Here is a 43,123-nt window from a genome sequence, read left to right on the forward strand (position 1 = left end):
CTGATCTCGCGACGGTGAATGACTGCGAAAGGCACGGCCTTATCGCCATCGGTCTCGATTCGCCATTCCACCTTCGGGCCTGCGGTGTTGAGCCCGGAAAAACTTTCCCAGACGGCGGTCATGTCATCGGAGGGAAAGCCGTAATAGAGGGACTCGCGCGCATCGTCGTAGCCGATCAGCACCGGATAGCCGCGATAGCCAGAGCAGGCGAGGCTCGCCCAGTCGCCGTCGCCTTCTTGCGCCTGCGCATAGGTCACGCAGTCGTTCTTCCAGTCCAGATCGGTATAGGCGCTGGAAATCTCGCCGGCATGGGCCGAGCAGCCGAGGGCGGCGAGGGCAGTAAGGACAAGCCAGGCACGCATCCGAAGACCTCCGTTTGGTTGCAGCAGCGTAGCGTTAAAACTCGCGTGGGCCTAGGAAAGCTGGGATGGCGCGAAGGGTCAATTATCGAGGCCGGCGCCGCCCCTCACCTGCCTGCCGGCATCCTCTCCCGTATAGCGACGGGAGAGGGGCGCTCTCATCGGCGGTTTCCGCCAATAGCCGGCGTTGCAGGAATGACACCGAGGCTGCGGCCAGCCCCTTCTCCCCGTCACTTAACGGGAAGAAGGTGCCGGCAGGCAGGTGAGGGGCGGCGCCGACGCCCGGAACTGGGCAGTCGGACGGCGTGGAGCGTCATTTCTTCAAGCTGGCTTCGATCAGCAGATCGGCATTGCGGGCGACCGACGCCGCCGGTCCGCCGAGGCCGAACAATTGGCCGCTGATATAGGCGCCTTCGATGAGGAGCAGCAGGCCGTCGCCGAGCGTATCGGCGTCGGCCGCGCCCATCGCCGCGGCCATGGCGCGCAGGCGCCGGCGCAATTCCTGCTTGTTGGCCTCGCTGACGATGCGCGCCGGATGGCTGCGCTCGGGATATTCGACCGCTGCGTTGGTCATGCCGCAGCCGCGATAATCGGGTCTCTGGGTGCGTTTGCCGACGCGGGTGAGGAAGGCGATGATCTGGGCGCGCGGGTCGCCCGGATGCGCGTCGACGGCTTCGTCGAATCGCTCCCAGAACTCGAGGTCGTATTGGCGCAGGTAGGAGGCGGCGAGCTCGTCCTTCGACGGAAAGCTGCGATAGAGGCTGGGCTTGGTGACGCCGGCGCGCTTGACGATCTCGTCGACGCCGATCGCCCGGATGCCTTCGCGGTAGAACAGGTCGCGCGCCACGCCGAGGATCTTGTCCGCCGCCTTTGGGGTCGTGGCACGCGCCTCGCTGACCGATCCTTCAATTTTATTGTCCGATGGCATCCAACAAACTCGCTTGACAATGTTACTGACCGGTACGTATGTATGGCGTCATCCATTTGCAACGTACCGGTCAGTTACATGATAGCCCAGTCCCGCCCGTTTGGCCAGCGCTACGCCTTCGTCGTCGTTGCCGTCATTTTCCTCTGCCTGCTGATTGCCGCCGGGCTTCGCTCGGCGCCCTCCGTCATGATGCTGCCGCTGGAATCCAGCTTCGGCTGGCGGCGCGACATCATCTCGATGGCCGCCGGCGTCGGCATCCTGCTCTATGGTCTCACCGGTCCGTTCGCCGCGGCGCTGATGGAGCGCATCGGCCTGCGCCGCACGTTGCTTGTAGCCCTKCTGGTGATGTCGGGCTCGACGGCGCTCAGCCTGTTGATGACCAAGCCCTGGCATCTCTTCATCACCTGGGGCGTGTTTTCTGGCATAGGCTCGGGCGCGGTGGCGAGCGTGCTCGGCGCCACGATCGTCAACCGCTGGTTCAAGACCAATCGCGGCCTGATGATGGGCCTGATGTCGGCCTCGAGCGCCACCGGYATGCTGGTGTTCCTGCCGCTGATCGCCTCGCTGGCGCAGGCCGGCGGCTGGAAGCCGGTGGCGATCGCGGTGGCGGTCGCAACCGCAGCGCTTGTGCCGGTCGTCTTTCTGCTTGTGCCGGAGCGCCCGTCGTCGATCGGCCAGGTACGCTACGGCGCCGACGCGGACGACGTGCCGCCGGTGTCGCCGGCCTCGCAGGGCAATTTCCTGACGCATACGCTGAACACTCTGYGCCGCGCCGCAGGCACCAGGGTTTTCTGGTATCTCTTTGCCACCTTCTTCGTCTGCGGCTTCACCACCAACGGCCTGGTCGGCACGCACCTCATCGCCTTCTGCGGCGACATGGGCATCGGCGAGGTGCAGGCGGCCGGCCTGCTCTCGATGATGGGAGTCTTTGACCTGATCGGCACGACGCTGTCGGGCTGGCTCACCGACCGCTTCGATCCGCGCAAGCTGCTCGGCGTCTATTATGGCGTGCGCGGCCTGTCGCTGATCTACCTGCCCTATTCCGGCTTCTCGGCGGTCAGCCTGATCATCTTCGCCGTGCTCTACGGGCTCGACTGGATCGCCACCGTGCCGCCGACGCTGAGGCTCGCCAACGAAGCCTTCGGCGACCGCAGCGGGCCGATCGTGTTCGGCTGGATCGTCGCCGGCCACCAGGTGGGCGCGGCCGCGGCCGCCGCCTTCGGCGGCACGATGCGCGAACTGCAGGGCAATTACGAGCTCGCCTTCCTCATCGCCGGCATGACGGGCATCGCCGCCGCCTGTATCTCGCTGCTCATCAACACCAGCCGACCGGCGTTCGATCCCGAGCCGCAGGCGGTCTGAGCTGCTGATCTCCCCCGAGGGGCGAGATCAGCAGCTCCTTGTTCACTGTTATCAAAACTTCATGGTTCCGAAATGCGCCTGAAACATTGAGGCTGGAGCTTGGCTGGGATGTTCAACGCCATCCGGAGACAGCCATGAACAAGATCTCGTTGACCCGCCGCGCTTTCGTCACCTCAGCCAGCGCCTTTGGCCTGGTCGGCGCCTCCGGGCTCGCCCTGCCTTACTATTCCCGCGCCAATCAGCGGCCGGCCTTCACCCACGGCGTCCAGTCCGGCGACGTCGACTCCACCTCCGGCATGGTCTGGACACGGACGGACCGGCCGGCGCGGGTCATGTTCGAAGTGTCGACGACGGAAAGCTTTGCCGACGCGACGCGGCTGGCTGCGCTCGATACGTCGCCCGCCAGCGATTACACGGTGAAGCGGCTGCTCACCGACCTCGCTTCGGACCAGGACATCTTCTACCGCATGACAGCTGCCGACCTTTCCGACATCAACGCCGTCTCCGAGCCGATCGTCGGCCGTTTCCGCACCGCGCCGGCCTCGAAGCGCGACGTGCGCTTCGCCTGGTCGGGCGACACCGCCGGCCAAGGCTGGGGCATCGACGAGACCGGCATGAAGACCTATTCGACGATCGCCAAGCACACGCCCGACTTCTTCCTCCATTCCGGCGACACGATCTATGCCGACGGCGCCATGAAGGATGAGGTCGACCTTCCCGGCGGCGGCAAGTGGAAGAACGTCGTCATGATCGACGGCAAGCGCAAGGTTGCCGAGACGCTGGACGAGTACCGCGACCAGTGGAAGTACAACATGATGGACAAGCACGTGCGGGGCCTCTCCGCCATCTGCCCGACCTTCTACCAGTGGGACGACCACGAGGTGCTGAACAACTGGTCGGATTCGAAGAACCTGAGCGCGGACGACCGCTACAAGGAAAAATCCATCCATGTGCTGGCGGCCCRCGCGGCGCGCGCCTTCCACGAGATGACGACGATCCGTTATGAGCCCTCGGAGCCGGGCCGCGTCTACCGCAAGATCGCCTACGGTCCGCTGCTCGACGTGTTCTTCCTCGACATGCGCTCCTATCGTGGCCCGAACGGCCCGAACCTGGACGAGACGCTGACGCCGAAGTCGCGCATGCTGGGCGAACAGCAGACCAAGTGGCTGAAGCGGGAACTGGCGAATTCCAAGGCGACCTGGAAGATCATCGCCGCCGACATGCCGCTCAGCCTCGTCGTCTGGGACGACGCGGCGAAGAAGGTTGGCTTCGAAGCTGTCAGCAATCGCGACAATGGCGCGCCGAAGGGCCGCGAGCTCGAGTTCGCCGACCTGCTTCGCTACATCAAGAATGCCGGCATCTCCAACACGGTGTGGCTCACCGCGGACGTGCATTACACGGCGGCGCATTACTACAACCCCGACAAGGCGCAGTTCCAGGATTTCAACCCGTTCTGGGAATTCGTCTCCGGTCCGATCCATGCCGGCACGTTCGGCCCCAACGAACTCGACATGACCTTCGGCCCCGAGCTGAAGTTCATCAAGGCGCCGACCGCCGAGCAGGGCCAGAACCTGCCGCCGTCAGCCGGTCTCCAGTTCTTCGGGCTGGTCGACATCTCCGGCGCCACCGAGCAGCTCACCGTGCGGCTGATGGATCGCGACGACAACGAGCTCTACAAGGTCACGCTCGACCCGGTGCGGTCGGCGTAAGTGCCACCTTTACCCTCCCCCTTGTGGGGAGGGTCGACCAGGCGACTTCGTAACACGAAGTCGGCGAGACGGGGTGGGGGGTGAAGCGCCGGCGTGTGGAGACCCCCACCCCGCTCCGCTTCGCGGACCGACCCTCCCCACGAGAGGGAAGGTAGGGTTCAATCCGGATAGCAGGTCGCTGGAATGTTCGGCCAAACCGCGCTGTCGCAGTTCGCAACCTTCTGCCGCTGCTTGAAGGCGGCGCTGACCGGGCCGGTGACGATCGGGTCGACGCCGTCAGGCGCGTCGGCGAACATCTGCTGCGCCGTCCGCGTGTCGGATGTTCGTGCCGGGCTGGCTTCCTTGAGGGCCGCCGCCGACTGCGCGGCGCCCGCCGCAATGAGCACGCCAAGCGCAGCCCACGCGAAAACCGGACGCAATCTGAACATCTGATTGGTCATGAACATGAAATTGCCCGGCCCCTCAAAGGTTCCGCCTTGGTTAACGGAATCATTTCACACCAAGACGTTTAAGAATCAGTGACCATGTATTTGGGACGCGCGGTCCCCTTTCGCAATTGCGAAAAACCTTGTATGAGCCGCGCAACCGAAAAAGGCGGCGCTTTTGGGCCTGCCGCCTGCAACGCTCCCGAGACCAGACAATGAACCTCCGCAATATCGCGATCATCGCGCATGTCGACCATGGGAAAACCACCCTCGTCGACCAGCTCCTGAAACAGTCCGGCGCCTTCCGCGACAACCAGCGTGTCGCCGAGCGCGCCATGGATTCCAACGACCTCGAAAAGGAACGCGGCATCACCATCCTTGCCAAGGCGACCTCGGTCGACTGGAAGGGCACCCGCATCAACATCGTCGACACGCCCGGACACGCCGATTTCGGCGGCGAGGTCGAGCGCATCCTGTCGATGGTGGATTCGGCGATCGTGCTGGTCGACGCCGCCGAAGGGCCGATGCCGCAAACCAAGTTCGTGGTCGGCAAGGCGCTCAAGGTCGGCTTGAGGCCAATCGTCGTCATCAACAAGATCGACCGTCCGGACGCCCGCCACATCGAGGTGGTCAACGAGGTGTTCGACCTGTTCGCCGCGCTCGACGCCACCGACGAGCAGCTCGATTTCCCGATTCTCTACGGCTCGGGCCGCGACGGCTGGGTCTCGGAAAACCCGGAAGGCCCGAAGGAGCAGGGCCTGGCGCCGCTGTTCGATCTCGTGGTCAAGCACGTGCCGGCGCCGACGGTGCATCCCGGTCCGTTCCGCATGATCGGCACCATCCTGGAAGCCAATCCGTTCCTCGGCCGCATCATCACCGGGCGCATCGAGTCCGGCTCGCTGAAGCCGAACCAGCAGGTCAAGGTGCTGCACCATGACGGCACGCAGATCGAGACCGGCCGCATCTCCAAGATCCTCGCCTTCCGCGGCCTCGAGCGCCAGCCGATCGAGGAAGCGCAGGCGGGCGACATCGTGGCGATCGCCGGCCTGTCGAAGGGCACCGTCGCCGACACCTTCTGCGACCCGACGGTGACCGAGCCGCTGCATGCGCAACCGATCGACCCGCCGAYGGTGACGATGTCCTTCCTCGTCAACGACAGCCCGCTTGCCGGCACCGAGGGCGACAAAGTGACCAGCCGYGTCATCCGCGACCGGCTGCTGCGCGAGGCCGAAGGCAATGTCGCGCTCAAGATCGAGGAATCGCCGGAGAAGGATTCCTTCTTCGTCTCCGGCCGCGGCGAATTGCAGCTTGCCGTACTGATCGAGACGATGCGCCGCGAAGGCTTCGAGATCGCGGTGTCGCGGCCGCGCGTCGTCATGCAGAAGGGCGAGAACGGCGAGCTGCTGGAGCCGGTCGAGGAAGTCGTCATCGACGTCGACGAGGAGCATGCCGGCGTCGTCGTGCAGAAGATGTCGGAACGCAAGGCCGAGATGGTCGAGCTGCGCCCCTCCGGCGGCAATCGCCAGCGCCTCGTCTTCCACGCGCCGACCCGTGGCCTGATCGGCTACCAGTCGGAACTGTTGACCGACACGCGCGGCACCGCCGTGATGAACCGGCTGTTTTACGCCTACGAGCCCTACAAGGGTGAGCTGCCCGGCCGCACCAACGGGGTGCTGATCTCCAACGAGCAGGGCGAATCGGTCGCCTATGCGATGTGGAACCTGGAGGACCGCGGCCCGATGATCATCGATCCGGGCGTCAAGGTCTATCAGGGCATGATCATCGGCATCCACTCCAGGGACAACGACCTCGAGGTCAACGTGCTGAAGGGCAAGAAGCTCACCAACATTCGAGCGGCCGGCAAGGACGAGGCGGTGAAGCTGACGCCGCCGGTGCGCATGACGCTGGAGCGCGCGCTGGCCTGGATCCAGGACGACGAGCTGGTCGAGGTGACGCCGAAGACGATCCGGCTGCGCAAGCTTTACCTCGACCCGAACGAGCGCAAGCGCTTCGAGAAGTCGGCCAAGGTGATGGGCGCGGCGTAAAGTTTTCCCCGAAGCAATTATCGAGGGAGGGAGCAGGTCTCCCTCTCTTTTCATTTATCCGCATGCTGCGGAGACGATGGCGTCGCGATCGGCTTCGCCGGCAAGGTCGATGCGGACCGCCATGCCGTCGCGCGCCGGCCTGCGCAAGGCCCGGGCGCCATCCGGTTCGACGATAAGCAATAGTCGCTCTTCCCAGGCCTGCAGCCTCGACCGCGAGACGCCGAGCTCGCCTGCAAGCAGGCGGTCGAGCCGCGCAGGTGTCGCGGCATCGAGTCGAAGCTCAAGGCGAAGCGCGGGAGCGTGTCCCGGCAAGCCATCCAGCAGCTCTTTTCGGACCGTGACGTCGGGAAATTCCTCGATCCGTCCGATCCGGCTTCGCAGTGCCGTGGCATCGAACGCATGATGTCGCACGAGTGCTGGATCGTTGCTCTCGAGCGCGGTCAGAAGCGCCGGCTCGATGTCGCGGCGGTTGCAGCGCTCCAGAATGGTGCGGTTCCAGGAATTGTCGCAGCCGATGCAGCGGTAGATCAGCCAGGCGTCGATGCGCTTGCCGTTGGCGTTCACACGGAATTTGCCGCTGCATTGGTACGGTCTCACGCCGCCGCAGCGATTGCAGTTTATGAGAGGTCGCGGTGCGATTTGGGGCACGATCGCCCAGCGAATACGCAACAGTCCAGACATGCCGGTAGGCCCTTCCCGTCGGGAGGTCCGTCAAGCCGGCGATGTCCGAGATGCCTCTTTGTTTGAGCATGATCTTTTCCGAAAACCGGATGCCGGGATCATGCCCATGCGGGCACGGTGTGGCGAAAGGCTGCGATGGTTGGAAGTCAGGCGTCGGCGCGGTTTGCGCGACGGCGGCTCAGCTGCCAAACCGGTCTCGAAACCGCCGCCTGAAGAACAYATGAAACGATTGCAGATGCCGCCAAAGCTGCGCCTGMGGTGCTTTCGGGGGAGTAGACGAGACCGGCGGTTACTGRGGCAAAGTCAGGCTCGAAATGGATAAAGGGTCGGTTCTTTTAGCCGCGCGATGGTGAACGGGCAAGGGCTGCTGTTGGCCGATAGGGGCGACGCGCGGCTGAATTCATTTTCGAATGTCGGCGCCGCCCCTCATCCGCCTGCCGGCACCTTCTCCCCGTGAAGAACGGGGAGAAGGGGCTGGCCGCAACGTTGGCGCCTTCTTCGCTACGTTCGCGATTGGCGAAATCGCCGGCGAGAGTGCCCCTCTCCCCGCTCTACGGGGAGAGGATGYCGGCAGGCAGGTGAGGGGCGGCGCCGACGTATTCGATGAAGATCGGCAACCATGTCAGCGCCACGACGATGGCAGGCACTGCCGCGGCGATCTCAACACCTTTTGCGTCACATCATCTCGATGATCGGCGCGATCTCGACGGTGAAGGCAGGGCCCATCAGGATCGGGCAATCCTTGGCCTTGGCCACGGCGTCGTCGATGTCCTCGGCCTCGATGATCGTATAGCCGGCGGCCGGATTGCTGCCGCCATTGTTCTCGACCTTGCCGCCGGGCARCACCGTCTTCGACATTCCGACGGGATTGCCGCCATCGACGACAGCCGAGCCGAGCTTGTCGTACCAGYCGGCCCAGGCGTCCATCGCGGCCTTCCGTTCGCCTTCCTCTGTCGGCATCTTGYCGGAGCCGTGATAGACGTAGAGAAATTTCGCCATGTTCTCCTCCCTTGTCCGCGGCGAAACCGGCAGCGGCCACGCCGCTTGGCAATCATCGGACCAAAACGGCGAGCAGGCAAYGGGAATGCGCAGCCGGTAACAAGTGTTGATGTCCCTTACCGCGCCATCGCGTGGTAGTCGGGGTTCGGCCGCATGTCGACGGCAGCCGCCACCCGGTTCGACATATTGAAGAAGGCGGCGGTCGAGGCGATGTCCCAAATGTCGCGGTCGGTGAAGCCCGCCTCACGCAAGCGGGTGCGGTCGGCCTCGACGATCTTCGCCGGCGCTTCCGTCAGCTTGACCGCGAATTCCAGCATCGCGTACTGGCGAAGGGACAGATCGGCGGCGCGGAAATTCATCACCATCATCTCGCCCAGCGCAGGTTCGCCGGAAAGCTGGCRCACCGCCGCGCCATGCGCGGTCAGGCAGTAGAAGCAGTGATTGATCGAGGAGACGACGACCGCGATCATCTCGCGCTCCAGCTTCGACAGGCCCGAATCACCCAGCATCAGGTCGTTGTACATGTCGGTGAAGGCGCGCAGCTTCGTCTCGTCGAAGGCATATGCCAGAAGCACGTTGGGCACGAGACCGAGCTTCTACTCGCATTTGGCGAAATAGGCTTTCGTCGCCTCGCCGAGCTCCGCCTGGACCAGGTCGAGCGCGGTGATCTTGCCGGTGGTCTTTCCGCTCATGGGGCTGTGTCCTTCTCGTTCAGTGCTGATTCCCAGCAAAAATTCCGAAGAATTTTCGCAAGCCGTCAAACCTTTGTCGCCAACGGCGGTCATCTGCTACCATAAACGCAAAAGCATGTGACGGGAGGGACTTCACATCATGGCCAGCCTGAAAACCGCGAGCCAGCCCAAAAAAACCAGCCAGACAAAAGGAGGGGCGGCAAAGGGAAGCGAAAGACCAGGCCGGCTCGTGGACTACCTTCTGGCCCGCGCGCCTGCCGAGGACGTCGCCGCCTACGACGTCGCGGATCTGGAGCGCGCCGGCGATCTCGCCGGCCATGCCGTGGCAAGGCATCGCAAGGGCGAAACGATCGTCGCCATCGACACCGAGTCCGGCGTGATGCGCCAAGGCAAGCCGATGACGGTGATCACCGTCGTCAACGACAACATGCCGTTCCTGTTCGATTCCATCCTGGGCGAGGTCGCCGAGACCGCGGGCGAGCCGCTGCTGGTCACRCATCCCGTCATCGTTGTCCGGCACGGCAAGGGTGGCGTCGAGGAAATCCTGGGCGATGGCGGCTCGGTCAAGAGTGAGGCCGCCAATGATCGCCTCAGCGTCGTCCATGTTCACATAGGCCGTATCTCGGCCGACCAGGCCGAGGCATTGGCAGGCCGGCTGAAGAAGCTGCTCGGCCAGGTGCGCGCCGCCGTCACCGACTGGAAGCCGATGCTTGCCCGCCTCGACCAGGCGATCTCGGAATTCCGCTATTCCCCGGTGCCGCTCGACAAGACCCATGTCACCGAGGCGATCGCCTTCCTCGAATGGCTGCGCGACGACAATTTCACCTTCCTTGGCATGCGCGAGTACAAATATATCGGCGGCGAAAAGAGCGGCACGCTGGAGCGCGCCGACAAGCCCGGTCTCGGCATCCTGACCGACCCCGACGTGCTGGTGCTGAGGCGCGGTACCGAAGCGGTGACAACGACACCGGAAATCCGCGCCTTCCTGCACGGGCCGGAGCCGCTMATCGTCACCAAGGCGAACGCCAAGTCGTCCGTCCACCGGCGCATCTATCTCGACTACATCGGCGTCAAGACCTACACCGCCAAGGGCGCGCTTKCCGGCGAGCTGCGCATCGTCGGCCTGTTCACCTCCACCGCCTACACGCGCTCGGTGATGAAGATCCCCTATCTGCGCTCCAAGGCGGAGACCATCATCGCCAAGTCCGGCTTCAACCCGAACGACCATTCGGGCAAGGCGCTGATCAATGTGCTGGAGAGCTATCCGCGCGACGAGCTGTTCCAGGTTCCGGTGCCGATCCTGAGGAAGCATGCCGAGGCGATCCTGGGGCTGATCGAGCGGCCGCGCGTCAGGGCCCTGGTGCGCGTCGACCAGTTCGACCGCTTCGTCTCGATCCTCGTCTTCGTGCCGCGCGACCGCTACGACAGCGTCGTGCGCGAAAAGATCGCCACCTATCTCAAGACCGTGTTCGAGGGTAGGCTGTCGGCCTATTACCCGGCCTTCCCGGAAGGCGGGCTGGCGCGCGTTCATTTCATCATCGGCCGCTCGGGCGGCAAGACGCCGAAGATCGAGCAGGCGACCATCGAGGCGGYGATCCGCGATATCATTCGGACCTGGGATGACGCGCTCAAGGAGACCGCGACCGAAACGGGCGCGGACGCGGCGCTGACCGCCATCGCGATGCGCTTCCCGGAAAGCTACCGTGATACGTTCAGTGCCGCCGTGGCGCTGGCGGACGCCGGACGYATAGCCAGGATCGGACCCGACAACCCGATCGCCATCGACTATTACCGMCATGCCGACCAGGAGCCGCACCAGGCGGCGCTGAAGATCTATCACTTCGGCAGCCCGGTGGCGCTGTCGCGGCGCGTTCCGGTGCTGGAAAATATCGGCTTCCGCGTCATCAGCGAACGCACCTTCGAGGTCGGCGACGAGGTCTCCGGCAAGGTCTTCGTCCACGACATGGAGCTGGAGAACAGCTACGGCAAGCCGATCGATCTCGCCGACGGCGGCGCGCTTTTCGAGGACGCCTTCCTGTCGGTGTGGCACGGCGATGTCGACAATGACGGCTATAACGGCCTTGCCCAGACCGCCGGCCTGTGGTCGGGCGAAATCACCATCCTGCGCGCCTATGGCCGCTACCTGCAGCAGGCCGGCATCCCGCAGAGCCAGGATTTCATCGCCGCCGCGCTCAACCGCTATCCCGAGATCGCGCGCGGCCTGCACCAGCTCTTCGTCGCCCGCCTCGGGCCGACGGCCGAAACGGAGGGCGCGGTCGCCGCCAAGCACCTCAAGGCCAAGATCAAGGACGCGCTGGAAGAGGTGCCCAACATCGATGACGACACCATCATCCGCCGCTACCTCAACCTGATCGAAGCCTCGCTGCGCACCAACCATTTCGTTGCCGATACGAAGGAGAAGGGGCAGTCGCTGGCGATCAAGCTCGACTCGCAGGCGGTCGAGGGCCTGCCGGCGCCGCGCCCGTGGCGCGAGATCTTCGTCTACGGCTCGGAGGTCGAGGGCGTGCATCTGCGCTTTGGTCCGGTCGCGCGCGGCGGGCTGCGCTGGTCCGATCGCGCCCAGGACTACCGCACGGAGGTGCTGGGGCTGGTCAAGGCGCAGCAGGTCAAGAACGCGGTCATCGTGCCGGTCGGCGCCAAGGGCGGCTTCTACCCGAAGATGCTGCCGATGAGCGCCGGCCGCGACGCCATCTTCGAGGCCGGGACTTCCGCCTACAAGAACTTCGTCTCCAGCCTGCTTTCTATCACCGACAATATCGGCATAGAAGGCGTCATCCCGCCGGCCGGCGTGGTGCGGCGCGACCAGGACGATCCCTATTTCGTCGTCGCCGCCGACAAGGGCACGGCGACCTTCTCCGACACAGCCAACGCCATCTCCGAGAAGCACGGCTTCTGGCTGGACGACGCCTTCGCCAGCGGCGGCTCGGCCGGCTACGACCACAAGAAGATGGGCATCACCGCCAAGGGCGCCTGGGAGGCGGTGAAGCGCCATTTCCGCGAAATGAACCGCGACATCCAGACAACGCCCTTCTCTGTCGTCGGCGTCGGCGATATGTCGGGCGACGTCTTCGGCAACGGCATGCTGCTCTCGCCGCAGACCAGGCTGATTGCCGCTTTCGACCACCGCGACATCTTCATCGATCCCGATCCGGACATGGCGGCGTCGCTGGCCGAACGCCAGCGCATGTTCGCACTGCCGCGCTCGTCCTGGCAGGACTATGACAAGTCGAAGCTGTCCGAAGGCGGCGTGATCGTCTCGCGCAGCCAGAAATCGATCACCCTGCCGCAGGCCGCCGCCGCCGCGATCGGGCTCGCCAAGACCACCGCCACCCCGGCCGAGATCATGAACGCGATCCTGAAAGCGCCGGTCGATCTTCTGTGGTTCGGCGGCATCGGCACCTATGTCAGGGCCTCAGGCGAAACCAATGCCGATGCCGGCGACCGCGCCAACGACGCCATCCGCGTCACCGCGCTCGACGTGCGCGCAAAGGTCATCGGCGAGGGCGCCAATCTCGGCGCCACGCAGCGGGCACGCATCGAATTCGGCATGAATGGCGGCCGCTGCAACTCCGACGCCATCGACAATTCGGGCGGCGTCAACTGCTCTGACGTCGAGGTCAACATCAAGATCGCGCTGGCGTCCGCCATGCGCAAGGGCTCACTTGCGCGGCCGGCGCGTAACAAGCTGCTCGCCGAGATGACCGACGAGGTGAGYGCGCTGGTGCTCTCCAACAACTACCAGCAGACGCTGGCGCTGTCGCTGGCGCGCAAGCGCGGGCTGGCCGACATCGCGCACCAGGCCCACTTCATGACGGCGCTGGAGGCGCGCGGACTGCTCGACCGCGCCGTCGAGACGCTGCCCTCGCCGGCCGCCCTTGCCGAGCGCGAGGCGCGTGGCGAACCGCTGACCAGGGCCGAGCTCGGCGTGCTACTCGCCTAWGCCAAGATCGTGCTGTTCTCCGATATCGTCGCCAGCGACGTGCCGGACGATCCGCATTTCGAGCRCGACCTGATGGGCTATTTCCCCGAGCGAATGACAAAGAAATTCGCCGGCGAAATCCGCGACCACCGGCTGCGGCGCGAGATCATCTCGCGGGTGCTTRCCAATGACCTCGTCAATCGCGGCGGTCCGTCCTTCGTCAACCGGCTGCAGGAGGBCACCGGTCGCACAGCGGCCCATGTCGTGCGCACCTTCACTGTCGTCCGCGACGGCTTCGCGCTGCCCCAGCTTTACAAGGAGATCGATGCGCTCGACAACCAGATCGACGGCCAGATMCAGCTCGATCTCYACCAGGCGGTCAGCCGGCTCATCTTCATGACCAGCGGGTGGTACCTGAAGAACGATGCGGGTTCGGCGCCGCTCAGCCAGTGCATCGCCGAACTGCAGGARGCGCGCAAGGCGCTTGAGCCGAAGCTCGTGTCGCTGCTRCCGGCCTTCTCGCGCGAGCGGCTCGAGGAGCGGCGGCTTGGCCTGTTCAAGGGCGGTRCGCCGGAGAAACTGGCCGAGAAGCTGGYGCTCGCCGAGGCCGGTGAACTTATCCCGGACATCGCGCTCACAGCGCGCACGGCCGGTGCCGACATCGTCAGCGCGGCCAAGGCGTTCTTCGCCGTCAGCGACGCCTTCCGCATCCCGCGCGTCGAGGAAGCCGCACGCTCGATCATGCCGCCGGACTATTACGATCAGCTCGCGCTGTCGCGCGCGACCGACACGATCGGCGCGGCTAGGCGCGGCATCGCGGTAGCGGCGCTCACCGGCCATGGCAAGGCGGAGGATCCTGTCGCGGCCTGGCTGGAGGCCGGCGGCGAGCGCGTCGCCCGCATCCGCGAGCGGTTGCAGGCGCTGACCGAAGGCGGCGAGATCACCGTGTCGCGGCTGTCGGTTGCCTCGGGTCTAATGAGCGACCTGACGGGGATGTGAGCTTTGCTACCCTCCCCCTTGTGGGGAGGGTCGCTGCGAAGCAGCGGGGTGGGGCTGCGCCGCCCTCCCCACCCGGACCTTCGGTCCGACCTCCCCACAAGGGGGAGGTAGGGGTGGCGCTTTTGTCGCCGCCCCCTCAAGAGATCCGGCAAGCTAGTGAACATGGCGCCATGCTTGTTCATTTGCATGCGGGTGGGAAACATGCAGACATGGCGCCCGCAATAGGACCAACGATGCCGGAGGGGACATGGCCGAAGTAGCAGTGCAGCGGGCGTCGAGGCGCGGCATCTGGGGCTGGATGTTCTTCGACTGGGCGGCGCAGCCTTTCTTCACGGTCGTCACCACTTTCATCTTCGGGCCCTATTTCGTCTCGCGCATGGCGAGCGATCCGACCAGCGGGCAGGCCGCCTGGGGCTACGGCATCGCCGCTGCAGGTCTCGTCATCGCGGTGCTTTCGCCCGTGCTCGGCTCGATCGCCGACCAGACCGGGCCGCGCAAGCCGTGGATCGCCTTCTTCGCGGCGATCAAGATCACCAGCCTCACCCTGCTTTGGCTGGCGGCCCCCGGATCGAACCTCTTCCTGGTGGTGCTTTTGTTCTCGCTGGCTTCGGTCGCGGCGGAATTCTCGACCGTCTTCAACGATTCCATGATGCCGCGCCTGGTGCCGAAGGAAGAGATCGGCAAGATCTCCAACGTCGCCTGGGGGCTCGGTTATCTCGGCGGCATGGTGGCGCTGATCTTCGTCGTGCTGTTCCTGGCCGGCTCGCCGGAAACCGGCAAGACGATCATCGGCCTCGACCCGCTTCTCGGGCTCGACCCGAAGATCGGCGAGGACGCGCGCGCCACCGGACCGATGGCGGCCGGCTGGTATTTCCTGTTCATCCTGCCGATGTTCTTCTTCACGCCGGACGCCATCAAAGGGCTTCCGATCGGGCCGGCGGTGCGCGAGGGCCTGTCGGAGCTGAAGTCCACGCTTTTTGAGGTGCGCAAGCGTGCCGGCATCTTCCGTTTCCTGATTGCCCGCATGATCTACCAGGACGGCGTCAATGCGGTGCTGGCGCTGGGCGGCACGTTCGCCGCCGGCATGTTCCATTGGTCGATCACCGAGATCGGCATGTTCGGCATCATCCTCAATGTCGYCGCCATTTTCGGCTGCTGGATCGCCGCGCGGTTCGACACCGCACTCGGCTCGAAGGCGGTGGTGATCATCGCCCTTGTCATGCTGTCCGTCGCCACGCTCGGTATCGTCTCGACCGGGCCGGGCTTCACGCTGCTCGGCCTGATCCCGCTTTCGACCGCCGATTCCGGCGGCCTGTTCGGGACGGCGGCGGAAAAGGCCTACATCCTCTACGGCCTGCTGATCGGTTTGGCTTTCGGACCGGTCCAGGCCTCGTCGCGCTCCTACATGGCGCGCTCCGTCACGGCGGCCGAATCAGGCCGCTATTTCGGCATCTATGCGCTGGCCGGGCGGGCGACGAGCTTCCTGGCGCCGTTCCTGGTCTCGACGATCACGCTCGCCAGCGGCTCGGCACGTCTCGGCATGGCGGTGATCGCACTGTTCCTCGGCCTCGGCATGGCGATCCTGCTCGGGACGCCGTATCCGGCGGACAAGCCGATGGACTGAATCTACCCTCCCCCTTGTGGGGAGGGTCGATCCGCGAAGCGGAGCGGGGTGGGGGGCAGCGCCATCACCCCGCCTCGGTGCGCTCGCAAGCGAGCGCACCGACCCTCCCCATCGAGGGGCGGGTAAGGCGCTAGTGCCTGAAATGCCTCACCCCGGTGAACACCATGGCGATGCGGTGCTCGTCGGCAGCGGCGATGACGTCGTCGTCGCGCATCGAGCCGCCGGGCTGGATCACAGCGCTAGCGCCGGCTTCGATCGCTGACAGCAAGCCGTCAGCGAAGGGGAAGAAGGCGTCGGAAGCGACCACCGAACCCTTGGTCAGCGGTTCGGCCAGGCCGGCAGCCTCCGCCGCGTCCAGCGCCTTGCGGGCGGCGATGCGCGAGGAATCGACGCGGCTCATCTGGCCGGCACCGATGCCGACGGTGGCACCGTCCTTCACATAGACGATGGCGTTCGACTTGACGTGCTTGGCGACGCGGAAGGCGAATTTGAGGTCGGCCAGCTCGGCCGGCGTCGGCGCGCGCTTCGTCACCACCTTCAGCTCGAGATCGTCGACCACCGCATTGTCGCGACCCTGGACCAGGAGGCCGCCGGCCACCGATTTCACCGTCGTGCCCGCGGCGCGCGGGTCGGGCAGGCCGCCGGTGACCAGAAGGCGCAGGTTCTTCTTCGCCGCGACAATCGCCGCCGCCTCGTCGGTTGCGTCGGGCGCAATGATCACTTCGGTAAAGGTTTTGACGATCTCTTCCGCCGCCTCGGCATCGAGGATGCGGTTCATGGCGACGATGCCGCCGAAGGCCGAGACCGGGTCGCAGGCCAGCGCCTTGACGTAGGCCGCCTTCAGCGTTTCGCCCTCGGCGACCCCGCAGGGATTGGCATGCTTGATGATGGCGATCGCCGCTGAATGCGCCGGATCGAATTCGCCGACCAGCTCGAAGGCGGCGTCGGTGTCGTTGATGTTGTTGTAGGACAGCTGCTTGCCCTGCAGCTGCCTTGCCGTCGCCACGCCCGGCCGCTTGTCGCCCRAAAGATAGAAGCCGGCGCCCTGATGAGGATTCTCGCCATAGCGCATGACCTGGTCGAGGCGGCCGCCGAAGGCGCGCCAGGTCGGATGCTCGATCTCGAGTGCCTCGGCGAACCAGCCCGAGATCGCCGCATCATAGGTCGCGGTGCGGGCAAAGGCCTTGGCCGCCAGCTTCTTGCGGAAATCGAGCGACAGGGAACCCAGATTCATCTCCAGCGCGTTGAGCACCGCCGCATAGTCGTCCGGGTCGGTGACGATGGCGACATAGGCATGGTTCTTGGCCGCGGCGCGGATCATTGCCGGCCCGCCGATGTCGATATTCTCGACGATCGAGGCGTAGCCGGCGCCTGAGCGGCGGACTTCCTCGAACGGGTAGAGGTTGGAGACGACGAGGTCGATCGGCTCGATACGATGGTCGCGCATGGCCTTCGCGTGGTCGGGGTCGTCGCGGATACCGAGCAGGGCGCCATGCACCGACGGRTGCAAGGTCTTGACGCGGCCATCCATGATCTCGGGAAAGCCGGTCAGCTCCGAAACGTCGCGGACGCCAAGRCCGGCCCCGGCGATTTCCTTCGCGGTGCCGCCGGTGGAGACCAACTCGACGCCGGCTACGGCCAGCGCTTTGGCGAAGTCGACCAGGCCGGTCTTGTCGAAGACGGAAAGCAGCGCGCGGCGAACCGGAACGAGGTCGGGTGCCGGAATGTTCTTGGCTGGGATGGCCATGGGCTGACGACCTTTCGAGGCTTGGTTGGGAAACGTTCGCGGGCCCTAGCATATGAGGCCCGGAAATCAAGCGCGCAGCTCGCGTTGTCGATGGCGTCTCAGTTATTGTCGGGATAGCCGGTGATGTCGGTGCGCGTCAGCTGCCAATGCACTTCGGCGATCTCCGAGGCCTTGAAGGCAAGCACGATCTGCCGTGTGCGACGCGGCYCGCCGAGCCCGGCGAAATAGATCGATTCCTCGACCTCCGGAGCCACTTCCACGCAGGTGAATACCCAGGTGTCGCCTTGYGCGGCTGCGAGCATCAGGCGCTCCTGCTCGTCCTGCAGCAGGCTGATGTCGGGATGAATGTGGAAGCGCACGGTGATGAAATCGCGGCCGTTGTTGCGGATCGCGGCACCCCCGGGACGCAGTAATCGGTCGCGGCCGGCGAGCACATTGCCGTTGGTCGTCAGCTTCAGCTCGCGCTCATGCAGGAAGCCGAAGCGCGTCAGATAGCCGTCGTGGCGGGCGACAAAGCCGTGCACGCCCTTCTGGTCGATGCGCTTGCAGGGCACGTGCTGCGGGCCGCCGATCAGCGGCGAGCCGAGCAGGTCGCTGACCCGCAGCGAATGGCTGAAGCGCGCCGAGGACGTGTCGTTGACAGTGGCGGTCGAATGCGCGGCGGTGGCGCGCGCAAGCGGCCGGAATTCCGCGGCGCCATAGGTATCGATGCCAGCATTGACGATGAAGTGCTGGCGGCCGGAGGAAAGCTCGAAGGCGAGGCAGCCGGCATGCGCGGCGTTGGAGACGTCGACAGGCGGCGGCGGGCCGGTATCGGCGATCACCGTCACGCCGCCCATCGACAGGCGCTCATAACCGGAATGCGGCGCATGCAGCAGCGGCGCGCCCACCGTGTCGTCATGGCGCAGGATGGTGGCGATGCGGTCGTGGATCGTGGCGCCCATGCCGTTGAAGCGGGCAAGGCTACCGTCGCCATGGCGGAAGAAGCGCAGCGCCGGYAGCATGCGGTCGATGGCGTTGATCAGCGCCGGCGGCGGCGCCTCGGCCTGGTTGGCATAGGTCTGGCGCAGCGGCAGGAGATCGGCCAGCAATTCCAGCACAGCCATCGGATTGCGCGAGATGTGACCGCCGTCCGGCAGGATCTGGTGGTCGAGCTCTTCTGCAAGGTTGCGCGTCGCGGAGCGGAGCGCGGATGCCGTGGCCGGCAGCGACAGGGCGGCGAAGGCGAGCGCGATGCGGGCGCGCAGCCTGTCCTTGCCGTCCGGCATCTCGCGCGCCATCGACCGCAGATAGCGAATCTGCATGGCGAGCGATCTGAGGAAGGCGCGGTAAAAAGGGAATTCGGCGCCCTGCAACACAACCGAGGAATGCTGCAGCCAGACGATCACCCGCTTGGCCGTCGTGCCGGGCTCCCAGGCGACGCCGGATATCTGGCTGCCGTGCATGGCGATCCAATCGGAGACCAGCGCCCGCGCGTTTGCGGCGGCCAGCTCCGTGCCGGCGGCGCGCATGTGGCGCAGCCAGCGGAAGCCGTGCAGCGACTTCTRCCAGCCGCGATTGGGCACGTCGATCTGAAAGGGCGATTTGCCGCCGGTCTCGACCAAGTGACCTGACAGCGGATAGCGACCATAATAGATCTCCAGCGCGATCTGCGGATCGGCTAGCCGGAGATCCGGAGGCGCGATGAGGACGCGTTCGGGCGTGCGGCCGGAATAACGCCAGCGATAGATGGGGCCGGCGCGCAGGCGCCGGCGCGTCTTGCGCCAGAACTCCCTCGCGACGAGCGTCCAAAGACGCGTCGTGTTGCCGGCAACAAGTGCCAAAACCCCTCCTGAACGTCCGCTACCCCAAGCACAAGCTTATATGATTCAGCGACTATGCGAAGGCGGATTTCGCCGAAGTGAAGTGCTTCACGCGTCGGCACAGGGGCCGTCCCCAAGAAAGTCGGCAAGCCTTGTGGATAATGTTAGCCGACCCTTCTCATCCGCGCCGCGAAGAAGCCGTCCAGGCCCGAAATCCCTGGCGAGCCTAGCACCAGATCGGCAGGCGTGGTGCGCAGCGTGCCTTCGGCCGTGAGGAAGGGATCAAGACCAACGAATTCGCCCGGTTTGATCGGATCGTCGGCCACGTCCGGTGTGTCAGCAAGGAAAGYGCGATGAAGCTCCTCGCCCTCGACGGGGTCGAGCGAACAGTTGGAAAAGACGATGCGGCCGCCGGGTCTGAGGAGAGTAACAGCGTGAGCAAGCAGCCTGCGTTGGAGCGCCGCGAGTTTCTCGACGTCGGCCATGGTCTTTGTCCACGGCACGTCGGGATGCCGGCGCACGGTGCCGGTCGATGAGCAGGGGGCGTCAAGAAGCACGGCGTCGAACAGCTCGGCCGGCCGGTAGGCGAGCAGGTCGGTCTGAACCAGCTCGGCCGACAGGCCGAGACGGTCCAGATTCTGCGCCAGCCTTGCCAGCCGGTTCTTCGAGGTATCGATGGCGCTGACCTTGGCGCCGGCGAGAATAAGCTGCGCCGTCTTGCCGCCGGGAGCTGCGCAAAGATCGGTGATGCGCAGCCCCTCGATGTCGCCGAACAGTCGGRCAGGCAGGCTCGCGGCCGCATCCTGCACCCACCAGGCGCCGTCGGCAAAGCCGGGCAGGTCGACGACGGGGGCCTGCAACTTCTCGACGCGCACCGTGCCGCTGGGCAGCGCTATGCCCCCCAGCTTCTCCGCCCAGAGTGCCGGGTCAGATTTGACGGTGAAGTCGACCGGCGCCTCATGACGATGGGCGGCTAGGATGGCGCGTGCCTTGTCGGCGCCGTAGGCGGCGGTCAGCCGGTCGACGAACCACTGCGGCGCCTCGCTGGTCGCGGCAAGCGCCGGCGCCAGCTCGGCCTCCTTGGCGCGCGCGAGCGAGCGCAGCACGCCGTTGACGAGGCCGGAGAAGCGCAGCGTGCGCGGGTCGAACTTGGCATGGGTTACCGCAAGGTCGACGGCTGYGCTGTCGGGGATATCGAGGAACAGGATCTGTGYCGCCGCCACATGCAGGATGTGCGACAGTGCGGTGGCGTTGGGCGGCAGCGGCTTTTCCAGCCGTTTTGCCAGCAGCCCTGCAATCGTCATGCGGTGACGCAATGCCGTGACCAGGATGGCGCGCACCAGCGCGCGGTCACGACCGTCGAGCGCCTTGTATTGCGGATGGCCGTGCTCGTTGTCGGTCAGTCCGTCGAGYGGCGTGCGGGCATCGATGACGGCGGCGAGCAGCCGTGCGGCCGCCTTGCGCGCGGCAAGGCCGGCGACGGCCTCGTCACCTGCCTTGTTCCGCGCATTGCCTGAAGGGCCACGCCTTGGCGGCCTCACGACCACGGACCCTTGCGCCCGTTACTGCGCGGCCCCGTCGGGTTGCGGCCCCACGGATTTGGCCTCGGCCGAGCCGTTTCCCCCGGTTGCGTAGGCTCCGCARCAGCCTTGCCCCACGGCCCCGCCGGCGGYTCTTCCGCCTCGGCCGGCACCGGTGCTTCGCGCCGCACGGCCTGCGATGCGTCGCCCATCTGACGGGCCATGTGCTGCAAGGCGGCGATGCGGTTCTCGGTGCTCGGATGGGTCGAGAACAGATTGTCCATGCGCTCGCCGGAGAGCGGGTTGATGATGAAGAGATGCGCCATCGCCGGATTGCGCTCCGCGTCCGGGTTCGGGATGCGCTCGGTGCCGCGCGCGATCTTGTCGAGCGCCGAAGCCAGCCACAGCGGATGGCCGCAGATTTCGGCGCCGCGCCGGTCGGCTTCGTATTCGCGGGTGCGGCTTACCGCCATCTRCACGATCATGGCGGCAAAGGGCGCCACGAGCATGGCGACAAGGACGCCGACGAAGCCGAACGGGTTGTTGTTGTCGCGGCTGCCGCCGAAGAAGAAGGCAAAATTACCGAGCATCGAGATCGCGCCGGCAAGGGTCGCGACGATCGTCATGGTTAGCGTGTCGCGGTGCTGCACATGGGCAAGCTCGTGCGCCATCACGGCCGCGACCTCCTCGTCCGAAAGCTGCCGCAACAGGCCCGTCGAAGCCGCCACGGCGGCATTTTCGGGATTGCGGCCGGTGRCAAAGGCGTTGGGCTGCGGCGTGTCGATCTTGTACACTCTTGGCATAGGCAGGTCGGCACGCCGGGCGAGGCCCTGCACAATCTTGTAGTATCTGGGATCGCTCCTCTCATCGACTTCGAAGGCGCCGTTCATCGACAGCACCATCTTGTCGGCATTCCAATAGCCGAACAGGTTCATGCCGGCGGCGATCAAAAGCGCGATCATCATGCCGCCCGTGCCGCCGATCAGAAAGCCGACGCCCATGAACAGYGCCGTCATCGCGGCAAGGAGCATGGCGGTGCRAAGCGTGTTCATCGTCTCTTCCGTCTTGCGTGGTGGCGAATTGGGGTCGATCCCTTCGGCGTCATGGCTATATGATGGGAAAGGCCGGCCCCTGTTTCAATCGGCCCCCGTTTTAATCGGCAAGGCATATCGCATGACCRAACAGCCCAGCAAAACCGAAACCGCCGAAGCCGAAAAGCCGCAAAAGGCATTGACGCCGGCTGCCGAGCGCGCGCTGGCGGAGGCCGAGGCAAGGCGAAAGGCATACCGCGAGGCGGAAGCCCGCCTGCCGAAGGAGATCGGCGGCCGCGGCGGTAAGGAACCCGGCCGCTATGGCGATTGGGAAGTGAAGGGCCTCGCCAGCGACTTCTAACAAGAACTAGGCCGCGTCGCGTTGCGGCTCCATGACAATCCAGCCGTCGTCGTCGGTGGCGATACCGAGCGCATCGTAGGAAACGATGGCGGCGTGCGGCGTCTGCATCGGATGGGCGTGCGTGGCGCTGATCACCATCACCGAGGCGCCGGCAGCTTCGGCCGCGGCGATACCCGCCGGAGCATCCTCGAAGACAAGGCAGTCGCGCGCCTCGACGCCCAGGCGCTTTGCCGCCAGAAGGAAGCAATCCGGCGCCGGCTTGCCGCGGGTGACGTCCTCCGCCGAAACCATCATCGCGGGAAGGGGAATGCCTGCCGCTTGCAAGCGCAGCAGCGCCAGCTCGCGCGGCGCCGAGGTGACGATCGCCCAGCGCTCCGGCGGCAGCGACCTGAGAAACGCCACAGCGCCCGGGAGCGGCACGATGCCGTCGAGGTCCGCCGCCTCGGCCTTCAGCAGCGCATCGGCTTCGACCGCTGGATCGATGCCCGGGAGCTTCAGCGCGGCGATCGTTTCAATCGCCCGCTTGCCATGGATCGTCGGAAGGAAGCTCGTCACGTCGAGACCCTGGCGATTTGCCCACCGCGTCCACACACGCTCGGCTGCCGCGATCGAGTTGAGCACCGTGCCGTCCATGTCGAAAAGGAAGGCGGCGAACTTTCTGCCTGCGAACATCTGTTACCTTGGGATCGTTTCGGGGAGGTGCGAAGCGCGCTTTCCACCGTAGCTTCGCCGGCGGCGCGTGGGAAGGGCAAGTGCCGCAAACGCCGCGCTGAGACTTATTCAGACAATACGCTGTAAATTTTGGTTTTGATGCATGTCGTTCGCCCAAAACCGCTGCGCATTTTTGGGCGACATGCACAAAGAAAAAGGCCGCCTCTTCTCGACGAAGCAGGCGGCCTTCCGTGTTTCCGTCCATGACGCGGCTCATGGCGGCGACCCCATCGGATCACCTGCCGCGCTTCTCGCGCCTAACGGGAAGACTGCTCCCCGAAAGTGCAATCCGCTGAGCTCACGTTATGGAAAACGAAATCACTCGACATCGGATCACCTCCTTTCGATTGGTTGAACACGCCCCAGAGAATGGGGTGCATCGCAGCAAATGACAAGGTGCCGCTACGGAATGGCCAAGTCGCAGGGTGGGAAATTCCGCCTCTGGTGTTTCGGCGCAACAGATCGGGATTGCACCCAGCGGGCCAATTGAACAACAGTGTCCTGCAGGCAAGAGGCGTCCTCGACACATCGGGAGGTGGGAATGAATGCCGCCGACAGAGCCGTGCGGATCGTGCGAACGGTGGTCGAGACGCTGAAGCCGGGCTTCGYGGTCAGGCTGTGGACGGGCGAGCGGATCGGTCCTCCCGACGGTCCCGTGCTCGCCATCAACGATCAGGATATCGTCTGGCAGCTGGTTCGCCGGCCGACATTCTCGACGCTGGTCGAGATGTGGATTTCCAAGACCGTCGACATCGAAGAGGGGTCGCTGTTCGATTTCTATGGCGTGCCCTCCCAGGGCAAGCTCAAGACGAAGCTCAGATCATTGCCCAAGCTGGCGATCATGCGCGATCTGCCGGYGGTGCTCCTTTCGCGCAAGCAGATGACGGCGCGCAGCGACCTTTCCGGGCGCAATCCTTATGTCAGCGGGTCGAACAAGGAAGCGATCCAGCATCACTACGACATCTCGAATGMCTTCTATCGCCTCTTCCTCGACGAGCGCATGGTCTATAGCTGCGGCTACTTCAAGGATTTCGCCAACGGGATCGATCAGGCGCAATTCGACAAGCTCGACCATATCTGCCGCAAGCTCAGGCTGAAGCCCGGCGAAAAGCTGCTCGATATCGGCTGCGGCTGGGGCGCGATGCTCATCCATGCGGCGAAGAATTACGGCGTCGTCGGCCACGGCGTCTCGCTGTCGCAAGCCCAGACGGACCTTGCCCGCGAGCGTATCCGGGCCGAGGGTCTCGAGGACCGGATCACCATCGAGCTGAAATCCTATGCCGAGCTCTCCGGCGCTTTCGACAAGATATCGTCTATCGGCATGTTCGAGCATCTGGGCCTTGCCAATCACGACGCCTACTTCTCGGCCGTCCATCGTCTGCTCAAGCCGGGCGGCATCTATCTGCACCACGCCATCACCAGACGCAGCAAGGGCGACATCCGCAAGACACTGCGCAAGGGGCCGGAATACAAGGCGCTGATCAAATACATCTTTCCCGGCGGCGAGCTCGACACGATCGGTATGACGCTCGGCAATCTCGAGGCGCATGGCTTTCTCGTCCATGATGTCGAGAACCTTCGCGAGCACTATCAGCRCACCTGCCGCCTGTGGGCGGAGCGTCTGCATGCACGCTTCGAGGAGGCGATCGCCGAGGTGGGCGAGGCGAAGGCGCGGCTTTGGCTGCTCTATCTCACCGGCTGCTCGATCGCCTTCGAGCGCGCCTCGGCGCAGATCTTTCAGACAGTGGCCACCAAGCGCGCGCGGGGGCCAAGCGGTCTGCCGCCGACGCGGGCTGATCTTTATCGGTAGAGATGGCGAATCTGCGGGGCTGACAGCTCAGACGAAGCGCATCGGCGCGCCGATCTCCACGCGCGCCGGCCGGTCGACGGTGCAGTAGACGCCGAGATTGTGCGCATTGTGGCGCACGAGGTTGCGCAGGATGCCGGGATCGTTGTCGAAGCCGTCCTGGGCGATAATCGTGAAGCCRCAGCGGCGGCAAGGCTCCGCGATCGTCAGCAGCAGATCGCCGACCGCGAGCTTGCGGCCGATCCATTCCGTCTCCGGGAAGGAACCTTCGACCGGCTCCATATCGACGACGATGTTGGGGCGGAAACGGCGCGGATCGGGCGTGCCTTCCGGATGCAGCGCCTTCAGCCGCGCCAGAGAGGCGGTGGTGAGCAGATGGATTGGCGTCCTTGCGTAACGCTCGACGGTCAGCGGCCCCTTATAGCCCGCCGCGTTCTCGCGAGAGTAAGGTCGGATCGAAGTCTCAAAGCCGAGGAAAGCGGATACTGCGGCGTCGCTCTGCGGGTCGGGCGCCGGCAGCCAGGCGCCGCCCGGCACGGCAACTTCGAGCCGGCGATCTTCGGTCAATCGGGCGCGGATCAGCGGCACCTTGTGCCATTTCGGGTCGCGGTCGGGGCGGGCGATCTCGCCGTCCGAAGCATCGACCAATCCGAACAGGCGGTCACCGTCAACTGTTGCCGGTCCGACGGAAACGGCCTCGAGACGCTCGCCGGCGAGCGAGCTCGCCGGATAGCGCCAGAGCTGGCCGACGGTGCCGAGTGCCTCGCTCATCAGCCCTTTTTGTTCTGCCGGTTTGCGACGAGGTCGTCGACGACGGCCGGATCGGCAAGCGTCGAAGTGTCGCCGAGCGAGCCGTAATCGTCCTCGGCGATCTTGCGCAGGATTCGCCGCATGATCTTGCCCGAACGGGTCTTCGGCAGGCCCGGCGCGAACTGGATCTTGTCCGGCGTGGCGATAGCGCCGATCTCCTTGCGGACATGGGCGACGAGCTCCTTGCGGAGGTCCTCGCTCGATGGGGTGCCGGCCATCAGCGTGACGTAGCAGTAGATGCCTTGCCCCTTGATGTCGTGCGGATAGCCGACGACGGCGGCCTCCGAAACCTTGTCGTGRCTGACCAGCGCCGATTCCACTTCCGCCGTGCCCATCCGGTGGCCGGACACGTTGATGACGTCGTCGACGCGGCCGGTGATCCAGTAATAGCCGTCCTCGTCGCGGCGRCAGCCGTCGCCGGTGAAGTACTTGCCCTTGTAGGTCGAGAAATAGGTCTGCACGAAACGGTCGTGGTCGCCATAGACAGTGCGCATCTGGCCGGGCCAGGAATCGGCGATGCAAAGATTGCCGTCGGYCGCACCTTCCAGGACCTTGCCCTCGCCGTCGACCAGTTGYGKYCTGACGCCGAAGAAGGGCCGCGTCGCGGAACCCGCCTTGAGGTCGGTGGCGCCGGGCAGCGGCGTGATCAGGATGCCGCCGGTCTCGGTCTGCCACCAGGTGTCGACGATCGGCACCTTGGCGTTGCCGACGACGTTGAAATACCACTCCCAGGCTTCCGGATTGATCGGCTCGCCGACGGTGCCCAGCACGCGCAGCGACTTGCGCGAGGTCTTCTTCACATGGCTGTCCCCGGCGCCCATCAGCGCGCGCAGCGCCGTCGGTGCGGTGTAGAAGATGTTGACCTTGTACTTGTCGATGACTTCCCAGAAGCGCGACTGCGACGGGTAGTTCGRCACGCYCTCGAACATCAGCGTGGTGGCGCCGTTGGCGAGCGGCCCGTAGACAATATAGCTGTGGCCCGTGACCCAGCCGACATCGGCGGTGCACCAGTAGATGTCGCCGTCATGGTAATCGAAGACGAATTGGTGCGTCATCGAGACATAGACGAGATAGCCGGCGGTGGTGTGCAGCACGCCCTTCGGCTTGCCGGTCGAGCCCGAGGTGTAGAGGATGAAGAGCGGATCCTCCGCCTTCATCTTCTCGGGCTTGCACTCGGCCTTAACGGTCGCCGCCTCCTCGTGGTACCAGACGTCGCGCCCCGGCAGCCAGCCGGTCTTGCCGCCGGTGCGGCGCACGACGATCACCTTCTCGACCTTGGTACCGGCCCTGGCAGCGATGTCGATCGCCTTGTCAGTGTTGTCCTTCAGCGGGATCGGCTTGCCGCCGCGCAGGCCCTCGTCGGCGGTGATCACGATGGTCGACTTGCAGTCGTCTATGCGCCCGGCCAGGGCGTCGGGCGAAAAGCCGCCGAAGACGACCGAGTGGATGGCGCCGATGYGCGTGCAGGCGAGCATGGCGTAGGCCGTTTCCGGGATCATCGGCATGTAGATGGTGACGCGGTCGCCCTTCTTGACGCCGTRCTTCTTCAGCACATTGGCGAAGCGGCAGACATGCGCATAAAGCTCGTTATAGGTGATCTTCCGGTCGTCATAGGGGTTGTCGCCCTCCCAGATGATGGCGGTCTGGTCGCCACGCTTCTTCAAATGCCGGTCGATGCAATTGTAGGAAACGTTGGTCTGGCCGTCCTCGAACCACTTGATCGAAACCTTGCCGTCGAAGGAGGTGTTCTTGACCTTGGTGAAGGGCTTGAACCAGTCGATGCGCTTGCCATGCTTGGCCCAGAACTTGTCCGGATTTTTTACGCTGTCGGCATACCATTTGAGATAGGCGTCGTTGTCGATCAGCGCGTTCTTCTTCCACGCCGGCTGGACGCGGTGGACATGAACATCGGACATTCCTTGCTTTCCTCCCGAACCCGTTCGCCGGATTGGATTGCCGGCGGCTTCGCGGCAATCGGGCCGCGAATTCGCGGGCATTATTAACAGTTCCGCGCGGACGGCAACATTAGACGTTGGATTCGCGTGGTGGGATGCCGCAGGGCAATCGCAAAATGCTGTCAGCACTCGCCGCCTGTCGCTGCTAACCAACTGTTTTGGCGAAGGAAATGCCTGTGAGGATCAGCAAAAATCAATAGACAGTTAAGCAACTAAGCGCAGAATCGGACGTTGGGAGGAAACGAGTTCGACCCCAAAGGGAACGCTATGCTCGACAATTCCGAAATGGAGCTGATGCTCAGGGGCTATGGGCTGACCACGGCCAAGATTCTCTATCACCTTCCCGATCACCCGCATCTGCTGCAGAGCTACATCTGGCAGGACTACGATATCGCGCCGAAATTTCCGGTGCTGATCCGCTTCATCGAATTCTGGAAGTCCAAGCTCGACGGCCCGCTGCATTCGGTCACCTACACGCACCAGAAGCTGATCGCGCCGAACGAGTGGCGGAAGGTGGACGGCGAATTTCTGCTCCACTGACCGGCGGCACACCGCCGATCAGTGGATCCTCAATTTCAGACCGCCGGCGGGTTCAGCCGGGCGAATCCTTCCTGGCGGCGATAAGGGAAGTAGGGATAGGGCKCGGTCACCGCGCTTGCTTCGTCGAGCGCCTTCATCTGCCCGGGCGTCAATCTCCAACCGACGGCGCCGAGGTTCTGGCCCAGTTGTTCTTCGTTGCGCGCGCCGATGATGACTGACGACACGGTCGGCCGCTGCAGCAGCCAGTTGATGGCGACTTGCGGCACGGTCTTGCCGGTTTCGGCGGCGACGGCTTCGAGCGCATCGACAACCCGGTAGAGGTGCTCGTCCTCGACCGGCGGGCCGAAGCTCGCTGTGTCGTGCAGCCGGCTCTTTTCAGGCAGCGGCTGGCCGCGGCGGATCTTGCCGGTCAATCGGCCCCAGCCGAGCGGGCTCCACACCAGCGCGCCGACGCCCTGGTCAAGGCCGAGCGGCATCAACTCCCATTCATAGTCGCGCCCGACCAGCGAATAATAGACCTGATGCGCGACGTAGCGCGGATAGCCGTGCTTTTCCGCCAGGCCAAGCGACTTCATCACCTGCCAGCCGGAGAAGTTGGAAACGCCGACATAGCGCAGCTTGCCCGAGCGCACGAGGTCGTCCAGCGTCGACAGCACCTCCTCGATCGGTGTCGCCGCGTCGAAGGCGTGGAGCTGCAAGAGGTCGATGTAATCGGTGCCGAGACGCTTCAGCGCCTCGTCCACGGACCGGATCAGGCGCGAGCGCGACGAGCCGTAATCGGCCGGTCCGTCGCCCATCGGCAGCGCGGTCTTGGTCGAGATCAGTACGGCGTCGCGGCGGCCCTTGATCGCCTCGCCCAACACCTGCTCCGACGCGCCGTTCGAATAGACGTCGGCCGTGTCGAAAAGATTGACGCCGGCCTCCAGGCAGATGTCGACCAGCCGGCGCGCCTCCCTTGCGCCGCTGTTGCCCCAGGCACCGAACAGCGGCCCGGAACCACCGAAGGTTCCGGCGCCGAAGGAAAGCGCCGGCACTTTCAGGCCGGAAGCGCCAAGACGTCGATGTTCCATGATTGTCCTCCTTGGGATGTCGAGAGGGTGTCGAGACGGATGAGATTGATCAGCACTGGGCCGTGGTGGCCGGCGTGGCGATCGGGCGGCCGCGCTCAAGGCGCAGCGCTAGAAGCACCACAGCGAGTACTGCGAGCGGCACGAGGCCCGCGACGAAGGTGACGGCGCCGAGGCCGGGACCGCGGTCGATGACGAAGCCGCCGAGCCAGGCGCCAATAGCGTTGCCAAGGTTGAAGGCGGCGATGTTGAAGGACGAGGCGAGGCCCTGGCCGGCGCCCTTGGCCTTCTCCAGCACCCATATCTGCAGCGGCGCGACGGTCGCGAAAGCGGCCGCGCCCAACAGGCCGACGGCGACGATTGCCGCGATCGGTTGATGCATGGCGGCGGTCATGACGAGCAGCACAGCTGAAAGCGCGACCAGCGTGCCGATGACCGTCGGCACCGGATGCCGGTCGGCGAGGCGTCCGCCGAGCAGGTTGCCCGCGACAAGCCCGCCGCCGAAGACGAGCAGGATCGGCGATACTGCGGCTTCGGAGAAGCCGCTGATCCGGGTGAGGAGCGGGGCCAGATAGGTGAAGGCGGCAAAGACGCCGACCCAGCTCAGCACCGTGGTCAACAGGCCGAGCAGCACCGGCCGGCGGGCCAGCACGGCAAGCTCGGCTTCGGAACTCTCGTCGTTCGCGGCAACCGGCTCGTCGCGCGGCACCAGCAGCGCGATGACGGCAAAGGCGACGAGGCCGACCAGCGTGACGGCCAGGAAGGTCGAGCGCCAACCATAGGCCTGGCCGAGCCAGGTGCCGAACGGCACGCCGAGGATGTTGGCGACGGTGAGCCCGGTGAACATCAACGCGATCGCCGAGGCCTTCCGGTTGGGCGCGACGAGGCTGGTGGCGACGACGGAGCCGACGCCGAAGAAAGAGGCGTGGGCGAAGGCGGTCAGCACGCGCGCCGCCATCAGTGTCCAGTAGTCGGGGGCCAGCGCACAGGCGAGGTTGCCGACGGTGAAGACCACCATCAGCGCAAGCAGAAGCGTCTTCTTCGCCAGGCGGCCGGCGAGCGCGCCAAGCAGTGGCGCGCCGACGACGACGCCAAGCGCATAGCCGGAAATGAGCAGGCCCGCGGCCGAGATCGAGACGCCGAGATCGGCGCTGACATCGAGCAGCAGGCCCATGATGACGAATTCGGTGACACCGATGCCGAAAGCGCCGGCGGTGAGAGCGTAGAGAGCGAGTGGCATTGGCGGTGGTCCGTTCTGATCAGCAGTAAGACGCCGTTCCCGCGCCCCCGGACCGGAACATCGTGATCCGCCAAGCTGTGAACCAGCCTTGCGCAAGGCACATTTTCTGTGAAATGGATTCACGAATGGCGAGGCCCGAAATCAACCGCTCCGGCGAGATCGAAGTGTTCGTCCGCGTTGTCGAGGCCGGCAGTTTTTCGGCCGCGGCGCGGCGGCTGCGCATGACGCCGTCGGCGGTGAGCAAGCTGATCGCGCGGCTGGAGGCGCGGCTTGGCGCAAGGCTCATCAGCCGCTCGACGCGCCGGCTGCAGCTGACCCCGGAAGGAGCGGCTTTCCATGATAATGGCGTGCGCATCCTTGCGGATCTCGATGCCGCCGAGCGCGAAGCGGCGGCCGGTGCCGCGCCGCGCGGGCGGCTGAGGGTCAACAGCTACGTGCCGTTCGGCCAGCACCGGCTGATCCCGCTTCTGCCGCGCTTCCTCGAGCGCTATCCGGAAATCTCGGTCGAGGCGGTTCTGACCGACAGCGTCATCGATCTCATGGAAGAGCGCGCCGACGTCGCCATCCGCGCCGGCCCGCTTCGCGAATCACGTCTGGTGGCGCGCAAGCTCGGYGAGACCCGGATGGCCGTGGTCGCGGCGCCCTCCTATCTCGAAGCGCGCGGCACGCCACGCACGCCCGCCGACCTCAGCCGCCACAATCTGCTCGCCTTCGGCTTCGCGCGGCATATCGACGGCTGGCCGTTCGCCACTGCCGCAGGCGCACCGATCGTCGTTCCCGTTGCCGGAAACGCGACGGTGAGCGACGGCGAAGCGATGCGGCTGACGGCGCTTTCGGGAGCCGGAATCGCACGCCTGGCGCGCTGGCATGTCGAGCCCGACATTGTTGCCGGGCGGCTGGTGCCGCTGCTGGAAGAGTTCAATCCCGGCGACGAGGAGCCGACGCACGCCGTCTATGTCGGCCAGGGCAAGCATCTGCCGGCCAGGGTGAGGGCCTTTCTCGATTTTCTCGCCGAGACCGTGCGCCTTTGACCATTCCCTTTACTCAGTTTCGGACGCAAAACCGCGGCAGACTTTCGAAAAAAGCCGCGCGCCCGAAGGACGCGCGGCGAAAGATTGGCCTGTATTGACTACGCCTTCGGCACGAAAGGCGCCGGACGCCGGCCGGCGCCTTGCCGCTCCAGCATCCAGCCGGGATATTCGGAAGGCAGCGCGCTCACTTCGTCCAGCCGCGCGAGGTCTTCGGCGTCCAGCTTCAACGCCGTGGCGGCGAGATTCTGTTCGAGCTGGTCCATGCGGCTGGCGCCGATGAGGACGCTCATCACGAAGGGTTTGGCCAGTACATAGCCCAGCGCCACGGTGGCGACGCTGACATCATGCTTTTTGGCGATCTCGCGCATCACGGCGACCGCTCCCCAGGCGCGGTCCTCGTTGACCGGCGGGAAGTTGAAATTGGCGCGGCGGCCTTCGCCATTGCCCGGCGCGCCCGGGCCGTATTTGCCCGAGAGCAGCCCGCCCGCCATAGGCGACCAGACCATCAGGCCGAGCTTTTCCTCGTTGAGCAGCGGCACGATCTCGCGCTCGAGATCGCGGCCGGCAATCGAGTAGTAGGACTGAACCGTCTCGAAGCGGGCGTAATCCTTGCGCTCGGCAATGCCGAGCGCCTTCGCGATGCGCCAGGCCTGCCAGTTGGAGACGCCGACATAACGAACCTTGCCGCTGGAGACGAGGTCGTCGAGCGCCCTCAGCGTCTCGTCGATCGGCGTCACGGAGTCGGTGCCGTGCAACTGGTAAAGATCGATATGATCGGTTTGCAGCCGCTCGAGGCTGCCGTCGATCGAATCCATGATGTGGCCACGCGACGAGCCGCGTTGGTTGGGGCCTTCGCCCATGACGCCGTGCACCTTGGTGGCGATGATGACGTCCGAGCGTTTGACGCCCAGGTCCTTGAGCGACTGGCCGAGCAGCCGCTCCGACGCGCCGAAGGAGTAGACGTCGGCGGTGTCGAAGAAATTGACGCCGGCAGYGATCGAGCGGCCGACGATATCGTTGACGCCYTTCTGGTCGAGGCTGGCGATGAGACCCCATTGGGCGTTCTCGCCGGCTGTGCCGAAGGTCATGGTGCCGAGGCAGAGTTCGGAGACGAACATGCCGGTGTTGCCAAGCTGGTTGTAGCGCATGGTGGATTTCCCGAGAGAAGGAATTGAAGAAGGATTGGTGACACGTTTCAGTGACACGGTGGAAATAGGAACGGGCCGTTTCGTTTCAAGCGCTGGCGCAGCGATATCGTCCTACTGGCCGGGCCGGTAACGAGATCGTGACGAAGGGCCGGATCGCTCAGCTTTCCACGAGGGCGAGGATCGCGAACGCCGTCATGCCGAACGCGACGGCGGCGAGAGGCAGGAGAATTTCGATCGTCGCGGTGCTGGCTTTCACCGGACGTTCGCCGGTGTCGAATTCGCCGGCAATCCAGTCGGGGAAATCCTTGGCCGCGCCGGGACGGCTGATCCGGTGATGACGCCACACGCGGCCCGCGATAGCCGGCAGCGCYACCGACATCACGATGAACCCCGTCACGACGAAAAGCAGATATTCGTCATAGCCGCCGGCGAAGCCGATCCAGGCCGATAGCGCATAGCAGGCCGCAAGCCCCGCCATGGCGTAGTAGACCCATCGGTGCAGCCCGCGGGACACTTTCCGGTCGTTTGTGATTTCTCGGTCGTGGCGTGTGCGTGTCATAGGACCTCCTTTGTGTTCAAAGGAGCCGCTCGCTCGTTCCTCCACTCGCAGGTAGCGAGCCGACCTGGAGCTACAATGCGGTGGTGTGACGCGCCTGTTTTTAACCGATTGTTTTTCCACGCAATTCCGAGCGTAAAAGCGCCATTCACTTTTGTGATTGGTAGGCGCGGCCGCCGAAGATCGCCGTTCCCACCCTGACGCTGGTCGCGCCGAAGGCGATCGCCGTCTCATAGTCGCCGGACATGCCCATCGAGAGTTTTTCGACGCCGGCTTCGCGGGCGATCTTTTCCAACAGCGCGAAATGCGGGCCGGGGTTCTCGTCGGCCGGGGGAATGCACATCAGCCCTTCGATGGCGAGGCCATGCACCTCGCGGCAGCGCTTGACGAAGGCGACGGCCTCGCGCGGCTCGATGCCGGCCTTCTGCGGCTCGGAGCCGGTGTTGACCTCGACATAGAGCTTCAGCGAGCGGCCTTGCTTGGCCATCTCCTTCGCAAGTTCAGCGGCGATCTTCTCGCGGTCGACCGTCTCGATGACGTCGAAAAGCGCCACCGCTTCCTTGGTCTTGTTGGACTGCAGCGAGCCGATCAGGTGGAGCTCGAGATCGGGAAACGCCTCCCTCAGCGCCGGCCATTTGCCTTGAGCTTCCTGGACGCGGTTCTCGCCGAAAATGCGCTGGCCGGCCTCCAGAACCGGCTGGATCTCGCCGGCCGAAAAGGTTTTCGACACCGCGACCAGCGTAACGGCGTCGGGGCCTCGCTTGGCCTCCCGCTCGGCGGCCGCAATCCTCGTTTTGACCTCGAGAAGCTGCTCAACGGCACTCGTCATGCCCATATCCTGCCTATAGTTTTAGCACCAACGCCGGATCGCCGCAGTTGACGGGTCCGGCAATCCATGGTGAACACCGCGACGACATTTTCCAAGGCCGCTGGCCTGGCGCCGCGTCCCTGCTTTTAAGTGAAAAACATCCGATGGCAACCGAACGATACAATCCGCGCACCTCAGAGCCCAAATGGCAGAAAGCCTGGGCCGAAAAGAAGCTGTTCGAGGCCAGGAACGACGACCCGAAGCCGAAATACTACGTGCTCGAAATGTTCCCCTATCCGTCGGGGAAGATCCATATCGGCCACACCCGCAACTACACGATGGGCGACGTCGTGGCGCGCTACAAGCGGGCCAAAGGCTTCAACGTGCTGCATCCGATGGGCTGGGACGCCTTCGGCATGCCGGCCGAGAACGCGGCGATGCAGAACAAGGTCCATCCCAAGGACTGGACCTATGAGAACATCGCCGTCATGCGCGAGCAGCTCAAGGTCATGGGCCTGTCGCTCGACTGGGCGCGCGAATTCGCCACCTGCGATGTCGACTACTACCACCGCCAGCAGATGCTGTTCCTCGACTTCGTCGAGAGGGGGCTGGTGACGCGCAAGTCCTCCAAGGTCAATTGGGACCCAGAGGACATGACGGTGCTTGCCAACGAGCAGGTCATCGACGGCCGCGGCTGGCGCTCGGGCGCGCTGGTCRAGCAGCGCGAACTGACGCAGTGGTTCTTCAAGATCACCGACTACGCGCAGGACCTGCTGGAATCGCTCAACCTGCTCGATGAGTGGCCGGAAAAGGTCAAGCTGATGCAGCACAACTGGATCGGCCGCTCGGAAGGTCTGCTGATCCGCTGGCCGCTGGCTGCTCCTGTCGGCGACATGCACGAACTGGAAGTCTATACGACCAGGCCGGACACCATCTTCGGCGCCTCGTTCATGGCGGTGGCCGCCGATCATCCGCTGGCCAAGAAGGCTGCCGAGAGCAATCCGGCGCTGGCCAAGTTCATCGAAGAGGTCCGCCAGATGGGCACCTCGGTGGCGGCGCTGGAGACGGCCGAGAAGAAGGGTTTCGACACTGGCATTCGCGTCGTCCATCCGTTCGACGACAGTTGGACCCTGCCCGTCTATGTCGCCAATTTCGTGCTGATGGAATACGRCACCGGCGCCATCTTCGGTTGCCCGTCGGGCGACCAGCGCGACCTCGACTTCGCCAACAAATACGGGCTGCCGGTGATCCCGGTGGTGATGCCGGAGGGCGCCGACGCCAAGACCTTCCAGATCATAGAGGAGGCCTATGACGGCGACGGCGTCATGATCAATTCGCGCTTCCTCGACGGCATGAAGCCTGAGCAGGCCTTCGATGAGGTGGCGAAGCTGCTGGAGCAGAAGACCGTCGGCGGCCGGGCGATGGCGGAGCGGAAGGTGAACTTCCGACTGCGCGACTGGGRCATTTCGCGCCAGCGCTATTGGGGCTGCCCGATCCCGATGATCCACTGCGAAGCCTGCGGCGTGGTTCCGGTGCCGAAGGCCGACCTGCCGGTCAGGYTGCCCGACGACATCGAGTTCGACCGTCCGGGGAACCCGCTCGACCGGCATCCGACCTGGCGTCACGTGAAGTGCCCGCGATGCGGTCGCGACGCGCGGCGAGAGACCGACACGATGGACACCTTCGTCGACTCGTCCTGGTATTTCGCGCGCTTCACCGCGCCGTGGGCCAACGAGCCGACCGAGCCGAAGGCGGCCGATGATTGGCTGGCGGTCGACCAGTATATCGGCGGCATCGAGCACGCGATCCTGCACCTGCTCTATTCGCGCTTCTTCACCCGCGCCATGCGCGAGACCGGCCATCTCAATCTCGCCGAGCCGTTCAAGGGCCTGTTCACTCAAGGGATGGTGGTGCACGAGACCTATCGTGTCGGCGGCTCGTCGACCAATGGGCGCTGGCTGTCACCGAGCGAGGTCAGGATCGAGGACGTCGGCGGCAAGCGCCGCGCCATCGAGATCGCGACCGGCGAGGAGGCGACGATCGGCGCGCTCGAGAAGATGTCGAAGTCGAAGAAGAACACGGTGAGTCCGGAAGAGATCACCGACGGCTACGGCGCCGACACCGCGCGCTGGTTCATGCTGTCGGACTCGCCGCCCGAACGCGACGTCGAATGGACGGATGAAGGTGCGGCCGGCGCGCATCGCTTCGTGCAGCGCGTCTGGCGCCTGGTGCAGATCGCTGCCGAATCGCTCGACGGCGTGAAGCCAGAGGCGGCGAAGGAAGGCGAGGCGGGCGCCGTCTCCAAGGCCGCGCACAAGATCCTGAAGGCGATCGGCGAGGACATCGAGAAGCTCGGCTTCAACCGGGCGATTGCACGCATCTACGAGCTCGCCAATGCGCTGACCGCGCCGCTCAACGATGTCGCCGAAGGCAAGGCCGACGCGGCGCTGAAAGGCGCCTGCCGCGAGGCCGCGGAGATCCTGGTGCATGTGATCGCCCCGGTCATGCCGCATCTGGCCGAGGAATGCTGGGAGACGCTGGGAGGCACCGAGATGGTCGCGGAGCGGCCGTGGCCGGTCTACGATCCGGCTTTGGTCGTCGACAACGAGATCGTGCTGCCGGTGCAGGTCAACGGCAAGAAGCGCGGGGATTTGACAATTGCCCGCGACGCAGATCAAGGTGCCGTCGAAAAAGCAGTGCTGGCTCTCGACTTCGTGCAAAAAGCGCTCGATGGTAAGGCCCCGCGCAAGGTCATCATCGTCCCGCAGAGGATCGTCAATGTCGTTGCCTGATTCGGAAAAGTCAGAGGCGGCACGCCTGCTCGGCCGCGTGGCGGTCTGCGGCCTGGTAGCCTCGCTGGCGCTGGTCTCGGCCTGCACGGTGCGGCCGCTCTACTCCAGCGCGCCGCTTGTCGCCGGCTCGCAGGTCGGCGCATCCGCCGAACTCGCGTCGATCTCGATCAAGYCGGTCAAGACCCGCTACGGCCAGCAGCTGCGCAACAATTTGATCTTCGCCTTCGGCCAGGGCTCGGGCGAGCCGGCCTCGCCCGCCTACACGCTCGACCTCGGCGTCAGCGAGCTGGTCGAGTCGGCGGCCATCGTGCAGGTGCAGACCGAAGAGGACGAGCCGACGGCGGGCACGGTGACGCTCACCGCCAATTATGTGCTCCGGGATGCCGCGACCGGCACGGTGATCGCGGTCGGCAAGCGCTCGATCCCGTCGTCCTTCGACAAGCCGCGCCAGGAGTTCGCCGCCTACCGGGCGCAGATCGATGCCGAGAACCGCGCCGCTCGTGAACTCGCCGACCTGCTCAGGCTGGCGATCGCGCAGGACTTAGCCAGGCACGGCAAGAAGGCGTAATTCTTTCGACAGAGGAATTTTGAAAGGTCGCAGGCTTGTCGGCGAGCAAGATTTTCGCCGTCGTTTCGGTGAAATCAGCGCAAACGCTGGCGATTGGCCGAAGTCTCCCCAACCTCGTCATCCCTAGGCGGAGYGGCCGCGAAGCGGCGTCGCTGAGACCCTGGGATCCATTCCGTCGAAGGGTGCAGCGGAGCAGAATTCTGCACCGTGGGAGCACTCAAGCGTCACGGCATGGCTCCGGCCAATCTCCAAGGCAGCGACCTGCCAAGGCATCGGCACTTTGCCAAAGAAGACAAGAAAGGCCGGTTGCCCGGCCTTTTTGCTATGCGGTRCTTGCCTCAGTTGATTTTCTGGCCGGTCTTGGCCCAGTCGGCGAGGAAGGCGGCAAGGCCCTTGTCGGTCAGCGGGTGGTTGACCAGTGCCCTCAGCGTCGCCGGCGGCGCGGTCACGACATCGGAGCCGATGAGCGCGGCCTGCTTGACGTGGTTCACCGTGCGCACCGACGCGGTCAGGATCTCGGTCTTGAAATCGTAATTGTCATAGATGGTGCGGATTTCCGAGATCAGCTCCATGCCGTCCGAGCCGGTGTCGTCGATGCGGCCGACGAAGGGGGAGATGAAGGAGGCGCCGGCCTTGGCGGCGAGCAGGGCCTGGTTGGCCGAAAAGCAGAGCGTGACGTTGACCATGCGGTTCAACTCGGTGCGGATGGTCTTGCAGGCCTTCAGCCCGTCCAGCGTCAGCGGCACCTTGATGCAGACATTCGGCGCGATCTTGGCCAGCGCCTCGGCCTCTCCCATCATGTCCTTGAACTCGGTCGCCACGACCTCGGCCGAAACCGGGCCTTCGACGATGTCGCAGATCTGCTTGGTCACCTCGGAGATCTTGCCGCCCGATTTCAGGATCAGCGAGGGGTTGGTGGTGACCCCATCGAGCAGCCCCAGATCATTCAGCTCCTTGATCTCCTTGATGTCGGCGGTATCGACAAAAAACTTCATGGCGGTCTCCTTGGGGATTGCATGGTGCCGGCCAGGCACGTTCGAGGGTCACCCTTTGATCTAGAGCAAAGTCGGGGCAAGGTCACGCTTCATGATGGAAGATTCGCCCTTTGTCGCGGCAGCGCCGGTGCTGGTGCCGATGYCGGCCGAACGGCCCTACACCTATGCAGTGCCGCCAGGCATGCGCGTGGTGCCGGGCTCGATCGTGCGCGTGCCGCTGGGGCCGCGCCAGGTCGCCGGCATCGTATGGGATGCCGTCGTCGAATCCGTCGATCCGAAGAAGCTGYGGCCGATCGAGGAGGTCTTCGACTGTCCGCCGATCGACAAATCGATGCGCCGCTTTGTCGACTGGATCRCGCATTACACGCTATCTGCCCCCGGGATGGTGGCGCGGATGCTGCTGAGAGCGCCAGAAGCCTTTGATCCGGAACCCTGGATCGAGGGCCTGCAGCGCACGCTCGCCGAGCCCGACCGATTGACAGAGGCGCGGCGGCGAGTGCTGGAAACGGCCGAAGGCGGCCTGGCCTGGACACGCTCAGGGCTCGCGCATGCGGCGGGCGTCTCCTCGACGGTGATCGATGGCTTGCGGGCACAAGGCGTGTTCGAGACGGTGATGATCCCGCCAAGACCCGTGGTCGCGGCGCCCGACCCTCGCCATGCCATGCCGGACTTGATGCCGGACCAGAAGGCCGCGGCGGAAAAGGTGCGTGCGGCGGTCGCGGCGGACGCCTTCAATGTCACTCTTCTCGACGGCGTCACCGGCTCCGGCAAGACCGAGGTCTATTTCGAGGCGGTGGCGGCGGCGCTCGACAAAGGCAGGCAGGTGCTCATCCTGCTGCCGGAAATCGCGCTGACGCATGCCTTCCTCGAGCGCTTCCAGGACCGGTTCGGCGCCAAGCCGGCGGAATGGCATTCGGACCTGCCGCCGAGGATGCGCGAACGCGTCTGGCGGCAGGTGGCCGAGGGCGGCGTGCGGGTCGTCGCCGGCGCGCGTTCGGCGCTGTTCCTGCCGTTCAAGGAACTCGGGCTGATCGTTGTCGACGAGGAGCACGACCCGGCCTACAAGCAGGAAGACCGCGTCTTCTATAATGCGCGCGACATGGCGGTGGTACGCGGCCATATTGGCGGCTTCCCGGTCGTGCTCGCCTCGGCCACCCCGTCGGTGGAAAGCCGGGTCAATGCCAGCCAGGGCCGCTATCACCGGGCTGTGTTGTCGTCGCGCTTCGCCGAGGCCGCACTCCCCGACCTCAAGTCGATCGACATGCGGCGCGCGCCGCCGGCGCGCGGCGGCTTCCTGTCGCCTATCCTTTTGGAACAAATGCGGTGCACGCTGGAGAGACAAGAACAGTCGCTGCTCTTCCTCAACAGGCGCGGCTATGCGCCGCTGACGCTCTGCCGCGTCTGCGGCCACCGCTTCGGCTGCCCGGTCTGCTCGGCCTGGCTGGTCGAGCACCGTTTTCGCGGCCAGCTTGTCTGCCATCACTGCGGCCACAATGAGCGGCGGCCGGAGGCCTGCCCGGAATGCGGCACACTTGACCACTTGGTGGCGTGCGGGCCGGGCGTCGAGCGCATCGCCGAGGAAGTGGTGGCGCATTTCCCGGAGGCGCGCACCATCGTGCTGTCATCCGATCTTTTGGGCGGCGTGCGCCGGCTGAGGCTCGAGCTGGAGGCCGTCGCCAATGGCGAGGCCGACATCGTCATCGGTACCCAGTTGGTCGCCAAGGGCCACAACTTCCCCGGCATGACGCTGGTCGGCGTCGTCGACGCCGATCTCGGCCTCGCCAATGGCGATCCGCGCGCGGCCGAGCGCACCTTCCAGCTGCTCAGCCAGGTGACGGGGCGCGCCGGGCGTACCGGCAAAAAGAGCCTTGGCCTGCTGCAAACCTATCAGCCCGACCATCCGGTGATGCGGGCGATCGTCTCCGGCGATTCGGAGTCTTTTTACGAGCGCGAGATCACCGAGCGCGAGCGGGCGGCGCTGCCACCCTTCGGCCGGCTCGCCGGCATCATCGTCAGCGCTGYGACACGAGGCGAGGCCGAAACCCATGCGCGGGGCCTGCGGCGCGCGGCGCCTACGGCGTCCGATCTCTTCGTGCTCGGGCCGGCCGAGGCGCCGCTGTCGCTGATCGGCGGGCGCCATCGCTTCCGCCTGCTGGTGCAGGGCGAGCGGCGCGCCGACATGCAAGGCTTCATCCGGAAGATGCTGGCGGATGGGCCGAAACTGCGCGGCTCGGTGCGCGTGCAGGTAGACATCGACCCGCAGAGCTTCTTGTGAGTTTGCGGAATTACTCCCCCGGACCGCTCTCCATGAAGGGGTTCAGGTGAGGTACATCGAGAATCGCAAAATGCCGGACATTGGCTGTTAGGACGGACATGCCGTTCAAACGGGCGGTCGAGGCGATCAGCACATCCGCCAAGCCAGGGTTGAAGCCTTTGGCAGCCGTGGCATCTTCCAGTTTGYCGGCCTCCCGTAGGATTGCGACGTCCACCGCCAGAATGCGTTGGTCGAATTCCGTTAGCAGCTGTTCGAACCAGCCGCCGATACGCGCCGCCTTCGGACTTGCGCCCGATCGCTTCAGCTTCGCTATGCCTTTTTCCAGCTCCAAGACAACGATGGACGATATATGCCAGGAGCCACGCTCCCGCTGTCCGTCAATCCAAGTCCGTACGTGCGAGGGAAGCGGAGRACGGTCAGGCGCAAAGGCCGATAGGAACGACGTATCGAGTATGTAACCGCTCAAAAGTCGACGTCCCGCGACGGCGATTCGTTTCGCTCAAATTCGATGYCGCCAGGGAACTGAAGCAGGAAGTCGACAAAGGCTTTTTGGCTGCCTTGCGGATAAAGCTTTCGCCCCTCATCAATCGGAACAACCATGGCGATCGCTTTGCCATGCCTGGTGATGGTAGTAGGCTCACCATTTCCCGCGGCTTCGACGAGTGCCGAAAGCCCTGCCTTGGCCTCCCGAAGCTGGACGGTTCTCATGATGACATCATCCCTTGTAGTCTCATGTAGTCACAATATAGAGATTGCATAGGAAAGGAACAAGCCATCATGAAAACCCTTGGCCTGCTTGGCGGCATGAGCTGGGAATCGACGGCGATCTATTACCGCCTGCTCAACGAGATCGCGCGCGAGCGCCTGGGCGGGCTGCATTCGGCCAAGCTGTTGATTTGGTCGTTCGATTTCGCCGAGATCGCCGAGCGCCAGCATGYGGGCGACTGGGAAGGCGCCGGCGTCCTTCTGGTGGAAGCCGCGCGCAGGCTGGAGGCCGGCGGCGCCGAGGGCCTGGTGATCTGCACCAACACCATGCACAAGCTTGCCGACACGGTGCAGGCGGCGGTGTCGATCCCGCTCATTCACATCGCCGATGCGACGGCGCATGCGGTGGTCGAGGCCGGCGTGCGGCGTCCGGCGCTGCTCGCGACGCGCTTCACCATGGAACWGGATTTCTACAAGGGCCGCCTCGCCGACAAATACGGCCTGCACCCGGTGGTGYCGGACCAGGCCGGTCGCGACATGGTGCACCGGGTGATCTATGACGAGCTCTGCCAGGGCGTCGTCAAAGCCGATTCGAAGTCGGCCTATGTCGACGAGATCGCCCGCATGAAACGCGACAGCCAGATCGACGGCCTCATCATGGGCTGCACCGAGATCACCATGCTGATCGGGCAGGGCGATTTCGACATTCCGGTGTTTGACACCACCCGCATCCATGCCGAAGCGGCAATCGATTTCGCGCTGTCCTGATTGGACGGCCTCCTGACCGGGACGCCTTCCCTCGTGTGCGATTTCTAACTTTCGTTTTGCGCAATTCCGAACGGAAAGCTACGGCGAAGTCGCCGAGCTCAACATTGTACACTTTTCCTGGAATTGCTCGTAGTGCCGGCGACTATCTGGCGCGCGGTTTTTCCTCCGCTAGAATGCCGGCAATTTCAAACAAGAATTTGYGAGGGGATCAGATGGACTTTGCCTTTCCGTGGCCCGCGAGCCAGGGCGAGTGGCTGGCATGGTCGAGCGCCGTCGTGACCTTGCTCATCGGGCTCATCCTGTTCCTGGCGCCGAACCTCGCCTTCCGCATCCTGCGCCTGCAGGCCAAGCCGGAAAAGGCGGCGGCGATCGCCGAAGGGCGCGGCCGTATGTCGGGCTTCTATCTTGGCGTCAGCCTGTGCTGCATTCTGCTTGCGCAGCCGCTGCTTTACATGGCGCTCGRCTTTTCCTGGCTGTTCACCGCTTTCGGCCGGCTTCTGTCGATGATGTCGGACGGYGCCAACACGCCCTTCAACTGGGCTTCGATCGTGGTCGAGCTGGCGYTGGCGGCGCTGCCGCTGGCCTTCGCCTTCGGCTTCGTGCCGTGACCGGCACCGCCGACCYCAGAGTCCGGCCTTCTGCGCCAGATAGGGAGCCAGCGCAAGCGAATAGCTCGCGGTCAGGTGATGATCGTCACGCCAGACGATGATATTGCCGACGACTGCCGGGCATTGCTGCGGATCGCATATGGCATCGATCATGTCGACAAACGTCACGTTGGCATCGCCCTTGGCAGCCTGCGCCATGACGTTGCTTGGCGTGCCTTCGCTGCGTTTCGTGAAGCATTTTGCCGGGGTCGCGTTCAGGCAGTCGGAAGGGTCGAACTTTACAAAGGGCGTGTTGCGGATGGCCACGATATGGGAGCCCGTTTCGATGATCCGGTCCCAGAGACTTCTCAGTCCCTCGACCATCTGGTCCTGCGGAACGGACGGGTAGTTCGACTGGCTGGTGAATGTCAGATAGGGCTTCAATTTCACGATTTCGGGAAGCACCCTTTCCCGCCACTCGGCGCAAGACACATAGGGCTTGTTCTTAACTACGCTTACACGGCTGAAGGGGCAGG

General features: G+C 64.8%; 33 protein-coding genes and 3 pseudogenes. 14 read left to right on the top strand and 22 right to left on the bottom strand.

The features are described 5' to 3' along the window. Positions 1-362 (bottom strand): annotated as a pseudogene (locus ORS3428_RS10125) (hypothetical protein); the annotation flags it as partial. Positions 363-672: 310 nt separating this feature from the next. Beyond that, positions 673-1,287, bottom strand: a complete 615-nt coding sequence (locus tag ORS3428_RS10130) for a TetR/AcrR family transcriptional regulator (protein ID WP_071097019.1) — start codon at positions 1,285-1,287, stop codon at positions 673-675. Between the two features lie 78 nt (positions 1,288-1,365). On the opposite strand from ORS3428_RS10130, the gene ORS3428_RS10135 reads away from it, so the two are divergent. After that, positions 1,366-2,649, top strand: a complete 1,284-nt coding sequence (locus tag ORS3428_RS10135) for an MFS transporter (protein WP_071097021.1) — start codon at positions 1,366-1,368, stop codon at positions 2,647-2,649. Between the two features lie 134 nt (positions 2,650-2,783). Then, positions 2,784-4,358: an alkaline phosphatase D family protein gene (locus ORS3428_RS10140; RefSeq protein WP_071097023.1), complete on the top strand. Its 1,575-nt coding sequence runs from the start codon at positions 2,784-2,786 to the stop codon at positions 4,356-4,358. A 158-nt stretch (positions 4,359-4,516) separates the two neighbouring features. Here the strand turns inward: ORS3428_RS10140 and ORS3428_RS10145 are convergent, their stop codons facing one another. Next, positions 4,517-4,804: a hypothetical protein gene (locus ORS3428_RS10145; protein WP_244507914.1), complete on the bottom strand. Its 288-nt coding sequence runs from the start codon at positions 4,802-4,804 to the stop codon at positions 4,517-4,519. Positions 4,805-4,998: 194 nt separating this feature from the next. Here ORS3428_RS10145 and typA point away from each other — a divergent pair, with 194 nt between their 5' ends. Next, on the top strand, positions 4,999-6,828 hold the full coding sequence (gene typA / locus ORS3428_RS10150; RefSeq protein ID WP_071097026.1) for a translational GTPase TypA: 1,830 nt from the start codon (positions 4,999-5,001) through the stop codon (positions 6,826-6,828). 54 nt (positions 6,829-6,882) lie between these two features. Here the strand turns inward: typA and ORS3428_RS10155 are convergent, their stop codons facing one another. The 3 genes and pseudogenes from ORS3428_RS10155 to ORS3428_RS10165 all read right to left on the bottom strand — a co-directional run bounded on the left by ORS3428_RS10155 (position 6,883) and on the right by ORS3428_RS10165 (position 9,200). Continuing rightward, the gene (locus tag ORS3428_RS10155; protein ID WP_071097028.1) at positions 6,883-7,509 is read right to left on the bottom strand and encodes a DUF1062 domain-containing protein; all 627 of its coding nucleotides are present in this window, start codon (positions 7,507-7,509) and stop codon (positions 6,883-6,885) included. Positions 7,510-8,184: 675 nt separating this feature from the next. Continuing rightward, positions 8,185-8,508: a hypothetical protein gene (locus ORS3428_RS10160; RefSeq protein WP_071097030.1), complete on the bottom strand. Its 324-nt coding sequence runs from the start codon at positions 8,506-8,508 to the stop codon at positions 8,185-8,187. 116 nt (positions 8,509-8,624) lie between these two features. Beyond that, a pseudogene (locus ORS3428_RS10165) lies at positions 8,625-9,200 on the bottom strand (peroxidase-related enzyme). 139 nt (positions 9,201-9,339) lie between these two features. On the opposite strand from ORS3428_RS10165, the gene ORS3428_RS10170 reads away from it, so the two are divergent. Then, positions 9,340-14,139 (top strand): NAD-glutamate dehydrogenase, encoded by a 4,800-nt coding sequence (locus ORS3428_RS10170; protein WP_071097032.1) that lies wholly within the window; start codon positions 9,340-9,342, stop codon positions 14,137-14,139. A gap of 247 nt (positions 14,140-14,386) precedes the next feature. Continuing rightward, on the top strand, positions 14,387-15,763 hold the full coding sequence (locus ORS3428_RS10175; protein WP_071097035.1) for an MFS transporter: 1,377 nt from the start codon (positions 14,387-14,389) through the stop codon (positions 15,761-15,763). Between the two features lie 130 nt (positions 15,764-15,893). On the opposite strand, the gene purH is transcribed toward ORS3428_RS10175, so the two are convergent. The 4 genes from purH to htpX form a co-directional block, all read right to left on the bottom strand. Beyond that, entirely contained in the window at positions 15,894-17,510 is a 1,617-nt protein-coding gene (gene purH / locus ORS3428_RS10180) for a bifunctional phosphoribosylaminoimidazolecarboxamide formyltransferase/IMP cyclohydrolase (RefSeq protein WP_071097037.1), read from the bottom strand. Positions 17,511-17,608: 98 nt separating this feature from the next. Next, positions 17,609-19,333 carry a heparinase II/III family protein gene (locus ORS3428_RS10185; RefSeq protein ID WP_071097039.1) on the bottom strand — a complete coding sequence of 575 codons (1,725 nt, stop codon included), beginning with the start codon at positions 19,331-19,333 and terminating at the stop codon, positions 17,609-17,611. Positions 19,334-19,476: 143 nt separating this feature from the next. Then, positions 19,477-20,859 (bottom strand): RsmB/NOP family class I SAM-dependent RNA methyltransferase, encoded by a 1,383-nt coding sequence (locus ORS3428_RS10190; protein WP_083355083.1) that lies wholly within the window; start codon positions 20,857-20,859, stop codon positions 19,477-19,479. Further along, on the bottom strand, positions 20,850-21,884 hold the full coding sequence (gene htpX / locus ORS3428_RS10195) for a zinc metalloprotease HtpX (protein ID WP_071097041.1): 1,035 nt from the start codon (positions 21,882-21,884) through the stop codon (positions 20,850-20,852). Before htpX ends, ORS3428_RS10190 begins: the two co-directional genes overlap by 10 nt. A gap of 121 nt (positions 21,885-22,005) precedes the next feature. Here htpX and ORS3428_RS10200 point away from each other — a divergent pair, with 121 nt between their 5' ends. Continuing rightward, positions 22,006-22,224, top strand: a complete 219-nt coding sequence (locus ORS3428_RS10200) for a DUF1674 domain-containing protein (RefSeq protein ID WP_071097043.1) — start codon at positions 22,006-22,008, stop codon at positions 22,222-22,224. Between the two features lie 6 nt (positions 22,225-22,230). On the opposite strand, the gene ORS3428_RS10205 is transcribed toward ORS3428_RS10200, so the two are convergent. Next, a complete protein-coding gene (locus ORS3428_RS10205; protein WP_071097045.1) occupies positions 22,231-22,896 on the bottom strand; it encodes an HAD-IA family hydrolase in 666 nt (221 codons plus the stop codon). 580 nt (positions 22,897-23,476) lie between these two features. Here ORS3428_RS10205 and ORS3428_RS10210 point away from each other — a divergent pair. After that, positions 23,477-24,745, top strand: coding sequence for an SAM-dependent methyltransferase (locus tag ORS3428_RS10210; protein ID WP_071097047.1), 1,269 nt, complete (start codon positions 23,477-23,479; stop codon positions 24,743-24,745). 27 nt (positions 24,746-24,772) lie between these two features. On the opposite strand, the gene ORS3428_RS10215 is transcribed toward ORS3428_RS10210, so the two are convergent. Together ORS3428_RS10215 and acs are read right to left on the bottom strand one after the other, a co-directional pair. Further along, the gene (locus tag ORS3428_RS10215; protein WP_071097050.1) at positions 24,773-25,513 is read right to left on the bottom strand and encodes an MOSC domain-containing protein; all 741 of its coding nucleotides are present in this window, start codon (positions 25,511-25,513) and stop codon (positions 24,773-24,775) included. Then, complete coding sequence (acs, locus tag ORS3428_RS10220; protein ID WP_071097052.1) at positions 25,513-27,468, bottom strand: acetate--CoA ligase; 1,956 nt, start codon at positions 27,466-27,468, stop codon at positions 25,513-25,515. Before acs ends, ORS3428_RS10215 begins: the two co-directional genes overlap by 1 nt. A 306-nt stretch (positions 27,469-27,774) precedes the next feature. Here acs and ORS3428_RS10225 point away from each other — a divergent pair, with 306 nt between their 5' ends. Then, positions 27,775-28,047 (top strand): usg protein, encoded by a 273-nt coding sequence (locus tag ORS3428_RS10225; RefSeq protein ID WP_071097055.1) that lies wholly within the window; start codon positions 27,775-27,777, stop codon positions 28,045-28,047. Positions 28,048-28,082: 35 nt separating this feature from the next. Here ORS3428_RS10225 and ORS3428_RS10230 read toward each other — a convergent pair whose 3' ends face one another. Both ORS3428_RS10230 and ORS3428_RS10235 read right to left on the bottom strand, forming a co-directional pair. Then, the gene (locus ORS3428_RS10230; protein WP_071097057.1) at positions 28,083-29,117 is read right to left on the bottom strand and encodes an aldo/keto reductase; all 1,035 of its coding nucleotides are present in this window, start codon (positions 29,115-29,117) and stop codon (positions 28,083-28,085) included. A 49-nt stretch (positions 29,118-29,166) separates the two neighbouring features. Further along, complete coding sequence (locus ORS3428_RS10235) at positions 29,167-30,354, bottom strand: MFS transporter (protein ID WP_071097061.1); 1,188 nt, start codon at positions 30,352-30,354, stop codon at positions 29,167-29,169. Positions 30,355-30,479: 125 nt separating this feature from the next. On the opposite strand from ORS3428_RS10235, the gene ORS3428_RS10240 reads away from it, so the two are divergent. Then, complete coding sequence (locus ORS3428_RS10240) at positions 30,480-31,385, top strand: LysR family transcriptional regulator (protein ID WP_071097063.1); 906 nt, start codon at positions 30,480-30,482, stop codon at positions 31,383-31,385. A gap of 98 nt (positions 31,386-31,483) precedes the next feature. On the opposite strand, the gene ORS3428_RS10245 is transcribed toward ORS3428_RS10240, so the two are convergent. The 3 genes from ORS3428_RS10245 to ORS3428_RS10255 form a co-directional block, all read right to left on the bottom strand. Then, entirely contained in the window at positions 31,484-32,533 is a 1,050-nt protein-coding gene (locus tag ORS3428_RS10245) for an aldo/keto reductase (protein ID WP_071097065.1), read from the bottom strand. 157 nt (positions 32,534-32,690) lie between these two features. Further along, the gene (locus ORS3428_RS10250) at positions 32,691-33,047 is read right to left on the bottom strand and encodes a hypothetical protein (RefSeq protein ID WP_131802876.1); all 357 of its coding nucleotides are present in this window, start codon (positions 33,045-33,047) and stop codon (positions 32,691-32,693) included. Between the two features lie 190 nt (positions 33,048-33,237). Continuing rightward, on the bottom strand, positions 33,238-33,918 hold the full coding sequence (locus ORS3428_RS10255; protein ID WP_071097095.1) for a YggS family pyridoxal phosphate-dependent enzyme: 681 nt from the start codon (positions 33,916-33,918) through the stop codon (positions 33,238-33,240). Positions 33,919-34,061: 143 nt separating this feature from the next. Here ORS3428_RS10255 and leuS point away from each other — a divergent pair, with 143 nt between their 5' ends. Both leuS and lptE read left to right on the top strand, forming a co-directional pair. Continuing rightward, entirely contained in the window at positions 34,062-36,689 is a 2,628-nt protein-coding gene (gene leuS, locus ORS3428_RS10260; RefSeq protein ID WP_071097070.1) for a leucine--tRNA ligase, read from the top strand. Next, positions 36,676-37,257, top strand: a complete 582-nt coding sequence (gene lptE, locus ORS3428_RS10265) for an LPS assembly lipoprotein LptE (protein ID WP_071097072.1) — start codon at positions 36,676-36,678, stop codon at positions 37,255-37,257. Before leuS ends, lptE begins: the two co-directional genes overlap by 14 nt. A gap of 338 nt (positions 37,258-37,595) precedes the next feature. On the opposite strand, the gene fsa is transcribed toward lptE, so the two are convergent. Then, positions 37,596-38,252, bottom strand: a complete 657-nt coding sequence (fsa, locus tag ORS3428_RS10270; RefSeq protein ID WP_071097075.1) for a fructose-6-phosphate aldolase — start codon at positions 38,250-38,252, stop codon at positions 37,596-37,598. A 91-nt stretch (positions 38,253-38,343) separates the two neighbouring features. On the opposite strand from fsa, the gene ORS3428_RS10275 reads away from it, so the two are divergent. Next, positions 38,344-40,527 carry a primosomal protein N' gene (locus ORS3428_RS10275; protein ID WP_071097077.1) on the top strand — a complete coding sequence of 728 codons (2,184 nt, stop codon included), beginning with the start codon at positions 38,344-38,346 and terminating at the stop codon, positions 40,525-40,527. 10 nt (positions 40,528-40,537) lie between these two features. On the opposite strand, the gene ORS3428_RS10280 is transcribed toward ORS3428_RS10275, so the two are convergent. Both ORS3428_RS10280 and ORS3428_RS10285 read right to left on the bottom strand, forming a co-directional pair. Further along, the gene (locus ORS3428_RS10280; RefSeq protein WP_071097079.1) at positions 40,538-40,993 is read right to left on the bottom strand and encodes a type II toxin-antitoxin system VapC family toxin; all 456 of its coding nucleotides are present in this window, start codon (positions 40,991-40,993) and stop codon (positions 40,538-40,540) included. Next, positions 40,990-41,235, bottom strand: a complete 246-nt coding sequence (locus ORS3428_RS10285; protein ID WP_071097081.1) for a type II toxin-antitoxin system Phd/YefM family antitoxin — start codon at positions 41,233-41,235, stop codon at positions 40,990-40,992. The genes ORS3428_RS10280 and ORS3428_RS10285 overlap by 4 nt, the downstream gene beginning before the upstream one ends. 69 nt (positions 41,236-41,304) lie before the next feature. On the opposite strand from ORS3428_RS10285, the gene ORS3428_RS10290 reads away from it, so the two are divergent. Beyond that, positions 41,305-42,000, top strand: coding sequence for an aspartate/glutamate racemase family protein (locus ORS3428_RS10290; RefSeq protein WP_071097083.1), 696 nt, complete (start codon positions 41,305-41,307; stop codon positions 41,998-42,000). Positions 42,001-42,212: 212 nt separating this feature from the next. After that, positions 42,213-42,608, top strand: a complete 396-nt coding sequence (locus tag ORS3428_RS10295) for an AGROH133_08824 family phage infection protein (protein WP_071097086.1) — start codon at positions 42,213-42,215, stop codon at positions 42,606-42,608. A gap of 93 nt (positions 42,609-42,701) precedes the next feature. Here the strand turns inward: ORS3428_RS10295 and ORS3428_RS34400 are convergent. Next, a pseudogene (locus ORS3428_RS34400) lies at positions 42,702-42,971 on the bottom strand (hypothetical protein); the annotation flags it as partial. Positions 42,972-43,123: the final 152 nt, after the last annotated feature.

It is taken from the genome of Mesorhizobium sp. ORS 3428 (genome assembly GCF_001854785.1).
Lineage (GTDB): Bacteria > Pseudomonadota > Alphaproteobacteria > Rhizobiales > Rhizobiaceae > Mesorhizobium.

What these genes read in the sequence shown, in the direction of transcription:
- ORS3428_RS10130 (WP_071097019.1), bottom strand. Translation starts at nt 1,287, where the DNA reads ATGCCATCGGACAATAAAATTGAAGGATCGGTCAGCGAGGCGCGTGCC.
- ORS3428_RS10145 (WP_244507914.1), bottom strand. Translation starts at nt 4,804, where the DNA reads ATGTTCATGACCAATCAGATGTTCAGATTGCGTCCGGTTTTCGCGTGG.
- ORS3428_RS10155 (WP_071097028.1), bottom strand. Translation starts at nt 7,509, where the DNA reads ATGTCTGGACTGTTGCGTATTCGCTGGGCGATCGTGCCCCAAATCGCA.
- ORS3428_RS10205 (WP_071097045.1), bottom strand. Translation starts at nt 22,896, where the DNA reads ATGTTCGCAGGCAGAAAGTTCGCCGCCTTCCTTTTCGACATGGACGGC.
- ORS3428_RS10225 (WP_071097055.1), top strand. Translation starts at nt 27,775, where the DNA reads ATGCTCGACAATTCCGAAATGGAGCTGATGCTCAGGGGCTATGGGCTG.
- ORS3428_RS10235 (WP_071097061.1), bottom strand. Translation starts at nt 30,354, where the DNA reads ATGCCACTCGCTCTCTACGCTCTCACCGCCGGCGCTTTCGGCATCGGT.
- ORS3428_RS10255 (WP_071097095.1), bottom strand. Translation starts at nt 33,918, where the DNA reads ATGACGAGTGCCGTTGAGCAGCTTCTCGAGGTCAAAACGAGGATTGCG.
- fsa (WP_071097075.1), bottom strand. Translation starts at nt 38,252, where the DNA reads ATGAAGTTTTTTGTCGATACCGCCGACATCAAGGAGATCAAGGAGCTG.